At 44.0% G+C, this 54444-nt stretch carries 51 protein-coding genes and 1 pseudogene; 41 read left to right on the top strand and 11 right to left on the bottom strand.

What is annotated here, in order from left to right; all coding sequences use genetic code 11:
- From ABUA34_RS00595 to ABUA34_RS00620, 5 genes and pseudogenes are all read left to right on the top strand, one after another.
- Positions 1-1073: hypothetical protein (locus ABUA34_RS00595; protein ID WP_349822675.1), on the top strand; the 1073-nt coding region annotated here is incomplete at its 5' end.
- Positions 1074-1387: 314 nt separating this feature from the next.
- Entirely contained in the window at positions 1388-1666 is a 279-nt protein-coding gene (locus ABUA34_RS14350) for a hypothetical protein (RefSeq protein WP_502880257.1), read from the top strand.
- A 104-nt stretch (positions 1667-1770) separates the two neighbouring features.
- Positions 1771-1998: a YdbC family protein gene (locus ABUA34_RS00610; protein WP_147566903.1), complete on the top strand. Its 228-nt coding sequence runs from the start codon at positions 1771-1773 to the stop codon at positions 1996-1998.
- A 69-nt stretch (positions 1999-2067) separates the two neighbouring features.
- A complete protein-coding gene (locus ABUA34_RS00615) occupies positions 2068-2226 on the top strand; it encodes a hypothetical protein (RefSeq protein ID WP_187116368.1) in 159 nt (52 codons plus the stop codon).
- Positions 2223-2718: pseudogene (locus tag ABUA34_RS00620) on the top strand (type IV secretory system conjugative DNA transfer family protein); the annotation flags it as partial. The gene ABUA34_RS00615 and the pseudogene ABUA34_RS00620, both read left to right, overlap by 4 nt.
- Before the next feature lie 205 nt (positions 2719-2923).
- Here ABUA34_RS00620 and ABUA34_RS00625 read toward each other — a convergent pair.
- Positions 2924-3718, bottom strand: coding sequence for a helix-turn-helix domain-containing protein (locus ABUA34_RS00625; protein WP_349822677.1), 795 nt, complete (start codon positions 3716-3718; stop codon positions 2924-2926).
- Positions 3719-3833: 115 nt separating this feature from the next.
- Between ABUA34_RS00625 and ABUA34_RS00630 the strand changes: the two genes are divergently transcribed.
- A complete protein-coding gene (locus tag ABUA34_RS00630) occupies positions 3834-5303 on the top strand; it encodes an alpha-N-arabinofuranosidase (RefSeq protein WP_004853264.1) in 1470 nt (489 codons plus the stop codon).
- A gap of 144 nt (positions 5304-5447) precedes the next feature.
- On the opposite strand, the gene ABUA34_RS00635 is transcribed toward ABUA34_RS00630, so the two are convergent.
- From ABUA34_RS00635 to ABUA34_RS00650, 4 genes are all read right to left on the bottom strand, one after another.
- Positions 5448-6074, bottom strand: a complete 627-nt coding sequence (locus tag ABUA34_RS00635) for a TetR/AcrR family transcriptional regulator (protein ID WP_349822678.1) — start codon at positions 6072-6074, stop codon at positions 5448-5450.
- Positions 6075-6120: 46 nt separating this feature from the next.
- A complete protein-coding gene (locus ABUA34_RS00640) occupies positions 6121-7680 on the bottom strand; it encodes an AMP-binding protein (protein ID WP_329988391.1) in 1560 nt (519 codons plus the stop codon).
- A 68-nt stretch (positions 7681-7748) separates the two neighbouring features.
- Positions 7749-7997 (bottom strand): acyl carrier protein, encoded by a 249-nt coding sequence (locus ABUA34_RS00645; protein WP_015534183.1) that lies wholly within the window; start codon positions 7995-7997, stop codon positions 7749-7751.
- A gap of 61 nt (positions 7998-8058) precedes the next feature.
- Positions 8059-9450 carry a condensation domain-containing protein gene (locus ABUA34_RS00650; RefSeq protein ID WP_055144127.1) on the bottom strand — a complete coding sequence of 464 codons (1392 nt, stop codon included), beginning with the start codon at positions 9448-9450 and terminating at the stop codon, positions 8059-8061.
- 470 nt (positions 9451-9920) lie between these two features.
- Between ABUA34_RS00650 and ABUA34_RS00655 the strand changes: the two genes are divergently transcribed.
- The 5 genes from ABUA34_RS00655 (at position 9921) to ABUA34_RS00675 (ending at position 12761) form a co-directional block, all read left to right on the top strand.
- The gene (locus tag ABUA34_RS00655) at positions 9921-10367 is read left to right on the top strand and encodes a LytTR family DNA-binding domain-containing protein (RefSeq protein WP_004853256.1); all 447 of its coding nucleotides are present in this window, start codon (positions 9921-9923) and stop codon (positions 10365-10367) included.
- Positions 10368-10378: 11 nt separating this feature from the next.
- Positions 10379-10834 carry a DUF3021 domain-containing protein gene (locus ABUA34_RS00660; RefSeq protein WP_004853253.1) on the top strand — a complete coding sequence of 152 codons (456 nt, stop codon included), beginning with the start codon at positions 10379-10381 and terminating at the stop codon, positions 10832-10834.
- 261 nt (positions 10835-11095) lie between these two features.
- Positions 11096-11326 (top strand): type III toxin-antitoxin system ToxN/AbiQ family toxin, encoded by a 231-nt coding sequence (locus ABUA34_RS00665; RefSeq protein ID WP_015534180.1) that lies wholly within the window; start codon positions 11096-11098, stop codon positions 11324-11326.
- A 185-nt stretch (positions 11327-11511) separates the two neighbouring features.
- A complete protein-coding gene (locus tag ABUA34_RS00670) occupies positions 11512-12072 on the top strand; it encodes an RNA polymerase sigma factor (RefSeq protein WP_044998344.1) in 561 nt (186 codons plus the stop codon).
- Complete coding sequence (locus ABUA34_RS00675; protein WP_004853247.1) at positions 12069-12761, top strand: hypothetical protein; 693 nt, start codon at positions 12069-12071, stop codon at positions 12759-12761. The genes ABUA34_RS00670 and ABUA34_RS00675 overlap by 4 nt, the downstream gene beginning before the upstream one ends.
- An 84-nt stretch (positions 12762-12845) precedes the next feature.
- Here the strand turns inward: ABUA34_RS00675 and ABUA34_RS00680 are convergent, their stop codons facing one another.
- From ABUA34_RS00680 to ABUA34_RS00700, 5 genes are read right to left on the bottom strand one after another with little or no spacing between them, the layout of a single operon-like run.
- Positions 12846-13928, bottom strand: a complete 1083-nt coding sequence (locus tag ABUA34_RS00680; RefSeq protein ID WP_349822679.1) for an NTP transferase domain-containing protein — start codon at positions 13926-13928, stop codon at positions 12846-12848.
- The gene (locus tag ABUA34_RS00685) at positions 13861-14196 is read right to left on the bottom strand and encodes a winged helix-turn-helix domain-containing protein (protein ID WP_349822680.1); all 336 of its coding nucleotides are present in this window, start codon (positions 14194-14196) and stop codon (positions 13861-13863) included. The genes ABUA34_RS00680 and ABUA34_RS00685 overlap by 68 nt, the downstream gene beginning before the upstream one ends.
- Positions 14193-15017: an ABC transporter ATP-binding protein gene (locus ABUA34_RS00690; RefSeq protein ID WP_349822681.1), complete on the bottom strand. Its 825-nt coding sequence runs from the start codon at positions 15015-15017 to the stop codon at positions 14193-14195. The genes ABUA34_RS00685 and ABUA34_RS00690 overlap by 4 nt, the downstream gene beginning before the upstream one ends.
- Complete coding sequence (locus ABUA34_RS00695; RefSeq protein ID WP_243147849.1) at positions 15014-16027, bottom strand: FecCD family ABC transporter permease; 1014 nt, start codon at positions 16025-16027, stop codon at positions 15014-15016. Before ABUA34_RS00695 ends, ABUA34_RS00690 begins: the two co-directional genes overlap by 4 nt.
- Positions 15999-17117 carry an ABC transporter substrate-binding protein gene (locus tag ABUA34_RS00700; RefSeq protein WP_161171754.1) on the bottom strand — a complete coding sequence of 373 codons (1119 nt, stop codon included), beginning with the start codon at positions 17115-17117 and terminating at the stop codon, positions 15999-16001. The genes ABUA34_RS00695 and ABUA34_RS00700 overlap by 29 nt, the downstream gene beginning before the upstream one ends.
- 129 nt (positions 17118-17246) lie before the next feature.
- On the opposite strand from ABUA34_RS00700, the gene ABUA34_RS00705 reads away from it, so the two are divergent.
- The 24 genes from ABUA34_RS00705 to yihA all read left to right on the top strand — a co-directional run bounded on the left by ABUA34_RS00705 (position 17247) and on the right by yihA (position 47992).
- Positions 17247-18047 carry an FAD binding domain-containing protein gene (locus tag ABUA34_RS00705; protein WP_161171755.1) on the top strand — a complete coding sequence of 267 codons (801 nt, stop codon included), beginning with the start codon at positions 17247-17249 and terminating at the stop codon, positions 18045-18047.
- Entirely contained in the window at positions 18038-18508 is a 471-nt protein-coding gene (locus ABUA34_RS00710) for a 2Fe-2S iron-sulfur cluster-binding protein (RefSeq protein ID WP_161171756.1), read from the top strand. The genes ABUA34_RS00705 and ABUA34_RS00710 overlap by 10 nt, the downstream gene beginning before the upstream one ends.
- Before the next feature lie 12 nt (positions 18509-18520).
- Positions 18521-20815, top strand: coding sequence for a xanthine dehydrogenase family protein molybdopterin-binding subunit (locus ABUA34_RS00715; protein WP_349822682.1), 2295 nt, complete (start codon positions 18521-18523; stop codon positions 20813-20815).
- Positions 20816-20882: 67 nt separating this feature from the next.
- On the top strand, positions 20883-22274 hold the full coding sequence (locus ABUA34_RS00720) for a uracil-xanthine permease family protein (RefSeq protein WP_022216044.1): 1392 nt from the start codon (positions 20883-20885) through the stop codon (positions 22272-22274).
- A 210-nt stretch (positions 22275-22484) separates the two neighbouring features.
- Positions 22485-23480, top strand: a complete 996-nt coding sequence (locus tag ABUA34_RS00725; RefSeq protein ID WP_349822683.1) for an ROK family protein — start codon at positions 22485-22487, stop codon at positions 23478-23480.
- 25 nt (positions 23481-23505) lie between these two features.
- Positions 23506-25047, top strand: a complete 1542-nt coding sequence (locus ABUA34_RS00730; protein ID WP_349822684.1) for an MATE family efflux transporter — start codon at positions 23506-23508, stop codon at positions 25045-25047.
- A 73-nt stretch (positions 25048-25120) separates the two neighbouring features.
- Complete coding sequence (locus ABUA34_RS00735; RefSeq protein WP_349822685.1) at positions 25121-26656, top strand: Y-family DNA polymerase; 1536 nt, start codon at positions 25121-25123, stop codon at positions 26654-26656.
- A gap of 9 nt (positions 26657-26665) precedes the next feature.
- Positions 26666-27094 carry a YolD-like family protein gene (locus tag ABUA34_RS00740; RefSeq protein WP_055144164.1) on the top strand — a complete coding sequence of 143 codons (429 nt, stop codon included), beginning with the start codon at positions 26666-26668 and terminating at the stop codon, positions 27092-27094.
- Positions 27087-27779 (top strand): glycerophosphodiester phosphodiesterase, encoded by a 693-nt coding sequence (locus tag ABUA34_RS00745; protein WP_055222819.1) that lies wholly within the window; start codon positions 27087-27089, stop codon positions 27777-27779. The genes ABUA34_RS00740 and ABUA34_RS00745 overlap by 8 nt, the downstream gene beginning before the upstream one ends.
- Before the next feature lie 62 nt (positions 27780-27841).
- Positions 27842-29770: an EAL domain-containing protein gene (locus tag ABUA34_RS00750; protein ID WP_349822686.1), complete on the top strand. Its 1929-nt coding sequence runs from the start codon at positions 27842-27844 to the stop codon at positions 29768-29770.
- Between the two features lie 15 nt (positions 29771-29785).
- Positions 29786-30712: an AAA family ATPase gene (locus ABUA34_RS00755; RefSeq protein WP_022216037.1), complete on the top strand. Its 927-nt coding sequence runs from the start codon at positions 29786-29788 to the stop codon at positions 30710-30712.
- A gap of 41 nt (positions 30713-30753) precedes the next feature.
- Positions 30754-31815, top strand: coding sequence for a DUF58 domain-containing protein (locus ABUA34_RS00760; RefSeq protein WP_349822687.1), 1062 nt, complete (start codon positions 30754-30756; stop codon positions 31813-31815).
- A complete protein-coding gene (locus ABUA34_RS00765) occupies positions 31808-34168 on the top strand; it encodes a transglutaminase domain-containing protein (protein WP_349822688.1) in 2361 nt (786 codons plus the stop codon). The genes ABUA34_RS00760 and ABUA34_RS00765 overlap by 8 nt, the downstream gene beginning before the upstream one ends.
- A 40-nt stretch (positions 34169-34208) precedes the next feature.
- Positions 34209-34910, top strand: a complete 702-nt coding sequence (locus ABUA34_RS00770; protein ID WP_349822689.1) for a 5'-methylthioadenosine/adenosylhomocysteine nucleosidase — start codon at positions 34209-34211, stop codon at positions 34908-34910.
- Positions 34911-34912: 2 nt separating this feature from the next.
- Positions 34913-35395: an S-ribosylhomocysteine lyase gene (locus ABUA34_RS00775; protein ID WP_015534167.1), complete on the top strand. Its 483-nt coding sequence runs from the start codon at positions 34913-34915 to the stop codon at positions 35393-35395.
- Positions 35396-35630: 235 nt separating this feature from the next.
- Positions 35631-38870, top strand: coding sequence for a SpaA isopeptide-forming pilin-related protein (locus ABUA34_RS00780; RefSeq protein WP_349822690.1), 3240 nt, complete (start codon positions 35631-35633; stop codon positions 38868-38870).
- A gap of 103 nt (positions 38871-38973) precedes the next feature.
- Positions 38974-39894, top strand: coding sequence for a phosphate butyryltransferase (ptb, locus tag ABUA34_RS00785; RefSeq protein ID WP_022216032.1), 921 nt, complete (start codon positions 38974-38976; stop codon positions 39892-39894).
- A 33-nt stretch (positions 39895-39927) separates the two neighbouring features.
- The gene (gene buk, locus ABUA34_RS00790; protein ID WP_015534166.1) at positions 39928-40995 is read left to right on the top strand and encodes a butyrate kinase; all 1068 of its coding nucleotides are present in this window, start codon (positions 39928-39930) and stop codon (positions 40993-40995) included.
- Positions 40996-41127: 132 nt separating this feature from the next.
- Positions 41128-41334 (top strand): alpha/beta-type small acid-soluble spore protein, encoded by a 207-nt coding sequence (locus ABUA34_RS00795; protein ID WP_015534165.1) that lies wholly within the window; start codon positions 41128-41130, stop codon positions 41332-41334.
- A 267-nt stretch (positions 41335-41601) separates the two neighbouring features.
- Positions 41602-42888, top strand: a complete 1287-nt coding sequence (gene tig, locus ABUA34_RS00800) for a trigger factor (protein WP_015534164.1) — start codon at positions 41602-41604, stop codon at positions 42886-42888.
- Between the two features lie 46 nt (positions 42889-42934).
- Positions 42935-43516 carry an ATP-dependent Clp endopeptidase proteolytic subunit ClpP gene (gene clpP, locus ABUA34_RS00805; protein ID WP_015534163.1) on the top strand — a complete coding sequence of 194 codons (582 nt, stop codon included), beginning with the start codon at positions 42935-42937 and terminating at the stop codon, positions 43514-43516.
- A gap of 136 nt (positions 43517-43652) precedes the next feature.
- On the top strand, positions 43653-44963 hold the full coding sequence (gene clpX, locus ABUA34_RS00810; RefSeq protein ID WP_022216030.1) for an ATP-dependent Clp protease ATP-binding subunit ClpX: 1311 nt from the start codon (positions 43653-43655) through the stop codon (positions 44961-44963).
- A gap of 118 nt (positions 44964-45081) precedes the next feature.
- Positions 45082-47385, top strand: coding sequence for an endopeptidase La (gene lon, locus ABUA34_RS00815; protein WP_117874156.1), 2304 nt, complete (start codon positions 45082-45084; stop codon positions 47383-47385).
- Positions 47386-47395: 10 nt separating this feature from the next.
- Positions 47396-47992, top strand: a complete 597-nt coding sequence (yihA, locus tag ABUA34_RS00820) for a ribosome biogenesis GTP-binding protein YihA/YsxC (RefSeq protein ID WP_015534161.1) — start codon at positions 47396-47398, stop codon at positions 47990-47992.
- A gap of 100 nt (positions 47993-48092) precedes the next feature.
- Here yihA and ABUA34_RS00825 read toward each other — a convergent pair whose 3' ends face one another.
- The gene (locus ABUA34_RS00825) at positions 48093-48626 is read right to left on the bottom strand and encodes a DUF4364 family protein (RefSeq protein ID WP_015534160.1); all 534 of its coding nucleotides are present in this window, start codon (positions 48624-48626) and stop codon (positions 48093-48095) included.
- A gap of 277 nt (positions 48627-48903) precedes the next feature.
- Here ABUA34_RS00825 and rho point away from each other — a divergent pair, with 277 nt between their 5' ends.
- From rho to ABUA34_RS00855, 6 genes are all read left to right on the top strand, one after another.
- A complete protein-coding gene (gene rho / locus ABUA34_RS00830) occupies positions 48904-50526 on the top strand; it encodes a transcription termination factor Rho (RefSeq protein WP_238050321.1) in 1623 nt (540 codons plus the stop codon).
- 153 nt (positions 50527-50679) lie between these two features.
- The gene (rpmE, locus tag ABUA34_RS00835; RefSeq protein WP_004853176.1) at positions 50680-50886 is read left to right on the top strand and encodes a 50S ribosomal protein L31; all 207 of its coding nucleotides are present in this window, start codon (positions 50680-50682) and stop codon (positions 50884-50886) included.
- An 87-nt stretch (positions 50887-50973) separates the two neighbouring features.
- Entirely contained in the window at positions 50974-51945 is a 972-nt protein-coding gene (locus ABUA34_RS00840; RefSeq protein ID WP_238050320.1) for a DUF1385 domain-containing protein, read from the top strand.
- 39 nt (positions 51946-51984) lie between these two features.
- Positions 51985-52824: a peptide chain release factor N(5)-glutamine methyltransferase gene (gene prmC, locus ABUA34_RS00845; RefSeq protein WP_242849640.1), complete on the top strand. Its 840-nt coding sequence runs from the start codon at positions 51985-51987 to the stop codon at positions 52822-52824.
- A gap of 52 nt (positions 52825-52876) precedes the next feature.
- On the top strand, positions 52877-53953 hold the full coding sequence (gene prfA, locus ABUA34_RS00850; RefSeq protein ID WP_015534158.1) for a peptide chain release factor 1: 1077 nt from the start codon (positions 52877-52879) through the stop codon (positions 53951-53953).
- A gap of 1 nt (position 53954) precedes the next feature.
- A partial coding sequence (locus tag ABUA34_RS00855; RefSeq protein ID WP_349822691.1) for an aminotransferase class I/II-fold pyridoxal phosphate-dependent enzyme occupies positions 53955-54444 on the top strand: 490 nt, incomplete at its 3' end.

The following is a 54444-nucleotide window of genomic DNA, read 5'->3' on the forward strand; positions in this document are numbered from 1 at the left end:
ACGGCGAGATGGCGGCACACAGCTTCACTGCCGAAAAAGCAGAGGCGCAGTATTTGAAGTCTGCTGCAACCTGTACCAAAAAGGCGGTCTACTACAAGTCCTGCGCAGTCTGCGGTCTGAGCTCCGAGGGCACGGCGGATGAGGCGACCTTCTTCTCCGGCAATGCGCTGGATCACGACTGGGGCGCTTGGACGCAGAACAGCGATGAAGAGACCCACACCCGAATCTGTAAGCGTGACACCAGCCATACGGAAACCGAGAATTGCCATGGCGGCACGGCGACCTGCACTGCCAAGGCTGTCTGCACGGTCTGCGGCGGCGAATACGGCGAGATGGCGGCACACAGCTTCACTGCCGAAAAAGCAGAGGCGCAGTATTTGAAGTCTGCTGCAACCTGTACCGAAAAGGCAATCTATTACAAGTCCTGCGCAGTCTGCGGTCTGAGCTCCGAGGGTACGGCGGATGAGGCGACCTTCTTCTCCGGCAATGCGCTGGACCACAACTGGGGCGCTTGGACGTCCAACGAAGACGGCGCCCATACCCGCACCTGCACCGTTGACGGATGCTCTGCAGGCACGCAAACGGAGAATTGCATCGATGCAAACAAAGACCACAAATGTGATATCTGCGATTATATAATCAGCGAGTGTGCAGACGATAACAAAGACCACAAGTGTGATTATTGCGGCAAGAAGCTGACTGAGCACACCGGCGGGAAAGCGACCTGCAAGGACAAGGCAAAGTGCGAAGTCTGCGGTGCGGAATACGGTGAGCTTGATGCGAAGAACCACACCAACTTAAAGCACTTCCAGGCAACTGCGGCGACCAAGACCACCGAGGGCAATATCGAGTACTGGTACTGCGAAGGCTGTGGTAAATATTACAGCGACAAGGACGGTACAAAGGAAATCAAAAAAGCCGACACCGTAACGGCGAAGCTGAAGGACGATTCCAAATCTCCGCAGACCGGCGATACAAGCAACCTTGCTTTGTGGATTGCCTTGCTGTTTGTCAGCGGCGGTGCAGCCATTGGCACAACGGTTGTCAGCAGAAAGAAAAAGTACAACAGATAATTGAATAGCGTTCCCTTGCCCCATCTTCCGAGCAAGACAAAAGCGTCGTAGCGATACGGCGCTTTTTTGTTACCCGGAAGCGACAAACAGCGGCTTTTGAATGGTTGGCGGTAAAGGATACCGCCGCTAAAACAAAGCCGCTCATATCGAAAGAAAACGCCCAAAATCGCCCCGAAACTATACAGCGGGAAACGGTTTTGGGCATTTCTGCGTTTCGGGAGCAAATCGGCAATTCGGCAGTGAAAAGGAGGTGCTCGCTATGCCCCGTATGCCGAAATACCTCAAGGAAGAATGGGCGTTCTTTCTTGATGAGCGTGGCAGGAAGAAATACAACGAGCTTTGCAGGAAATGCGAAAGGAGCTGCAAGCAGCGTTTCCTACTATCAAAGACAGTATTTCAATGCGTCCTCTGCCGTGGAACGATTGCAGGAACGGTATGACCGGCTCAAAGAAAAATGCCAGCCGTTTTTGCAGGAACTGGAACACTTTCCAAAGCTGGTGGAGGTCTTTGTGAAGAAGGTCAAGGAGCTTTTCAGTATCAAGGAAGCGCAGGAGCGCAAGGAACGGGAGGACAGAGCAGCCGCCAGAAAATAACAATCCAAACACCGTCGGGGCAGAAATGATTGGGAACGATAATCCCTTCCATTACTATCACGACTTTTTAACTTCTTCAACACTTGAATTACGGAGGTACGAAAATGAAAGACATTACAAGCACGATTACCAAGCCCCTCGCCGTCCTCGGAGAGAACGGCAAGGGCTATACCAAGGAAGCCAACTTCATTTCCTGGAATGGCAATGCCGCCAAGCTAGACATCCGAGAGTGGCATCCGAACCACGAGCGCTGCGGGAAGGGTATCACGCTCACGAAGGACGAGGGCAGAAATCTTTACGCAGCACTCAAGGCAATCTATGAAAAGGAATAATCCTTTTTCGGCTGGTAACGGGGCGTTCGGAAACGGACGCCCCTATTTTTACGGAGGGAGGTGATGACCGTGGAGGATATGAAAACCGGCTTTGTAGAGAGAATCGGCGGCACCATTTTCGTTGTCAACGCAATGCCCGCAGAGAACGCAAAGCATACGCAGGATGAGCTTGTAAAGGCTCTGATTGCAAGAGAAGCAATGGCTTTGCAGGAAGCAGATGTTGCCTGATTGCCAACACGACACCTAAAGGTGCCACCCCATCTGATCCGTTCTGGGAGAAAGCAGGGTAAGCCGTCAAAACTGGATACAAGAATGAAGTTTTTACAGGAGAACAATCCTCTTGGAGCTAATCATCCGGCGGTAAAGCAGTATAACAAATGTATGAGAGGTGCCGGAGATACCGTTCGTTCTATTATTATCAGTGCAAATTCCAGACTGGCATTTCTTGAAAATAAACAGGTACTCAGGCTGCTTTCAAAGGATGATCTTAATCTGCCTGAAATAGGGATAGGAGTAAATGGGGATGGTGAAACAAAGACAGCTCTGTTCTGTGTAATTCCAGATAGTGATAAATCATATAACTTCATTATCGGAATGTTATATACACAGATATTCCAGGAGTTATATTATCAGGCAGATTTCAATTGCGGTGGCAGATTACCGATTCATGTGACATTCATGCTTTATGAATTTGCAAATGTTGCATTGCCGGATGATTATATCCTTGACGAGATTGCCAAGTTTGTTGCTGTGCCACATAATTCCTGTCGGAGCTTTTCGGGGACAGCCGCTGTACGCCCAAGCCTTAATATCTGCAGGAGAGCCGACGATATATGTTTCCGTATCTTCCGTAAAATCAACAATTATGCCAACCGAAGCAATATCCGCGCAATGTTCAAAAAAATTCATCATAAAAGTTTATTCCTTACCATATAAAGTTGTTTTTCAAATTATCTTTCTTGGAAATTTTCCTGTACTCACTCGGTGTGATCCCTGTTCTTTTTTTGAATATCTTCATAAAGCATATCTCATTTCCGTATCCGCAGAGGTCGGATATTTCCTTAACGGTCATATCGGTGGTCGAAAGATAATATTGTCCTGTCTTGATCTTTGCGGATAAAATATCTTCATAGCAGCTTATCCCGAATTTCCGTTTGTATATTGCCTGAAGATATGACGGACTCAGATTCATTTTTTCAGCAAGCTGATATATATTGCTGTAGCTCCCTGCATTGCTGTAAATATCGGTGCGGAGCATTTCAAGAGCGGAAATGCGGCTTTTATCGCTGTCAGGATTTATGCTGCTTTCGGATATTTTCATAAGTATCATTTGCATAAGCATATTTTCGTACTGTTTCCTGTTGGTCGAACCGGCTACATTTTCACGGCATAATATCGTAAGCAACTCTTCAATTGCAGGAATATCCGCCGAGGTGATAAGCGTGTCAGTTTTTATCCCATTCATAAGCTCGGTATCGTCCGTATCAAAATGGACAAAGTGATTAACATAACTTCCGCACAGAGTTTTGTAATGCTGCATTGTTCCCTTGCTGTATAAAATGAGACTGTCGGGAGAAACGGTTATTTCTTCACCGTTTTGTATCAGAACAGCGGAGGTCTTGAAGATAACAAGAAGATCATCTCCCGAACCATCCGGTCTGCATATTTCAAAATTCCCTTTGTGTCTTACGTTCTGACAGACTGTGTTTATACTTATCATATCATCACCTCAAAGTACGAACGGTTAGTATAATAATGTTATAAGTCATTGCAATACCAAAGTCAATGACTTATATATGATAATATAATAATTCAGTATGCGGCGGAGGTATAATATGAAAAAAATATCAATAGTAATAAATGCAGACGACCGGCTCGGACATATCTCTCCCGAGATATACGGACATTTTTCCGAGCATCTCGGAAGATGTATCTACAACGGTATATATGTGGGTGAAAATTCACCTATTCCGAATACAGACGGAATAAGGAATGATATCATCGAGGCGTTCAGAAATATAAAAGCTCCCGTTTTCCGCTGGCCCGGCGGCTGCTTTGCGGAAGAATATCACTGGCAGGACGGTATCGGTGAAAAAGCCTTGCGCCGAAAGATCGTGAACACGAACTGGGGCGGAGTTACGGAGGATAATTCTTTCGGTACACACGAATTTATGCGCTTCTGTGAGCTTGTTGGCTGCAAGCCTTATATAAACGTCAATGTTGGCAGCGGCAGTGTTCGTGAAATGTCCGAATGGATAGAATATATGACCTCAGATGCGGAATCGCCTCTCACAGAGCAGAGAAAGAAGAACGGCAGAGCCGAGCCGTGGAAACTCGAATACCTCGGTGTCGGCAATGAAAACTGGGGCTGCGGAGGAAATATGCGTCCCGAATATTACGCCGACGTTTATAAAAGGTATCAGACGTTTTGCCACAATTATTCGGGAAACAGACTTTACAGAATAGCCTGCGGTCCAAGCTCTGCCGACTATAACTGGACAGAAGTCATGATGAAAAATCTTGACAGCAATAATGTTGATGCTATCGACCTGCATTATTATACGATGCCCGTATGGCCCGAAATGGAATCAGCCACCGATTTTGACGATGAGCTTTATTATAAAACTATCGCTGCAGCGAACTTTTCCGATGAGCTTATCACAAGACATTCGGAGATAATGAATCGCTATGATCCCGAAAAGAAAATAGGACTTGTAATAGGCGAGTGGGGCTGTTGGCATAAGGTAGAAGAGGGTACGAACCCGGGATTTTTATATCAGCAGAATACTATGCGTGATGCTATCGTTGCTGCAATAGAGCTGAATGTTTTTAACAGACACAGCGACCGTGTTGTAATGGCAAACCTTGCACAGGCGGTGAATGTTCTCCAATCGGTCATTCTTACAGAGGACGATAAGATGATAAAAACGCCTACATATCACGTTTTCGACCTTTTTAAAACACACCAAAACAACGAGGCAGTTTACTGCTATACGCAGAACGAAAATATGTCGGAAGGCAAAAATGCTCCGATGATCTCGGTTTCCGCATCGGTGAACGAAAAGAGTATGACCGTTACCGCCGCAAACTGTTCGCTTACGGAAGAGGCTGCTGTTGAATGCAGCATTTTCGGATTTAAAGCATCATCGGTTTCGTGCAGGATACTTACAAACGAGGCGCACAGCTATAACGACTTTGACTGTCCCGACAGGGTGAGCATTACCGAGCATACGGCAGTCATCAAGGATAATGTTTTAAAGCTGAATATTCCGCCTTGTGCTGTTGTGGAATGTGTTGTTGACTAAATATTGGGGCATATTCACAGTGCATTTCGTCTTTATAATAAAAATATAAGCATAAGAGCTGCGTTTCATTAAAGAAGCGCAGCTCTTTATGTGAGAATGTATAAAAAACACATCTCCCCAACACCACTAGATGAAGAGATGTGCCTACACCCCAAAATACGGTCTCATACCATCCAGAAACGCTTCTGTCAGGAAAGCAGACACCTTGTCGCTGCTTTCCTGACAGTTATCCACCGCAAACTTGTGCAGGATACCAACCACGCCGCCTATTGCGTATGCTACGGCGTATGAGTATTTCTCCTGGGCCAGGCCGGTCTTGCTGGATTTTTCCAGAATTAATCGCACGTATCTATGGAACATTGTCAGTGCCTTTTCCACGAAATCATAAGCCTCAGGTGTGGCAATGATGATCATGAGAAATTTATTTGCTTTCATGTATTCGCATAGAGACCTGAAGAACTGGTGGCAGATCTCAAGATTGCCTTCTGGTTTGAAGCTATTCATGATCTGAAATATTTCATCGATGATGCGGTCTTCCATGGCATTGATGAAAGCAGGCATGTCTTCATAGTGGTTGTAAAATGTGCTTCTGGTCACACCTGTGAGTTTGGTTATCTCGGACACGCTTATTTTGTTCAGAGCCTTTTGACCTGCAAGTATCTTGAATGCATCTAGAAGGTCACTTTCAGTTCTGTCATATCGGGGATCGGTTGAGTTGATCATGGCTGTCTCCTTTATCTGCTGCCTGGCTTGGTGCTGCAGTTTTGTCATTATCTAATACAGCAATGTTACAACAATAATGCGTGTGAGTCTATTGTTATACGAGATTTCTTTTGATCTTTTTTGTCGAACTCTTTTCAAACGGCTCTTTTCTTATATCCAGTGCAGAGATCCTTTTGTATGTTGGCTGGTTTTTGTTGAAAGTATCAATAATTTTTTGCAATTTTTCAGAAGTTCTGTCTGCATCCATATGTTTCTTATCTACAAAATCCTGATCTGGATATATGTGAGCAGTGAGATGGTTGCCGTCGCCGGTAATGACTATTTCTGAAATAAGGGGCTCTATAGAAAGCTTTCCCTCCAGTTCCTCAGGGGATATGTTTTCACCATTTGCCAGAATGATGAGGTTCTTTTTCCTTCCGGTTATATACATAAAACCATCGGAGTCGAGATAACCAAGATCTCCGGTGCAGAGCCAGCCGTCTTGAAAAGCTTCTGCGGTCTCGTTTGGCATGTCGTAGTATCCGGACATGACGCTTGTGCCTTTTACCTGAATTTCCTCGTCGACAAAACGAACAGCACAGTTGTCCAGGAGTTTGCCAACGGATCCGGGTCTGTTGTATCTGTGATTGTTGGAGCAAATTACAGGGGAGCATTCAGTCATGCCGTATCCCTGGAGTATGTCTATTCCATATTTTTTGAATTCGGTAACATACATAGGATCCAGATATGCCCCTCCGCAGAATATATATTCCAGTTTACCGCCAAATGCTTCCTTTGCAACCAGCTTTTTAGGAAGGAGAGGGTTGACATCTTTAAGTTTTTTGTAAATGGTTTCTACCATGAGAGGAACCATCAGCATGCCAACGGGCTGGAACCGTTTCATGTTTTTCAGCATGTGTAGCAACGAGTCATTGATGCAGATAGTGGCGCCCAGTGAAATGCCCTTCATCCATTCCATTGTCAGGCAGAAGGCGTGATGTATAGGAAGAACGCTCAGAATAGTTACACCAGGTTCCAGATTTACATATACATTTTCAACATTTTGTGCGAGATTGAATTGAGACAGCATGACGCCTTTGCTTTTACCTGTTGTTCCAGAGGTATACATAAGCGTACACATTTTATCCTTATCCTGATCGGCAAATGCAAAGTCATCCGGTATGGTAATTTCGCTGCGGAGCTGTTCAAATGACAAAATTGCTAATTGTGGATTTGAATCTGCACCCTCCGGACGCTCTATATCGACTTTCTTTTCCATGGTGAATACAACATTCATTCTAGGACAATCTGCTTTCAGTTCTGTTATCACATCTTTTCTGGATGCTCCGCAGAATAATGCAGTTGATTCTGATCTATTCAGAAGTTCATGTAATTCCGGAGCAGACAGGTTTGCATCCAGCGGTACAGCAGTATTTCCCGTGAAAAGTATAGCCATGTAGGCGCAGATCCATTCATAAGAGCTGCTTCCCACCAGTGCAATATGTGTTCCGCAGAGTCCATTATTTCGTAAAATGACAGCAGTTTTGCGAATATCATCCCACATATCTCCGTAGCTCTTTTCAACAATCTCTCTGTGAGACAGATATTTAACAGCTATTACATCTCTATATATCCGACAGCTTTTTTCAACAATTTCCAGAATAGTTTCTTCCATATATCATATCTCCATTTCTTTTATGTGAGGCAAAATGGGACATACTCCGTCGTCCCAGATTTTTAATGTTAAACCGATGCAGAAGAGCTTGTCAGGTTGTCAAGGTACTTGATGGCGTCTTCTATAGTGTGAATATTGATGATCTCATCTTCATCGATTTCCACGTCAAATGTATCTTCAAGGTCGCCGAGAAAAGTCATGAAATCAAGGGAGCTAAAGCCCAAATCTTCTATGAATCGCATATCATTAGTGATCTCATCAGCTGGTGTATTGCAGTATTCGGCAACAATGTTCAAAAAAGTTATATTAGTATTCATATTAAAATTCTCCTTATTGAATTAATTAAATGGGGCAGGAACCTCCGTCCCCAAAAGATGGTCAGATGCATTCGATGATTTCGCCCACGGTCATTTCTGGCTCGGCAATGCCTTTGAAGATTATCTTCATAAGGTAGTAGTAGAACAGTTCAATGTCCTGTTCGGAGAGACTTGCGGTCTGGTATCTGAAATAGAAATTCAGGCCCAGATCATTTGCACTGTGCATGACGGTGAGATAGATCTTTTGTTTTGATGTACCATTTGGAATCCACATACTCCTTACGGAAATGTCTTTGAGATGCGGATTTTTAAGCCTGATAGGAAGAGGCTGGTAAGTAAGCCCCACGCTCTCATAAGTAGTGTGTGGAGGAGTGTGGAACATTTCTTTCATCTGGTCAGACAAAAGTTCCGGGTCATAATTGCAGTGTCGGTATACATGATTCTGAACATCCTGAATCATGAAAACTGCATCCAGAAACTCTGTGTCTGGATCAATGATGGTTCTGCAAGGGTATGCCATTGCGCGAGAGCCACCTGATACCCACTCGGCATGTGTGGAACGTCTTGAAACATAATTCCTTATGGAAATGTCAGTCTGTCCGCCATTTGCCTTGGAGAGATAAGTTCGTATTCCCATGAGAATGAGGTTGGTCATGGATATGTGATTGTTCATACAAAAATCTAGAAGATTCTGGGTTGGCTCAGCATCTAGATGATAGTTCTTTGTAGCGACAGACAGGTTGTTAATTTCCTGATCTGCAGCGCGGAGTGACTTGTCATTGTGAAGGCGCCTGCTTTCCTGAAGTATCCGTTGTCCCTGTATATCGGAGTAAATAGGTTCTCCATTTTCCTCCAGCACATTTTGCCAGTACATGCGGTCTTTTGAGACACGTTTTTCGTCTGTGCTTTTTTTAAGATCACGTTCGACCATGTCAGTGAAACTTGCCATGTCCTCGGGATAAGGCGTGCCAAATTTGTAATGACAGTACAGTTCCATGATGTCATTCACCATGACGATAGCTCCACATGAATCCATGAGTCTGTGATCGATCTTGATGTACAGCCCATTGTAGCCACCCGGAAGCGAGATCATTTTTATCACATTCATTGGAATATTGTCCCCGTCAAACGGAATTCTGGACCATTCTTCCATGCGGTGGTAAGCGTCATCACCGGAAAGCCATGAAAGGTTTTCGTAATCAATATCTCTGTCATCGTGAGAAACAACATATTGCCGTACCTCTCCATTTGGGTCAACTTTTGTAAAACGGATTCGCAGGCATTCGTATCTTTCGTACTCCAGCTGTATGCATTTTTTCAGCAGACCAAAATCAAGCGGCGCCTGCAGAGTCATACAAATGCTTATATTTGCGACTTGCTGAGTGCCAAATTCAATAATTGGTTTGAAATGTATCTTTTGTGAAGGTGTTAATGGATAATATTTTCTTGGCATAATTTATTCCTCCTGATGTTCTGATACGCTGTGGGAAAAGTTATCACAAGAAAAATGAGGATTCAATATGCCGGATCCGCTAATGGACACTTTAGATGAAATTGACCGGAAATCGGGGACGTTCCTTCTGTCACCAAGAGTGTCCCCCTGTAACGAATAAGACAGGGGGACACTCTTGGTGACAGAAGGAACGTCCCTACATGTAATAACTGTTATATTTGGTTATAGAAATCTCGGCAAACCCTTGAAAATACTAAAATTTTCGTGGGTGTCCTCCCCGTCACATCTTGTATTGTGTTATATCGTTTTACCCTTGTTTATGAACCCTCATAAGGGAAAAAACAAGGGAAGGAATCAACTGCGAAAACATTGTTTTTGACCAGTTAGGTAGAAAAAATTACCACCTATTGATAAAGTATAGATAATAATCCTAATCCAGATATACTACAAAGCAAGAAAGGAGGAAAATCATGAAACTGAATATTAATATCGATGCGGAAGCTAAAGAACCTGAAATTATGATTACAACAGCACAGATGACGGAAGAAGTTAACAGAGTTGTTGATTTTGTAAGCAGATTAGATGATGCTCCAACAATTATTTCCGGTATCAGAGAGGATAAGGTCGAACTATTAGATCCGGATCACATAGTAAAGATTTACGCAGAAGACAGTAAAGTTTTTACCCAAACAGACAATGGTACGTATCAAATTAGATTGAGACTATATGAAGCGGAAGAAAGATTGGATAACAGTAAGTTTGTAAGGATATCAAATTCAGAAATTGTGAATCTTAAGAAGGTTAAAAGCCTTGATTTAAGCTTTGTAGGAACAATTTGTATGGAATTATCGAATGGGACTGTAAGTTATGTTTCCAGAAGATATGTTTCAAAGATCAAAAAAGTATTAGGATTATGAGGTGACTAAAAATGAAAAAAGAATTATTTTCTAGAATATTTGTTGGATTATTGGGTGGAATTGTAATTAGTTATTTGATTACAATTGGAATTTCACTTGCAATCGGTGATGGTAGTTACTATTCATGTGTTCCGAGTTTGATTGAACGATTTGGCAATGAGGTAACAGCGATTATCATACAGACTGTTTTAAGTGCCGTTCTTGGAGCAGGATTTGCAGGAGCATCTGTTATCTGGGAAATAGATAAGTGGAGTTTATTAAAACAAACAAGCATTTATTTTGGAATTGTATCTGTACTTATGATGACAGTTGCATATATTTGCGAATGGATGGAGCATTCTGTTAAAGGTGTATTAAGCTATTTTGCTATTTTTGTTGCAATATTTGTTGTAGTTTGGATAGTACAATATTTGATTTGGAAGATACGTATTTATAAGATAAAAGAAGGCATTCAAAAGAATAATTAGTCGAAATACACAGAGTACAAATCGAAGATTTGTGCGGTGGGTGTATTTCGCTCTACGAGGCTGAAAAATGATTTGTGCTAAATATAAAAAGATTATGAATTTTTAGAAATTCATTGACAAAAGAATGGCATTTGGTTCAATAATATTGAAGGAGGGTCCTGCCGATAAGTGGACGTTCAAAAAGCGTTAGGGTCGCTACGGTGACACTACATTCAAGGACTATGGAAACATAGTCCTTGAAATATTTTAAAGAAGAAATGAATGATTCAAGCACCATTAGAAGTATATCGTATTGATATGAAATACATCAGAAACTTACATAATATAGATGACAGAGTTTTATCGGTATCTCCTCAGATTGGTAAGGACGAGCGACCTTTTCTTGGAGTGCTTGTTATTTGTAATGAACATAAGTATTGTGTTCCCTTATCTAAGCCAAAGGAAAAGCATGAAAAAATGAGGGATAAAATTGATTTCAAAAAGATTGTATGAATTGTAATTTTCCGCATTGAATATTAAGAGACTTGTTGGTGTATGTCTTTTGCTGTTTTATTATATTCTTTCAAAAAATGAAAGCTAATCTTTGAATAAATATCTTTTGAATTTAAGTGACGCTTGACACATTTTCCCCGTCTATTAGAGTGAAAGGCCTTAATACAAAGGAGGAGGAGAAGCCTATGGATGATAAGCAGATATTAGATTTATATTGGGAGCGCTCCGAAGCTGCTATATCCGAAACTTCAAAAAAATACGGAAAGTATTGCAGATACATAGCCTTTAATATTCTTCACAATGACGAAGACAGCGAGGAATGTGTAAATGATACTTATTTAAGAGCTTGGAACAGCATACCGCCTAACCGTCCATCTGTCCTAAAAACTTTTTTAGGGAAGATTACTCGCAACTTATCTTTGGACAGGTACGAACTGCTCAATGCAAAGAAACGTAATGGCGGGCAAATGCCATTGATTCTTGATGAAATACAAGAGTGCATACCATCGTTGGATAGTACAGAAAACATTGTTGAAGAAATTGCTCTAACGGATATTCTCAACCGCTTTCTTTCTTCCCTGTCATTAGAACAGCGAAAAATCTTTATGAGAAGATATTGGTACTTATCGCCCATTAAAGAAATTGCAACGGAATATGATATGAGCGAGAGCAAAATCAAGATGTCATTATTTCGTTCAAGGAACGAACTTAAAAAATTGTTAGAGAAAGAAGGTATCTCTGTATGAAAGAAAAGAAACTTTTAAGGGCATTGGGAAATGTCGATAATCAGTATATTAAGGAGGCTGAACCTATGAAAAAAACAAGTAAAATAACTAATCGGCAAAAATGGGTGTCTGTTGCTGCTTGCTTCGTACTCGTTGCTGTGATTGGAGTGGGAGTTTTTCAAAGCAATCTGTTTGGTACAAAAAACGATATTGCCACGCTGGATGGTGGAGAAACAATTACTTTTGTTAAAAATGACTTATCACAATCTTCAATTAACTTAAATGTAACAACAAGGCCCTTGAGCGATGCTGAGATTGAAATGCTTTTTGCAGACTTGCCTGTTACCGCAGATGCTTACTTTGATGCTGACAATCATAATATTCTGGGTCTTGAGGGAAAAATTGGTGATACAAGAATGGTAGTATCTAAACAGGGTGTAAATCTATTAGATACTATCATTGATGGAAATACAATCACTTCAAGTGTAGACGGCGTTGATATCAATGCAGGATATTTCGTAACAAAGTCAAATAGTCAAGGTATCAAAACCGTAATATATTATGCAACCTTTGATATGGGAGAGAACACTATTTATGTAGAGTATTCTGGCGTTGAAAATGAAAGTGAAACTGTAAAAAACAACTTGGTAGACACAATTTTGAAGTTGATTGAGAACGGTGCATTTGATTTGAGTCAAATCCAAGAATAATCAGGGACGTTCCTTCAGTCACCAAGAGTGTCCCCCTGTAACGAATAAGACAGAGGGACACTCTTGGTGACAGAAGGAACGTCCCTACAGCCGCGCCATATCTGCTGGTGTGTCAATGTCCATCAATTCAGTTTTGTTGGTGACAGGTAACTGCCTTATCTGAGATTCGTGACTGTGGACAACGACATTCCCGCCTTTTCCTTGTGGGAGAGACATAAGCTCATCAAAATATTCTTTTGGAAATATCACAGGTGATCCTGGAGTTTTGTCATAACACGTTCTCCATATATATGATGGCTCATTTTTTGCACATAATAATAGTGATGCTATAGATTCCGTCTTTATGAGTGGCTGATCGGAAGGAATAAAAGCACAGCGGTCAATATATGAACCAATTGTATCCAGACCAAGACGGATCATAGCATTCCGATATGGTGAGGAGTGAAGGATTACCGGTATACTATATTCTGTGCAAAGCTTTTCAATATCCTGGTGTATGGTGACAACAAGTCGTCTGGAAAACAAATCTTTTGTTATATCAAGTATCCACTTTATGAGCGGCTGTCCGTGATATTCAGCCATGAGTTTATTGCAGCCAAAGCGCTTTCCCTGCCCTGAAGCCATGATGATACATCCGGAATTGCCAAATGGTCTGTCAAGGTCAACAAGGAACACATCTTTATGGCTGCACAGCCAGTTCAGAAATGAGAGATCCTGTTTTCGAACAACCATAATGATCCGCTTTTTATTCATGAGTCTTTCGAAAGCTTTTTGATAATCGTATGATGTGTTTTCGAGATATCCAATTTCGTCTACAGTAATCCATGGTGCTGTTGTGTCTGCTAGGCTTTCTAAAAAAGCAATACATGTGCTGTTAAAGGCAGCTTTAATGGGTTGCATGAGGTTCTCGCAACCTGTGGCATCAGAGCAGAATCTGCCGATACGTACAACTTCACCGCTTGAGTTGTTTTTCATGTATACGCCTTCTTTTGGAACGGCCCATGATGTAATTCCGGGCATTTGTCTGTCGAAAAGTGAAGAGAGAAGAGTTGATTTGCCACTTTTCCTGTCACCGGTAATAACGATATGTTTCTTTTGGCTAGTCAGAAAAGATCTCCATATACAATTTGCTTCCGGCCTGAATACAGGCTTCTCTATATTGTTCATATTTTTTCAGCCATTCCTTTCCCTCTGGTGTTATCGTGCTCCCTCCACCTGACCTGCCGCCTGTTGTGCGGTTTGTAAGTGAAAATCCCAGCGCCTCTTCAGCGTTTTTTATCATGCGGAATGCTTTGCTGTAGGCAAGGCCCATGGACTGGGATGCTGAGCGGAGAGAACCGGTTTTTTCTATAGCCAAAAGAAGGCGGTATGGACCTTCACCAAAGAATTTCTCATCATTATCATCAAAAAATGTTATTTTAATAGCAGCTCTCAATGCATATCATCCTCCTTCATCATGACAAGCTGGCGCTTTCCCTGACGGTTGCGAAGTTCTCTGATACTGATTGTACCATAAACTTTGGACAGAAGCATTTCCATTTCCTCAATGGGTGTTTTATCGGGATATACTTCACCGATCAGCTTGGATTCAGATAAAACCAGAAGAGTGTTGCAGTAATTTAATGCAAGTGATGAATCGTGAAGCGTTACCAGAGACACCGCGCGGTTTTGTTCAACATAGCTGCACAGAAGTTTCATGATCTGGTAGCGCAGTCTGAAGTCCAGTGCACTTTCCGGTTCGTCCAGGAGTAAAAGCTTCCGTTTGGCCACAAATGTACGTGCCAGCAGGGCAAGCTGTTTTTGCCCCTCGCTCAATGTCTGGAAATTATCGTTTATCCGTGAATCAAGGCCGACCATTGCAAGAACTTCATGAGCTTTTCCTTTCATGGTATCAGTAGGGGGCTGAAGCAGCTTAAGCTCTGGGTTAAATCCCATCATGACAACATCCAAGAGAGATATGTCTATGGATATGCCGCTTTTTTGAGGGATATATCCACATAGCTGTGCTAGTTTTTTGTGAGGAATATGTTCCAGCTGGAGATTATCTAACTCGCAGCAGCCACTATGTGGAATCAAATTGGCAATAGCTTTGATAAGGGTTGTCTTGCCACAGCCATTCTCGCCAAGTATACCAACAATTGTACCTTCTTCTGCAGAAAAGCTGATATTATTTATCACATTTTGCACATCTGGGGTGTTGGTGCGGCTGCTGTGGTGGTAGCCGGCTGACAGATCGCATATGTTTAATATACTCATTTTACAGGTTTCCTCCTTATGCATAGATAGATAAGAAACGGTGCTCCTACGATACTTGTGAATATACTGACCGGCAGTTCTGTGGAACATACACTGCGGGCAAGGATATCGCCGAAAGTGAGAAGACATCCACCTATAAGACCACTCAGAAGCATAGTTGATAAGCGGTTATTTTTGAGCAGCATTCTGGCTCCGTGCGGAGCCAGCAAAGAAATAAAGCTGATAAGTCCTGTCATGCTGATCACACTTGAAGTTGCCAGGGTTGCGATCAAAAGAACCAGCATTCGCATCTGGTTAACATGCACTCCAAGCATTTGGCCCTCTGCGTCATCAAGGGAGAGCATTATGATCTGCCTGTACAACAGGAACATTATCAGCAGACAGACAGCGCACAGTATTACATTTGAACCAATGGAATATATGCTTATGCCATTAAGACTTCCCATGATCCAGTATTCAATTGATGCTAATTGTTTTTCAGGGTCGGCAGTCAGCTTCAGACACACAAGAGCGGTCTGGGCAAGACTGTGTACTGCTATGCCTGCCAGTACTATGCTTTTTCCATCACGTTCATATGTCAGAGATGACAGAAGCAGAACCAGTATCACACAGCATATGGCTCCGGCAAAAGCGGATATGGTTACAGACATTGTTCCCGACAAAAACAGAATGCCAAATGCGGCACCAGCGCTTGCACCTGAGGATACACCTATGATGTCTGGAGAAGCCAATGGATTCTTAAATACAGTCTGATATACAAATCCTGCTATGCCGAGAACAAATCCTCCTATACAGCCGATGATTCCGCGGCTTGCGCGAAGCGTGAGAAATACACGCCACTGCATGTCATCACCTTGCAGCAATCCATTCAGTGTAAGAGGATATTTTCCGACAAAAAAAGAAAATATACTGAGAGCCGCCAGAATGACAGCTCCCAGTATAATAGTTATTGTTGCTTTGTTTTTATTTTTACGCTTGTTATTAGTTGTTGATTCCATAGAATGTTTCATAATAATTTGTCATTTCAGTTGTATATGTGTCAGCTGATACCTGATCAGGATGAAGGATTCCTGCAAGCCATACAGATGCCAGGATTCCTGCAGGTACCGGACTGTCCAATGCCTCAACATCTCCAGGAATAGCATATACGTGGCTGTTTTTTACAGCAGTGCATTCTGCAAGGTTTGGATCGTTCATTACGTCATCTACTGTATATTCGGCATCAGATGCGATTATTATATAAGAAGGATCCCATGCAAGAAGCTGCTCATAGCTTATCTCGGCCCAGTATGAGTCTGTGATAGAATCAGCTGCATTTTTTCCACCAGCAAGCTCTATGATGCTTGACTGATACATAGAAGGACCGGCAGTAGACAAGAATGATGAGTTGCCGGCAAGGTATACACTTTCAGGTTCTACGCCAGACAGAGCTGAAGTAAGCATATTCTTCTGAGAATCTATATATGCGAGCAGCTTTGCAGCTTCTGAATTGGTGTTAGTTGCCGTAGCTATGGTGTTGATCATTTCTGTCATAAGATCCTGACTTTCAGGATTGACGAGCAGTACTGTGATACCGAGGTCTGTCAGGCTCTGGGCTGCATCCTTCAGTTTCATTGGCAGAATAACCAGATCAGGTGAAAGAGCAGCACATGTCTCAAGGTTGAACTCTTTGGCAGTTCCAACATTAGGCAGCTCTGTCAGTTCTGGTGCAGCAAGCTTATAAATAGGGCGCTTGTCTGCTTTTGCCTCAATACCGACAACCTTATCCTTGAGACCAAGAGCGATCAGAAGGCTTGAAGAAATATAGTAGCCACTCACGATAGAAGATGGCTCTTTTTCAATTGTAACTTCACGGCCGGCCTGGTCAGTAACTGTTACAGGGTAGACAGTCTGTTCAGCATCTGCTTCAGTGGAAGACTCTTCAGAAGATAATTCTTCAGATACTTCTTCACTGGAAGCTGATTCGGATACTGAAGCAGCTGTGGTGCTTTCCGTAGTACTCTGTGTTGTCGTAGCACTGTCTGTACCACAGGCTGTAAGTACTGCCAGCATGGTACAGATAAGGATGATAGATAGTTGCTTTTTAAAACTTGTTTTCATGAATTCAATGTTCCTTTCGTTATTCTTGAAATAATACAACGGTATTGTAACAAAGCATCTTTTCAAAGACAAGCTGTTTTAATATAATATATTTTGAAAAATTGTGTTTATATGTTAAAAGGAGCTTTTATGGTAACAATACAGAATTATGTACGCGCACAAAGTATTGATGAGGCATATGAACTGAATCAGAAAAAGGGAAGCTGTATTATCGGAGGAATGCTCTGGACAAAAATGCAGGATCGCCTGATACAGACAGCCATAGATATGTGTGATCTGGGACTTGATAAGATTGAAGAAAGAGAAGACGAATTCATTATTGGTGCAATGACATCACTCCGTCAGATAGAACTGCATGACGGATTAAACAAATATACACATGGTGCAGTATGCGAAGCGGTGAAGGATATTGTGGGGGTTCAGTTTCGAAATCTCGCCACGATTGGCGGAAGCATATGGGGACGTTTCGGATTTTCGGACATTCTGACAGTTTTTTTAGCTATGGATGCATTTGTGGAGCTTTATCATGGTGGTATGATTCCTCTCAGGGAATTTGTCAACATGAAGCAGGACAGGGATGTGATTGTACATCTGATCATCAGGAAAACTCCCGGGGTTTTTGCTTATGCATCAGTCCGCAATCAGAGAACAGATTTCCCTGTCATTGCCTGTTCAGCATCATGCGTGGATGGAGAATACCGTCTGGCTGTGGGCGCAAGGCCTGGAAGGGCGATACTTGTTCTGGATGAAGAAGGCTTGCTCACAGGGGGACTTTCAGATGATACAGAGAAAGCATTTGCCAATTGGGTTTCTGACAAGGTTCCGGTTGGAAGCAATCATCGTGCTGGCGCAGAATACAGAAGCCGCCTGATACGTGTGCTTGGACAGAGATTATTGAAAAAAATTGAGGAGGAGCAGCAGTGGAAATAAAAGTTAAATTAAATGGAAAATTAGTCTCGGGAAATATAGCTCCTGATATGCTCCTTATAGATTTTCTGCGCGATCATGGCTGTTATAGTGTGAAACGCGGCTGTGAGACGTCAAATTGTGGTCTGTGTACAGTGCTCATGGATCAGACTCCTGTCCTTTCCTGTTCGATGCTTGCTGCCAGGGCAGATGGACACGAGGTGCAGACCCTTGAGGGTCTTCAGGATGAGGCGGCAGAATTTGCCGGGTTCATTGCTGATCAGGGTGCTGACCAATGTGGTTTCTGCAACCCGGGTTTTGTGATGAATACAATAGCTCTTCTCAGAGAAAATCCTGATCCATCGGATGATGAGATCAGGGCATATCTTGCCGGAAATCTGTGCAGATGTTCCGGATATGAGGGACAACTGAGAGGAATCCGAAATTACTTAGACAGTAGAATTCCTGCAGATGACAGACAGTAAAGGGGTGAACTCATGGAACATAAAAAATATAATGTAGTTAATAAATCCGTTAGAAAAAAAGATTCTATGCAGTTACTTCTTGGCAAACCGGTATATGTGGATGATATCACTCCCGGTGATGCACTTGTTGTGAAACTGCTTCGCAGTCCACATGCGAATGCCATTGTGGAGGATATAAATGTCTCCATAGCAAAAAAAATACCCGGAATAGTAGATATTTACACATGGCAGGATGTGCCAAATAGCCGGTTTGCAATAGCAGGACAGACATATCCTGAGCCGTCACCGTATGACAGACTCATTATGGACCGCCATGTGAGGTGTGTGGGCGATGTGGTTGCCATCATAGCAGCTGAGGATGAAAAGTCAGCAATCAAGGCTATGAAACTCATAAAGGTAAAATATAAAATCTTAGAGCCTGTTCTGGATTTCCGCAAGGCAAAGGATAATGACATATTGGTTCATCCTGAGGACGACTGGTTCCCGCCGGTTCAGGTAGGAGGCGATCCGAAACGCAACTTGGTTGCAAGCGAAGTAGGCGGTGATGGCGATGTTGATGCCGTTATAGCGGACTGTGATGAGGTGCTGGAGAACAGATATCATATGAGAGCCTTTAACCAGGCTATGATGGAGACTTTTCGAACGTATACACACCTTGACCGTTATGGAAGGCTTCATGTAATTTCTTCTACACAGATCGTGTTTCATGTACGTCGTATTTTGTCAAGAGCGCTTGGCATTCCAAAGAGCAGGATCAGAGTGGAAAAACCACGTATAGGAGGCGGATTTGGAGCAAAGCAGACAGCGGTAAGTGAGGTGTATCCTGCATTTGTGACCATGAAGACAGGACGTGCGGCCAAGATCATATTTACGAGACAGGAAAGTCAGATCGCAGGTTCACCGCGCCATGAGATGGAGGTGAGTGTTCGTCTGGGAGCAGACCGCGATGGACATATAAGGGGACTTGATCTGTATACGCTGTCCAACACAGGAGCGTATGGGGAGCATGGACCTACAACAGTCGGACTTAGCGGGCATAAGTCAATTCCATTATATACGGGAGGTCTTGAGGCATATAGGTTTGGATATGATGTTGTATATACGAACACTATGGCGGCTGGTGCATACAGAGGCTATGGGGCTACACAGGGAATCTTCGCACTTGAGTCTGCGGTGAATGAACTTGCGGAGAAACTGGGGATAGATCCGACCGTGATCCGTGAGCAGAATATGCTGCGCGAGGGAATGAAGATGCCTGCGTATTATGGTGAAACTGCAAATGCGTGTGCTCTTGACAGATGTATGGCCAGATGCAAGGAGATATTTAACTGGGATGATAAATACCCTGTCAGGGACATGGGAAACGGAAAAGTCAGGGCTGCAGGAGTGGCAATGGCCATGCAGGGTTCTTGTATATCGAATGTGGATGTGGGATCTGCAACGGTCAAGCTTGCGGATGATGGTACATTTAACCTGATAATCGGTGCTGCAGATATGGGAACCGGATGTGATACTATCCTTGCACAGATGGTTGCGGAGTGCATGGACTGCTCGGTTGATGACGTGGCGGTATTTGGAGCAGACACAGATGCTTCACCGTATGATTCCGGCTCATATGCTTCATCCACTACGTATGTAACAGGAAAGGCTGTGGAGCTTGCATGTGATAAATTGAAAAAGAAGCTGTGCGCAATTGCAGCAGGAATGCTTGGATGTGAACAGGATGAAATGTATTTCGAAAATGGCAGGGCATATCGGACAGGAACAGATCAAAGCGTTTCTTTGGCTGATGTAAGTGTTAAGGATCAGGTCGCAAATGATATTGCCGCTGTAGCTACAGTCTCTCATTCGTCTCCGGTTTCGCCTCCTCCATATATGGTCGGAATGGTTGAGATAGAACTTGACAGATATACAGGAGAAGTGAAGATATTGGATTATGCTGCAGTCGTGGATTGTGGCATAGCCATAAATCCGGCACTGGCACGTGTTCAGGCGGAGGGAGGCATAGTTCAGGGAATCGGACACACTCTGTTTGAGAACATCACCTACAATGCGAAGGGATGCCCGATAGAGTCGAGTTTCATGCAATACAAGATACCAACCCGTCTGGATATGGGACATTTGAGAGTGGAATTTGAAAACAGCTATGAGCCTACAGGTCCTTTTGGAGCCAAATCGATAGGGGAAATAGTTATCAACACTCCGGCACCTGCTATTGCACATGCCATATACAGGGCGACAGGTGTATGGCACAGAGAACTGCCGATTACACCGGAGAAGATTCTTATGTCCATGCCGGAAGAGTGATTGGAGATAACATAAGCAGAATAACAGAATCTGTAATATGAAAAAAATATACAGGAGAAAACAACAGATGAAAAATAAGTTTAAACTTTCAGAAACAGCATTCCAGCTTGATGGAAGGATGCCTCTTTCCCAGGCGATACCTCTTGGACTTCAGCATGTCCTTGCAATGTTTGTCGGAAATTTGACACCATTATTGATTATCACAGGAGCATGCGGACTGGTCGGTGGTGAATTTGCTGATCTTCAGCTTTCACTGCTTCAGAACGCAATGCTTATCGCGGGAGTTGTCACCCTGATACAGCTTTTCTCAATAGGACCTGTTGGAGGAAAGGTGCCGATCATTATGGGTACATCTTCAGGTTTTATAGGAGTATTCAACAGCGTGGCGGCAACCATGGGCGGTGGAGTGCTTGCGTATGGTGCGATTATGGGGGCATCCATTATCGGTGGCCTGTTTGAGACTGTGCTTGGCTTTTTCCTGAAGCCATTGCGCAGGTTTTTCCCGGCTGTTGTAACAGGTACAGTGGTTTTATCCATTGGACTCAGCCTTATATCGGTGGGAATAAATTCGTTTGGAGGTGGAAATAATGCCGCAGACTTTGGCTCCATGGAGAACCTTCTGCTTGCATTATTTGTCCTTGTGGTTATTCTTTTCTTTAAGCACTGGACAAAAGGATTTTTAAGTTCGTCATCTATTCTTTTTGGAATAATCGCAGGTTATATCGCAGCGATCATAATGGGACTTGTTCTTCCGAGAACAGGTATAACTGCTGATGGTGTGGAATATACAAAAGCCTGGGTGCTGAACTGGGACAAGGTGAAAGATGCTTCCTGGTTTGCGATTCCACAGCTCATGCCTGTAAAACCGGTGTTTGATGTGCGCGCAATACTTCCCGTTCTCATAATGTTTATTGTAACAGCGGTGGAGACTGTAGGCGATATATCAGGTGTTATGGAAGGTGGTCTTGGAAGGGAAGCCACAGACAAGGAACTTTCAGGTGGTGTGATGTGTGACGGTCTGGGTTCATCTCTTGCAGCTGTGTTTGGAGTCCTTCCAAATACATCGTTCAGCCAGAATGTGGGACTTGTAGCCATGACTAAGGTCGTCAACAGATTTGCGCTTGCAACAGGAGCGATATTCCTGATATTATGTGGCCTTTGCCCTAAACTTGCAGCACTGGTATCGATCATGCCTCAGTCAGTGCTTGGCGGAGCTGCGGTTATGATGTTTTCTTCGATAGTTATCAGTGGTATTCAGCTCATAACAAAGGAACCATTAAGCGCACGCAACCTGTCCATAGTTTCGGTAGCACTGGGCGTGGGCTATGGAATGGGAGCCAATCCTGGTATTCTAGCAAATGCTCCTCAGCTGCTCCAGCTTGTTTTTGGAGGCTCAGGAATTGTTCCTGCGGCAATGGTTGCAATTCTGCTTAATATTATACTGCCTAAAGAAAAGTAGTAATAAGGAACGTCCCTGTTATATATAACAAAAAGTTGCGCTACAAAAGTAGTTGTTGATAACAAAAAAATATGCTAACATAAAAATAGTAGTTTCCGAATGTATGTTCGACATAGTATAATATATACTGTATATACATTTGAGACTGCTATTTTTTAGCATGAAGAAAAATATATAGTAATAAAACATATTCGGTATGGAGGAGAAGTTATGTACCTTGTGATAGACGTAGGCGGAACATTTATAAAGCATTGTGTGATGGACAGAGATGCTGAGATTATGGAGAAGAACAAGGTTCCGACTCCCGGAAGATTTGGGAATGGTTTAGATAATATACAGCAGGGACTCGATGCATTTCTTGACGTAATTCAGGGCATATATGATGACTATAAGATAAAATATGATATACAGGGAATAGCTATTTCACTTCCTGGACAGGTGGATGTGGATAACGGAATCTGTTATGCCGGCGGAGCGTTGCCATACCTTGACAAAGCACATGTAGGCGAGCTTGTAAGCGAGAGATGCGATGGACTTAAGGTAGCGCTTGAGAACGACGGCAAATGTGCAGCATTGTCGGAGATATGGCAGGGAAATGCAAAGGACTATAGCAGCGCAGTTGTATTGGTATTTGGCACAGGTGTCGGTGGAGGAATAGTCATAGACAGAAAGATACTCCACGGCAGAGGTATGGTTGCCGGTGAGATGTCGTACCTGTTTGAGGATGTGAACAGGGATAATATAGACAAACTTGTACCGCTTGAGGCGAATCTCAAGAATACAAAGAAACATGTAAAACTTCCGGACAATGTCACCTGGACGATGCAGGCATCGGTAAGCTCACTCAGAAGAGATGTGGCAGCAGTCAAGGGCATGAGGGAAGATGAAGTGTCAGGTGAGATGATATATGAGTGGGAGACTGCCGGTGATAAGGCGGTCATAGATGTGCTTGAGGACTGGTATCTGAACATCGCGAAGCACTGCATGAATATACATGTCATTCTTGCACCGGACATCATACTCCTTGGAGGTGGAATCAGTGCGGAACCGAGGTTCATACAGGGCGTGAAGAAGTACGTGGATAAGCTTGCAAAATTTTCAGTGATCTATAATGAGATGCAGGTTGGACTGTGCAAATTTGGCAACGATTCCAATCTCATAGGAGCACTTTTCAACTATCTTCAGAAGTATGAGGGTGCCCACTAGATAAGAAAACGGAGATCATATCAGGATGAAACACAATGACGGAAAAGAGACGGACATCAGAATGAAGCACAATGACGAAAAAGAGACGGACATCAGAATGAGCGCAGAAAAGAGTAAAGAAAGAAGCATAGAAAAAAGCATAGAAAAAGGCAAAGAAAAAGGCAAAGAAACGAATACAGAAAAGAACACCGATTATAGAAAAAAATCGCACGAGATGGATATGTTAAATGGTTCACTGGCGCTTAAGATGCTTATATTTGCCATGCCACTTGCCGCCAGCAGTATACTGCAGCAGCTTTTCAATTCGGCAGATGTAGCTGTGGCAGGAAGATTTGCAGGAAGTGATGCCCTGGCGGCCGTTGGAAGCAATGCGGCGGTTGTTGCCCTGTTTGTGAATGTGTTCGTGGGGCTTTCAGTGGGTGTGAATGTTCTTGTGGCCCATTATATAGGCCAGAACAAAAAAGATTCCATAAGCAGGTGTGTGCATACCAGCGTGAAGTTTGCCCTTATATGCGGAATAGTTATGCTTGTTGCGGGAATGTTTGTGGCAAGACCGATTCTTGAGGCCATAGATACCCCTGAGAGGGTGCTGGATCAGGCTGTACTTTATTTGAGGATATACTTTGTGGGAATGCCGTTTATCATACTTTATAATTTTGGAGCGGCTGTGCTCAGAGCTATAGGTGATACAAGGCGTCCGCTTTACTGCCTGATAGTTTCAGGTGTACTCAATGTTGTACTCAACCTGTTCTTCGTGTGTGTGTGTAAACTTGGAGTGGCAGGCGTCGGCATGGCAACGGTCATATCAAATGTTGTCAGTACGGGAATAGTCATGTATATATTGATGCATGAGGAAGGTCCACTCAGACTCGATATAAAGAATATACGAATAGATAAAGTGTGCCTGAGAAAGATACTCAGGATAGGAGCTCCATCAGCGATACAGACGGCAGTTTTCTCATTGTCAAATGTGCTGATACAGGGCGGAATCAACAGCTTTGGTCCTGATGCTGTGGCAGGCTCATCCACGGGTCTTAATTTTGAATATTTTGCATATTTTGTCATATCCGCATACGCACAGGCAGCAGTGACATTTGTGAGCCAGAATTATGGTGCAGGTGAGAAGGAGAGATGCAGAAAAGCTCTCAGGATTGCCATGTTAGAGGGCATGCTTATGACGGCTGTGTTCAGCAGTGTCATGATGCTTTCAGGGGATTTTCTTGTGAGATTTTATACAACAGATACAGAGGTTATAAAGTATGCACTTATAAGAATGAAGCATGTCATGCTCCTTGAGGCGATGACAGGAACATATGAGATGACAGCTGCGGCACTCAGAGGCCTTGGCAGATCCATGCTGCCGGCTATTATAACAGTTGTGGGTTCAGTAGTGTTCAGGATCATATGGATATATACGGTGTTTGCGCGATATCATTCTTTTGGCATGCTTTTGAACGTGTATATAGTTTCATGGATAATAACAGGTACGGCGATGATAATCGCATACATACTCGTATCGAGGAAAGTGCTGGGGCATACACGGGCCGGCGGGACGGCTGCTGTATAGTATGTGACCCAAGGCACATAAGCATCAGAAAGAGAAGATTAAGACTGAGCAAGAAGTGACAGGGGGATTGACTGTGGATAGGGATAAGAAAGATAGAACGTATATTGCGATAGATCTGAAATCCTTCTTTGCATCGGTTGAATGTGTTGAGCGCGGACTTGATCCACTGACCACCAATCTGGTAGTGGCAGATGCGTCGAGAACAGAGAAGACCATATGTCTTGCTGTTTCCCCGTCGCTGAAGAGCTATGGTATACCTGGAAGAGCCAGACTGTTCGAGGTGGTGCAGAGGCTTAAGGAGGTCAATGCCAGCAGGAGAACATTTTCACCCGGTGGAAATTTTTCCGGGGAGAGCTGCGATTCCAATGAGCTTGCGGAGCATAATGAATTTGCGGTTTCGTATATAGCCGCTCCGCCACGTATGGCATATTACATGAAGTACAGTACGGATATATATAACATCTATCTGAAGTATGTAGCACCAGAGGATATGCATGTGTATTCCATAGATGAGGTGTTCATGGATGTGACGGATTATCTTGGGATATATAAGATGAGTCCGCACGATCTTGCCATGACGATCATACAGGATGTGCTTGCACAGACCGGTATAACAGCAACAGCAGGGATAGGAACGAACCTCTACCTGTGTAAGATAGCGATGGATGTTGAGGCAAAGCATATAGCCCCGGATAAGGATGGAGTCAGGATAGCAAGTCTTGATGAAATGTCGTACAGACAGAAGCTGTGGAATCACAGACCGCTCACAGATTTCTGGAGAGTGGGAAAAGGATATGCGAGAAAACTTGAGAGTCATGGACTTTATACAATGGGTGATATCGCCAGATGCTCACTGGGACATGACGATGAGTATTACAACGAAGATCTGCTGTACAGATTATTTGGTATAAATGCAGAGCTGCTCATAGATCATGCATGGGGCTGGGAGCCTTGTACCATTGCAGATATCAAGGCTTACAAGCCGGAGAGGAACAGCATAGGTTCAGGACAGGTGTTGTCATGCCCATACGAATATGAAAAAGCCAGACTTATTATCCGTGAGATGACGGATCTGCTCGTGCTGGATCTTGTGGATAAGAATGTCAAGACAGATCAGATGGTCATAACAGTGGGGTATGATATAGATAATCTCAAAAAGAACGCTGCGGGAGCGAAATTTTCCGGAGAGATACAGACAGATATGTATGGGAGAAAGATACCGAAAAGTGCCCATGGAACGGTGAATCTTGGAGAGTATACATCATCTACACAGGTCATCATGGATGCGGTGACCGGATTGTTTGAAGAGATCGTAGATCCTTTATTGTATGTCAGAAGGATATATGTCACGGCGAACAATATCATATCGAATACTGCGGCACATGAGAAACAGTCAGCAAGGCAGCTCAGTCTGTTTGATGATTTTGGAGACGGGGCAGCAGAGACGGAGAAAAAGCAGCAGGATATGAAGCGGGAGCAGAGCATGCAGAAAGCGATGATAGAGCTCAAGAAGAAATTTGGCAAAAATGCAGTCCTTAAGGGAATGAATCTTGAGGAGGGCGGTACGACGATAGAGAGGAACGGACAGATAGGCGGTCACAAGGCTTAGGAGGGGCTTATGGAAGATAATTACGATGACATAATACAGCTTCCACATCACGTGTCCTCTGTTCATCCGCACATGTCTATCCATGACAGAGCAGCACAGTTTGCCCCGTTTGCCGCACTCACAGGACATGGAGCAGCCATAGCGGAGACTGCAAGGCTCACCGATGAGAAGTTGGAGCTGGATGAGAGTCAGAAAATGGTTCTTGATCAGAAACTGTTGAATATAATGCATAATGCAGACAAAAAATGTGTGAGTATAGAGTATTTTGTAAAGGATGACAGAAAAGCTGGTGGAAGATACGAACATGTGTCGGGATATATACGCAATGTTGACGTATATGGGAAAAAGATAGTTATGGAAGACAGAACCGAGATACCGATAGATGATATATATGATTTAAATATTGATCAGAATGGAGATGTATATTTGCATGAATAGAGAGACTATGGTGATAGCACACAGAGGAGCGAGTGCCCTTGCGCCTCATGAGAATACACTTGAAGCGTTTCAGATAGCTATAGATCTGAAGGCGGATATGGCGGAGTTCGATGTGAGGAAAACCAGTGATAATATACTCATAGTATTTCATGATGGAACTATAGACGGCAGAAAGATAGGAGATATGACATACAACAGGATCAACGATATTGCATCAAAAGAAGGCTACAGAGTGCCTACGCTTGACGAAGTCCTGGAACTCTGCAGCGGAAAGATATGTCTTGATATAGAATTAAAGGAGAGCGGATACGAGAGGCGTGTCATAGATCTTGTCAAGGGGAGATTTGGATACGGTGAGTTCTCGATAAAATCCTTCAAGGACAAAGTGTCGTACAATGTGAAGGCCATAGACCCGAGGATAAAGACCGGACTGCTCGTCGGTAAGAAAAAGGCTAAGCTCGGTGTCAGATTGAATGAGTATTTTCCTGAGAGAAGAATGAGACGGTGTAAAGCGGATTTTATATCGCCGAATTATCTTCTCTGCACGAAGAAATTTGTGAAGAGAATGAAGCGTAAGCACATACCGGTATATGTGTGGACTGTGAATGATCCACACTGGATGAGACGTATGTGCAGACTGGGCGTAGATGCAGTGATAACAGACCGCCCGGATATAATGCGTTGAAAGACCTAGAAATATTTGTTATATTATTCTACAGGTGGAGGAGTTGTACATAGGAGGATAATATGAGCAAAGTACTATACTTTGATTACGCGGCATTCTGCGTGTTTACTCTTATCATGGTCTCAGTCATCATGAAGAAGATGACCAGAGGCAAATTAAACAGGCAGTTTCAATTTGTTCTGACCATTGCAATGGTTGCCACAGCGTTTGATATAGGCGCCATCGCATTTGACAATATGGGTGAAAGGCATGTAGTCACCCAATACATATTCCATACGGGATATCTCTTTTTCCATGTCGTTTCATCGGCTATGTATGCCGCTTATGTGGTGAACATAGTGGATGCCATACATATATTCAGAGGTAAAGTGAAGAGTTTCATACTGGCACTTCCAACGTTGCTGTGCATGACCATGCTCGGAGTTAATTTTTTCACTCCGTGTGTATTCAGTATAGGCGGACAGGGAGAGTACAGAAGAGAGTTTTTCATGACATTTCTGTATGCTGCCGGAATATTTTATATGATTCTGGGCTTCATGGTTGTTACGAGATATCACAGGAGACTTACAAGAGGAAGATTTGTATCAACCATAGCGATATTCCCATTGGTTGTTGTTGCGGCCGTATTTCAGATGTTTAACCCGGATATTCCGATTGAGATGTTTGCAAATGCGATTGGATTACTGTTCGTTGCGTTGCTGATACAGAGTCCGGAGCAGGTTATAAGCAGTGCCACGGGCCTGAACAAGATCACAAGATACATGGACGACGTGAGAAATTCTCTGGATAATGGCCTTGATATAACGGTAGTTATGATAACTATGGAGAATGACAAGACTCTTCGCGGGATTCTGGGAGTTGAGGAATATCATAAGCTGCTCAGGGAGATCTCTGAAGACTTTTTAGAGTGGAGCAGACCATACGGATATGATGTTGAGTGGTATTATCTGGGAACCGGAATGTTCAGATGTGTCATGAATCAGCGTATCAAGGATCAGGCTGAGGATTTTGCGGAGCGGATAAACGAGAAGCTGAAGAAGGGATATAAGTATAATGATATGTTTATAAATCTATTGCCGATAATATGTATCACCAGATGTCCTCAGGATATAGAGGATGTTGACAGTGTGATGCGGTTTGGCGGTGAGCTTGCTGAGCACGAGTATACAGGCCGTGTTCTCTATGCCAGAGATATCTATAACAAGGAAAGATATGATCTGATGCGGGACATGGACATGATACTTGAAAAGGCATTTGCCGAGAACAGGTTTGAGGTTTACTATCAGCCGATATACAGCATAGATTCTGGAAAATATAACAGTGCTGAGGCACTTCTGAGATTAAATGATGATATGTATGGATACATTTCGCCGGAGATATTTATCCCTGCTGCGGAGGAGAATGGAATGATCCATAAGATAGGTAAGTTCGTCCTTGAAGAGGTGTGCCGTTTCATAACTGGAGAGAAATTCAAGAATCTCGGACTGGAATATGTTGAGGTGAATCTGTCGGTTATCCAGTGCATGAGCAGTGAGTTATCAGAAGACGTGCGGGCGGTGATGGAGCGTTACGGAGTCAGCAATGAGCAGATAAATCTTGAGATTACTGAGACTGCGGCTGCCTATGCTCAGACGACAATAATGGACAATATCAACAGTCTCACAGATTATGGTATTGCATTCTCACTTGACGATTTTGGAACAGGTTATTCCAATATGAAGAGGATAGCATCCATGCCGTTTGCGATAGTTAAGCTGGACAAGACATTTGCGGATATAGACACAGATGACAAGATGATGAAGGTTGTCAAGAACACCATAAGCATGGTTAAGGATATGAATATGAAGATCGTAGTGGAAGGCGTGGAGACGGAGGAATCCCTCAGGGAGTTCAGCAATCTTGGAGTGAATTACATTCAGGGCTATTATTTCTCAAGACCATTGTCACAGGATAAGTTCATATCAGAGGTGAAGAGAGTTAACCAGAGCTAAGAGAAAGGACGGCGTATGACAGATATAGAGAACCGGGTCGTTGATGAGGTAGAGAAGGTCGTAAAGGGAAAAAGAGATATAATAATCAAGGTCTATGCTGCCATACTTGCGGGTGGACATATACTGCTTGAGGATATCCCGGGTGTGGGCAAGACCACTCTTGCAACGGCATTTGCCAGAACTCTGGATATGAAATATAACAGAGTCCAGTTTACACCGGATGTTCTGCCGAGTGACATAATGGGATTTTCCATGTACAATGCAAAAAGCGGTGAGTTTGAGTACAGAGAGGGTTCAGCGTTCTGTAATCTGTTCCTTGCGGATGAGATAAACCGAACATCGCCTAAGACTCAGTCGGCACTCCTTGAGATCATGGAGGAAAAACATGTGACAGTCGATGCTGTTACAAGGGAACTTCCACAGCCTTTCACGGTCATGGCAACCCAGAATCCGGTTGGTTCGTCGGGAACGCAGATGCTTCCGGAGTCCCAGCTTGACAGATTCATGGTGAGACTTTCCATGGGATACCCATCCCACGAGGCTGCGGTGCAGATACTTAAAGGTCAGGAATTTGTACCTATGGACAGTGTAGAGAGAATAGTGACGAGAGATGAACTGATAGGTCTTCAGGATAAGGCGAGAACTCTGAGTGTGCATGATTCAATATTTGATTACATAGTGACTCTGGTTGAGGCTACCAGGGAGAGTGAGCTCTTCTCGATGGGAGCAAGTCCGCGAGGCGCAAATGCACTTCTGCGGATGAGCAGAGCAATGGCGGTGCTCTCTGGAAGAGAATATGTTGTGCCGGGAGACATAGCAGAGGTGTTCAACGACGTGCTTGGGCACAGGGTAAAGCTTGCAGCCCGTGCCAGAGCTAATGGAATGACTGTCGCAGAGGCTCTGGATGAAGTGAGAAGTCAGGTTAAGGTTCCAAGGACTTAGAACTGAGAACATAAGAGATATAAGTAAAGGAGGATCAGCGGATGAAGTACGCATGGCATGTATTCAAATACATTCTCGTGTTTGTTATAAATCTGTTGATCCTTCTTTTGGTGCATTCATATTTTAATTTCATAGTTATGATACTGATGATAGTTCTGCCGGTCGTGTCAATAGTATGCGCCTTTGTGCTTTCAAGGCATTTGACTGTAAAGTTTGGCGGCGGGGAGCAGAACCTTACGGTGGACTCGCCATTTCTCGTATCGGTTGTGCTCGACAACAGCAGCATTATTCCGAATATGAACACAGAGATAGAGATAAGCATGGAGAATGATCTTTTCCATACAAATGGCAGGCATACGCTGTGCATACCTGCATATTCGCGCAGTGCGAATGTGGTGGACTACCAGATCGCCCAGTCATATGTAGGTGCACTGGAGGTGAAAGCGGACAGAATATGCGTTACTGACTGGCTTGGATTTGTGAGGATAAAAAGCAAATGCAACTCGGTAAAAGAGTACAAGGTTTTCCCTTCCGGAAAGGTTGATGTGGAGGCGGATATGACCGCTGTTTCACAGGGGATGAACGAGGCTGAGGAGAGCCGGAAAAAAGGGCATGATTTCTCCGAGGTTGTGGATGTGAGAGAATACCAGCCGGGGGATAAGCTTCAGAATATACATTGGAAGCTGTCAGCAAAAAAAGACGTGCTGATGGTAAAGGACAGAGAGAGCATGTCGTCAAGCCAGCTCATGATATTGGTAGAGCTTGCCGATGATGAGACACATATATTGAATGATGTACTGAAATCCGCCTACGGCATGGCTGTAAGTCTGTTGGATGAACAACTGCCGTTTACATTCTATTACTGGAGCGGCGCGCAGGGCGATATAGTCAGGACTTCGATAGACAGCAGGGATGATCTCGCTGAATGGATGGAGAAGATCTTTTATGAGCAGGCGTATGCAGATTTTGGCTATGGGTTATCGATGCTTGAGAAGAATCTGGATTATGACAGAAGGATCATAGTTGTTTCCGGCGATATGAGAGCGGATGGCAATGTAGTGTTTACATATGGAGATCGTGTGAAAGGATACATAATTGGGTAGAATCTTTGGTAGAAAAAAGAAAACTGAAGACAGGAAAGCGGTAGAATTCTGTGAAGGTGTAAGGCTGCTCAACGATCCGGAGATCACAGATGGAGGCAGAGAAGGCGCGGATTACAGAAAAAGAAAGCTGCGCAGAAGAAAATCGGACAGCAGAGGTATTGCTGCAAAATGCCTGCTGGAGATATTTATCATAGGCGGTTCAATGTGCGGCTTTTTGTCGTGTATAGATATGGCGTACGGTGTTCCCGTTATATTTCTGGCGTATGCGCTGCTGGCCATGTACTTCTGTGGTCTGTTCAAATCAGGCAAGGTGTGGGTGAGAGATGTTGGATATGTCATATTTCTTGTCGCTTTTGTCCTGTTCATCATGCTCCTCAGACGTTATATAAACAGTGGATTTTATGCTATCGTAAATGAGTTTCTGGATCATGTGACTGATTATTATGGAGCCCAGGAGGTTAAGGTATTCTCCGAGACTTTGTCCAACAGGGCGCTCACTGTTCCTGTGGCAGCCATCGCTATAGGCTGTGTAGAGATAATAATCCTCAACATTTTCCTTAACACGAATATGAGTGTGTTCTGGGCAGTGTGGTTTTCACTTCCTGTGTTTATATTACCATTGTTTTTCAGGTTTGAGCCGGATGTTATTTACATGTTCATGGTATCCACAGGACTTTTGGGAGTTATCTGCCTTAAGGGAAATGGTCACTTCCGTATAACTGACAAGGACAGTACGTTTGAATATGATGAGAAGAAGCGAAGATTCAGTTACAGGCATAGTGACAGGGCGTCTCTGCAGCTTGCGGCCGGTGTGGCGGCTGTATGTATATTGGTGGGAAGTGCGGTTATCCTTGTCAAGCCGCAGCAGACTTATCTGTACAGGTATCGTGATAGCTCGGCGAAGAACAAGATCGAAGGCCCGCTTGGAAACCTCATCATGTATGGATTTGAATCCCTAAGGAATTCGGCGAATACCGGAGGACTGGCGAATGGAAAGCTTGGAGGCGTGTCGGATGTCACACTTGATGGACAGACGGATCTGATAATCACATTTGCACCATATAGCACAAACAGGATCTATCTGAAAGCGTTCGTTGGTGATGAGTATAGCTGGGATCATTGGGACAGAGATAAGGATGGCGACTATCCGTCACCGGTCAATTCTGAAGGACATGCCAGAGGACGAATGGATATACAGAACATAGATGGCGCCGGAGATCTAAAATATTACCCTTACTACACTGATATAGAAGCCATGAATACTTACAAAGAGGGCGATTCATTGTACAGTGTGGAGTACAGTCCATCCGCTCTGGCTGAGCCGGTTATGTCGTCGGTGGATGACAAGTATCTTGAGATTCCAGAGGAGAATATGGATTCAATACGAAGATTCTGTGAGAGCGCAGGAATCACGGAAAAAGACAGTGTGGATAATGTGCTGCAGAAGGTGTATATATACTTCCTGGAGAATTATCCGTACACACTGCATCCGGGAGCCACGCCGAGGGATGAGGATTATGTCAATTATTTCCTTGATACCACGAAGAAGGGCCTGTGTGCCAATTATGCCACTGCGGGGGCGCTGATCCTGAGATACATGGGGATACCCACAAGATATGTGGAGGGGTATGCCGTGGATTACACCGAGGTCCTTGACGGAACAATGCTCGATGAAGAACAGTTCAGTTACGATGATTATTATTCAGGCTCATCAGAGCTTGGAAGAACGGCTGTTGTTCAGGTGGATGTGGACGATGGCGGAGCTCATGCGTGGATAGAGGCGTTCATACGTGGCAGATGGCAGGTCGTGGAGCTGACACCTCCGTCGAGTGAAGATGAGGATGAGACCCAGGATGATTTCTGGTCCAGATTTGGAAGATGGCTAGTAGGTGATGACAGCGGAGATACCGGAACAGATACGACCGGCACAGCATTTTCACTTGGAAATGCCGTGTGGATAATATATGTTCTGGCGGGATGTATAGCATTTGCAGTGCTCTTGCTTGTGGGGCGTACAGCAGTCAGGAAGATAGTTCGTTTTGTGGGTTATCACAGGAGAGATAAGACTGGAAATGTGATAGCTTACTATAGGTATATGTGTGATTATGCAAGACTTGCGTCGGATGATTTTTCGAAGGCGGGAAATCACAGGCAGCAGCTTGAATATTTCTGTAAGGGCGCAGATCCGGCGGAGACTGAGGACCTTGCGGCATATATGGAAGGCATAAGCTATGGCGGCGAGGTGTCCGGGGACGAATATGTACAGCGTATGGGAGAACTTCGGGTGCTGTTCAGGAGCTTTAGGAGACAGGTTCCTTTTATGAAGAGGATATACATATTCCGAATGTTGTAGTATAGTTGACAGGTAGCAATGGATAATGGAGGTATAAGAGATGCTTGGAATCATAGGTGCGATGGACGAGGAAATCGCAAGACTGAAAGAGATGATAGATGGGCTCCAGGTCACAGACAAGTGTGGCATGAGCTTCTACAAAGGACAGATAGAAGGAACGGATGTCGTGGTCGTAAAGTGCGGTGTCGGCAAGGTCAATGCGGCCATGTGTACCCAGTCGCTGATCGACATGTATGGAGTGTCAGCTATCATCAACACCGGAATAGCCGGATCACTGGATGCTGACATAGATATAGGAGACATCGTTCTGGCTACGGATACCGTGGAGCACGATATGGATGTATCCGCCCTTGGATATGAGCCGGGTGTGATCCCTGATACAGAGCTGAGCGTGTTCAAGACCAGCGATGAGCTGCTTAAGATAGCACAGGACTCAGTGGATGCAGCAAATATAGGAGTCAAGGTGTTCACTGGAAGAGTGGTGAGCGGCGATCAGTTTATCTGGAGCAAGGACAAGAAGAAATGGCTTGTGGAGACATTTGGTGGAAGATGTGCAGAGATGGAGGGCGCGGCCATAGGACATGTTGCAGTGCTGAATAAGGTTCCGTACCTTGTTGTCCGGGCCATATCGGACAAGGCTGATGACAGTGCAGAGATGGATTATCCTACATTTGCGGCAAAGGCTATAGAGAACAGTGTAAACATGATGACAGAGATAATAAAGAGATATGAGGTGAAGTAGACATGGATAAGATAGCAAGTTTTCAGATAAATCATCTTCTCCTGAATCCGGGCATTTATGTGTCGAGAAAGGATAAGGCTGGGGATCAGATCCTCACAACATTTGACATAAGGATGACAAAGCCGAATTATGAGCCGGTTATGAACACTGCGGAGGTTCATACCATAGAGCATCTCGGTGCGACATTCTTGAGAAATAATGAAGAGTATAAGGACAGGGTCATATACTTTGGACCTATGGGCTGCAGGACGGGATTTTATCTCATACTCGCAGGCGATTATGAGTCGAAGGATATAGTGGAGCTTATGATATCAATGTTCGAATTCATAAGACATTATCACGATCCGATCCCTGGAGCAAATCCAAGAGAGTGCGGCAATTACCTGGATATGAATCTCGGTATGGCGAACTATCTTGCAGAGAAATTCCTGTCACAGGTTCTGTATGATATAGATGACAGCAGACTTAATTATCCAGAGGGTTAAATTCCAATTTACAAATGGGATCAAAATATACAGACCATGTAAAAAACGGGTGATTTTCAGTGGAAATTCGCTTTGTTGAGGAATGTTTGCCATTCTATTGACAATGAAGCTTGCGTGCTTTTTAATGCACGTAAGCTTTTTTTGTGCACATAAAACAGCTAAACAGATTCATGAAGACGGCTCTTACCGGATACGGTTACGAATGGGCTGAAACTCAAACAGAAAGGAAGAGATTATGAAAAGATTGTATGTATATAAGATTCTGCTGGCTGTTCTTCTGGCCGTATGTGTGGCCGGTGTGGTTTTTTATCATAGGTTCAGTACAAGGTCAAGTGCTGACGAACTGTATGTCGGGGAGAAAAGCAGGCATACTGATGTTATGGCCACCTCAACGGATGGAATTGCGGCTATGGCCGGATATGAGATAAGTTATGAAGATGTGGACTGCATCCTAAGCGGCGATGTGGTGTTTTACAATGGGATGCCATACACGAGGCATTACACGGTGCATAAGGACGGTGTAGAGTACAGGGCATACTGCGGCGATCATAAGAAAAATGAAGTTAAGAGCACGGACAAGGTGGCATTTTCCGTGACAAATGACAGACTGCTTCAGAAAGCGTTTCTGTATGGACCGGGAAGTGAATATGCGTGGTCTGGTTTTAAGGGGGTGTCCGCAGATCACAGACAGCTCATCATGACACTGACTTTGAATTATATAAGACATGGACAGTATTTTGACGTTATAGACGAATTCTATAAATACATATCGGAGACAAAGCGAGATGAGATCGTCCTTCAGGGAGATCAGGCAGATATAGAGATAATAGATGATGGAAGCAAAGAGAATTACGGTAATTATGTAAGTCTTAAGGATTATACCGGTTATGTGGATAAGAAGACTGGTGAGAAGAGAAGAAGAACCAGGATAATGAGGTGTAAGGCAGATGCTGAGAATGGAGTGAGGATCTCGGTACCGGCGGATACATGGCTCCATATCAGGAAAAGCGGAGAAAAGGAGTTCACCATCCACAAGACAGGTAAGGTAACTATAATGGGAGGCGACAGATTCTTTTTCAGTGCTGAGAAGGCTTATAAGGGAACGGGCACAGTAAAGTCTGGTAAAGGGATCCCTGGAGTTACAGTGTATACTGTAGATTCCACTCAGGTAGATGATGACCAGCAGTTGTTATTTGGAACGGTAGCTTCAAGCAGTATTTCTATGGATATTGAATGGACGGGAGAGAAGCCTGTTCTTGGAAAGTTCAGTCTGCACAAGACCGACAGAGATTCCGGCGCCGGTGTGGGAGAAGCTCTGTACAATATTGAGATGGAAGTGAAAAACGGCACACAGAGTCTGCGCACTCTGGTGGCTCAGATAGAGACTGATGAGAATGGACATGGTATAGTTGTGATGTCAGAATATGGCGGACTTGGAACCTATGAGATCACAGATATGCCGTTCGGAACATACAGGATATATGAGGAAAGGGCTCCGTACAACTATGAGAGAAACAGTGCTGTGGCACAGCTCGTTATAAACGAAGAAGGAGAATTCCTGTCCGTGGATGGCAAGGAGGTCAGTACATCCACGGAGCTTGAAATAAGCTGGGAGACTTGGGACAAGGTGATCTCAGGCAAGATTGATCTGAGCATATACAAACAGGATGCGGAGACGGGAGATAAATCTCAGGGAGATGCTGTCTTGTCAGGGGCTGAGTTTACAGTCAATTATTACAGGAATTTTTATAATTCCGTGGACGAGCTCCCAGAGAAGCCGAATCAGAGCTGGACGCTTAAGACGGATGACAGCGGTAAGTGCGGCCTTGAGGATGTGGTTTTGCAGACGGGAACAATCACGGTTCAAGAGACAAAAGCCCCAGAAGGGTACACGCTTGTGAATTCAATATTTAAAAGCGCAAAGGATGGCAATATTATAAAGGATAGTTCAGATGGAATATATCTGGACAGAATAGAACAGGATGGCGACACTGTTCGTCTGGTAAATGGCTACGAGCTTGTGGTCGGGAACCATGTCGTAAGAGGTGACTTCAAATTCAAAAAAGTGGATGCCGAGGATGGGACAGCGATCGCAAATGTGAGATTCCTCGTCGAGAACTCCGATGGCACCCAGTCTGCGGAGATAACAACTGATGCCAATGGCGAATACTCCAGTTCTACGGATGATATCTGGTTTGGGGATGGAAAGCCGGACAAGACCAAAGGATCACTGCCGTATGGAGAGTACACATTGACAGAGCTTCGTTGTGATGCAAATAGGGGAAAGTATAAGAGCATTGCTCCGATAAAATTCAAAATAGATTCAGATGAGTGCGTGTTTGATCTTGGGGACATAGTTGATGAGAGGATGCCGAAGATAGAATCTGTGGCGAAGAACAGTGAAGACGGATCGAAGTTCATTGATCCGGATGCGGAAACTGCAGATATCACGGACACGGTGAGTATGAAAGGGCTGGATAGCGGGCACAGATATAAACTGAGCGGAAGCGTTGTCTCACAGGAGTCGGGCAGACCGCTTGGGGCAGATGGATCAACGTCAGATAAATGTTTTACCGCAGATGCAGAGGAGATGACTGTGGATGTGAATTTCAGTTTTTCGGCTGACAGCATAAGTGGTTCGGCTCTTGTCTGCTATGAGGTGCTTACGGATGAGGATTATGATGGCGAGGTCGTAGCTTCACATGAGGATGTGAACCTTGCTTCACAGACAGTTTATACAAAAGAAAAAGAGAAGATCAGAGGGAGCATAAGTGTCCACAAGACGGATGATATTCTGGAGACACCTCTTGCGGATGCGGAGTTCACATTGTACAGGGCATCTGATCATGAAAAGCTCATGACAAAAAAGACTGACAAAGCCGGCAGTGTAGAATTCACCGGACTCGAGCCGGGAGAGTATTATATAAAGGAGACCAGAACTCCCAAGGGTTATATTGCCGACCCGGGGGTAAATTCTATACCGGTGAGCGTGCCGGAGAGTGCAGATGAGCCACCGGTGATAAATGTCAAAAATCACTATGGCATGGTGCATATACTCAAGACGGATCAGGAGGATGGCAGTCCGCTTGCCGGGGCTGTGTTTGGCATATATGATGACCGGGGTGCTCTGATCGCAAAAGCTGAATCGGAAGAAAATGGACAGGCTGTATTTTACGGACTTTCCAGAGGCACGTATAGCATAGAGGAGTTAGCTGCCCCGGAGGGTTACGAAAAAACAGACAAAAAAATTCAGATAGACACATCAAAAAGTGAATATACCATGGATGATCCGGTGATCATAACAAATCAGAAAATAAAAGAACATCCATCACCCGACACACCAAACACTCCTGATACGCCGGACACCGGAGATCGGGATCCTGTTTCGAAGGTCATACTGCTTATGTGCTTTGCCGTAGTTTCGGTTGCGGGAATCGTATTTTACAGGAAAAAATTTACCGGAGAATCAAAATGACAGTAATAATAACATGGGACAATGTGGTTGACCTTTAGATTTATAAGTGATAACATACAAAATGGACTTGTATAAATAATAAATATCACGTGAGGTGCGAAAGATGAGTAAAAGTTTTGATGATTTATTGGCAAAGGTTTCACAGTGCAGCAGAAAGACAGTTTCAGTTGCAGTAGCACAGGATGCGCCTATTCTTGAGGCTGTAAAGGCAGCAAAGGAGAAGGGAATCGCAGATGCTATACTTGTGGGTGACGAGGCAAAGATCAGAGAGGTCGCAGATCAGATCGGTATGGATCTTACAGGTTATGAGATCGTAAATGAGCCAGATGATATAGAGGCTTCACTTAAGGCAGTGAAACTTGTTCATGATCATAAGGCTGACATGTATATGAAGGGACTTCTCTCAACAAAGGATTTCCTGAAGAGTGTCCTCAACAAAGAGGTTGGTCTCAGAAATGGTAAGCCACTTTCACATGTATGTGTATTTGAGATCCCTGGTATTGACAGACTCCTGTACCTTACAGATGTTGCGTTCATGACTTATCCTTCACTTGAGGAGAAGAAGTCGATCATAGAGAACTCTGTAGAGGTTGCTCATGCGTGCGGAATACCTTGTCCAAAGGTTGCTCCACTTGCAGCAGTAGAGGTTGTAAATCCTAAGATGCCTGTAACAGTAGAGGCTGCTGAGCTCACAAAGATGAACGAGAACGGTGAGATCACAGGCTGTATCGTTGACGGACCTCTTTCAATGGATCTTGCGATCGAGCCAGAGGCAGCTATCCATAAGGGAGCTACAGACAGAAAGATCGTTGGAGATGCCGATATCCTTCTGTTCCCAGACATACATGCAGGTAACCTTGTATACAAGACACTTGTTCATACAACAAAGTGTAAGAACGGATGTATCATAACAGGTACAGATGCTCCTGTAATCCTTACATCAAGATCAGATACATTTGAGGTTAAGCTCAACTCAATAGCACTTGCAGCAGTTGTTGCAGAGTCACTTAAGGCAAACAAATAAGCCATACATAAAAAACATTTGGAGGTTTAAAAAATGTCATATAAGATTCTTATAATAAACCCAGGTTCAACATCGACAAAGATCGGTGTGTTCGAGGACGAGACACTTCTGTTTGAGGAGACACTCAGACATACAACAGAGGAGCTTGCAGGCTTCAATATGATAGTAGATCAGAAGGACTTCAGAAAGAAGGTTATTCTTGATGTCCTTGCTGAGAAGAACTTTGACATCAAGACACTTGATGTATGTGTAGGACGTGGTGGAATGCTCAAGCCAATCCCAGGCGGTACATACGCAGTAAGCGATGACCTTCTTGAGGATCTTAAGATCGGTAAGCAGGGCCAGCATGCATCAAACCTTGGCGGTATCCTCGCAAGAGAGATCGGTGATGAGCTCGGAGTTCCTTCATACATCGTAGATCCAGTCGTTGTTGATGAGCTTATGCCATCATCAAGACTTTCAGGAGTACCTGAGCTTCCAAGAATAAGCGTGTTCCATGCACTCAACCAGAAGGCAGTAGCCAAGAGATATGCAAAGGAAGTTGGCAAGAAGTACACAGACCTGAACCTCATCGTAGTACATATGGGTGGCGGTGTATCAGTTGGTGCCCATGATCACGGTAAGGTAGTAGATGTATACAACGCACTTGACGGTGACGGTGCATTCTCACCAGAGAGAGCAGGTGGCGTTCCTTCAGGAGCACTTGTAAAGATGTGCTTCTCAGGCGAGTATACACAGGCTGAGGTTATGAAGAAGCTCGTTGGAAAGGGCGGCTTCAACGCTTACATCGGAAGCAACGATGCAAGAGATCTTGAGAAGCTTGTCAATGAGGGCGATGAGCATGCAAAGCTTGTTCAGGATGCATTCTATCAGCAGGTTGCCAAGGATATAGGTGGTATGGCAACAGTTCTCAGAGGAAAGGTTGATCAGATCATCCTCACAGGTGGAATCGCATATTCAAAGCACACATGCGAAGAGCTTGAGAAGAGAGCAGGATTTATCGCTCCATTTACAGTATATGCAGGAGAGGATGAGCTTCTTGCACTTGCTCAGGGCGCACTCAGAGTCATGAATGGCGAAGAGGAGCCAATGAAGTATTAAGAGAAAAGTGATTTTCAGATAAAAAGTTCATGGCATATAACAGAAATTGCCATTATAACATAAGCCGTATTGTTAATAATACTAACAAGACGAAAGTCTTAAATAATTATTTCAATATGGAGGTACAGGGTTATGGCAAGTTCAAACTCTAACAAGACAAGTGTTCCAGAGGCAAAGAGTGCTATGAACAAGTTCAAGATGGAGGTAGCCAAGGAGATCGGTGTTGATCTTAAGGATGGCTACAATGGAGATTTAACATCAGCTCAGTCAGGTTCAATCGGTGGCGAGATGGTTCGTCAGATGATCAAGAGACAGGAAGAGCAGATGTCAGGAAGATAAGCCTGGCTTATAATCTCCGTTAGATCTACGAACAAAAAGAAGACCTGGTGTATGATCCATACATCAGGTCTTTTGTGTCGTGAAAACTTTGTATTATAATAATAGTATAATGGACTGGACAATCATTTGCACATTATGATATAATCGATGATTGATGTGGACTTTGTCCACACATATAAACAAGAAAAAGATAAATGGATGCTATCTGAGTGCCTTAATTGTAGGGCTTAAGGCACCATTTGCACATTTCAAGGAGGAAATAAAAAGATGAGTTTCACAGTAGAAAAGCTTGAGCACAGCATGGCAAAGCTTACAATCACAGTACCTGCAGCAGATTTTGACAAGGCAATGACAGCAGCTTACAACAAGACAAAGAACAGATTCAATGTTCCAGGCTTCCGTAAGGGCAAGGTGCCAATGGCATTCATCGAGAAGATGTATGGCCCGGAAGTATTCTATGAGGATGCTGCAAATGCAATGATCAACGAGTATTATCCAAAAGAGGCTGTAGCTTCAGAGCTTGAGATCGCATCACAGCCAGTTATTGACGTAATAGAGATGGGCAAGGGCAAGGATTTCGTATTCACAGCAGAGGTTGCTGTAAAGCCTGAGGTTACACTTGGCGATTACAAGGGAATCGAAGTTGAGAAGATCGACGTTGAAGTAACAGATGATGAGGTTCTTGAGGACATCAAGAAGGAGCAGCTTCAGAACGCAAGAAAGGTACTCGTAGAGGGAAGAGCAGCACAGCTTGACGACGAGGTTACTCTTGACTTCGAGGGTTTTGTTGATGGTGTTCCATTTGATGGTGGAAAGGGTGAGAACTACAAGCTCGTTCTTGGCTCACATTCATTCATCGATACATTTGAGGATCAGCTTGTTGGTAAGAACATCGGAGAGGATGTTGAGGTTAACGTAACATTCCCAGAGGATTACCAGGCTGAGGAGCTTGCAGGAAAGCCGGCAGTATTCAAGTGCAAGATCAACTCTATCACAGAGTCACAGCTTCCAGAGCTCAATGATGAGTTCGCAAGCGAGGTAGGCGGATGCGATACACTTGACCAGTACAAGGAAGAGGTAAAGCAGAAGATACTTGCAAAGAAGAACAGAGACGCTGCAAACGAGAAGGAAGCAAAGGTTCTTGACAAGGTTATCGAGAACGCAACTATGGATATTGCAGATGCACAGGTTGAGGATATGCAGAAGAGAATGAAGGATGAGTTCGCTCAGACACTTCAGTATCAGGGAATCAGCCTTGAGCAGTATATGCAGATCGTAAACGTTACAGAGGAGTCTCTCATGGAGAGAATCAAGCCGGACGCACTCAAGAGAATCCAGCAGAGAGCAGTTCTTGAGGCTGTAGTAAAGGCTGAGAACATTGAGGCTACTGACGAGGAAGTTGACGAGGAGCTTTCAAAGATGGCAGCTCAGTACCAGATGAAGCTTGAGGATATCAAGGGATTCATGGGCGACGCAGAGAAGGACAGCATCAAGAAGGATGTAGCAGTTAAGAAGGCTGCAAAGCTTCTTGTAGATGAGTCAAAGGAAGTTTAATATTTTAACAGACAGATTGGCTTGATATGTATTGGAGGTAGATAACATGGCATTGGTACCATACGTTGTAGAACAGACTAGCCGCGGAGAGCGAACATACGATATTTATTCTAGATTGCTGAAAGACAGAATCATCTTTCTTGGAGATGAGGTCAATGATGCAACTGCAAGCCTTGTTATAGCACAGTTGTTATTCCTTGAGTCAGAGGATCCTTCAAAGGATATCTCATTATATATCAACAGTCCGGGTGGATCAGTTACAGCCGGAATGGGAATATATGACACAATGAGATATATCAAGTGTGATGTTTCAACAATATGCTGTGGAATGGCAGCGAGCATGGGAGCATTTCTTCTTGCAGGAGGAACAAAGGGCAAGAGATATGCACTTCCAAACTCGGAGATCATGATACATCAGCCACTTGGTGGAACTCAGGGACAGGCAACAGAGATAGAGATCGCAGCCAGACATATATTAAAGACAAAAGAGAAACTCAACAAAATGCTGAGTGAGAATACAGGAAAACCACTTGATGTTATCGCGGCAGATACAGATCGTGATAACTGGATGACTGCTGAGGAGGCTTGTGCATACGGCCTTATCGACAGCGTTATAACAAACAGATAATACAGATAGAGATATCTGATATGTAGAAGATGTATCAGTTGGTTGGAGCCAGCCTGCAGAACCGGCGATGTATTCGCAGATTCTGGAAAAGACTGGCTCCAGACAATTATAAATAGTGAATAATCGAGGTATTGTAATGGCAGATCGTAGTGACGAGAGAAAACAGCTCAGATGTTCTTTCTGTAATAAGACACAGGATCAGGTTAGAAAACTCATAGCCGGACCTGGGGCTTACATATGTGATGAATGCGTAGAGATATGCTCAGAGATAATAGAAGAAGAACTGGTTGACGCAGGACTTGATTCAGATGGTGATATCAATCTGTTAAAGCCAAAGGAAATAAAAGAATTTCTTGATGAGTATGTAATAGGTCAGGAAGAGGCAAAAAAGGTACTGGCGGTTGCCGTGTACAACCATTATAAGAGAATACTTGCGCAGAAGGATTTTGAGGTTGAATTACAGAAGAGTAATATCCTCATGGTTGGCCCAACGGGATCAGGTAAGACATATCTTGCCCAGACCCTTGCAAAATTGTTAAACGTTCCTTTTGCAATAGCAGATGCTACAACTCTCACAGAGGCTGGATATGTAGGAGAGGATGTTGAGAACATTCTCCTGAAGCTTATACAGGCCGCTGATTATGACATAGAGAGAGCTGAGCATGGAATAATCTATATTGATGAGATAGACAAGATCACAAAGAAGAGCGAGAACGTATCCATAACCAGAGACGTGTCGGGTGAGGGCGTTCAGCAGGCTTTGTTAAAGATAATAGAGGGCACTGTGGCTTCAGTTCCACCTCAGGGTGGAAGAAAGCATCCGCATCAGGAGCTTATCCAGATCGATACGACCAACATATTATTCATATGTGGTGGTGCGTTCGAGGGACTGGAGAAGATCATAGAGAACAGAGTTGGCCAGAAATCAATTGGCTTTAATGCAGAGGTTATAGAGCAGTCAGAGCAGGACGTTGGACAGCTCCTCAAGCAGGTTATGCCACATGACTTTGTAAAGTATGGACTTATCCCTGAATTTGTGGGAAGAGTTCCTGTTGCAGTGACTCTGGATCTTCTGGATGAGGATGCACTTGTGAGAATACTGACAGAGCCAAAGAGTGCAATATGCAAGCAGTATAAGAAGCTTTTTGAGCTTGATGGAGTTCAGCTTGAGATAGAGGATGATGCACTCAGAGAGATAGCAAAGGAAGCTATGGAGCGTAAGACCGGAGCTAGAGGACTTCGAGCTATCATGGAGAATGCTACACTTAATCTTATGTACGAGATCCCTTCAGATCCAACTATAGAGAAGTGTGTTATTACCAAGGGTGTCATAACAGGCGATGAAGAACCTGTACTGACTTACAGAGATCCATCAGAGGATACAGACCTTCCTAAGAAAAAGGTAAGGAAGAAAAAGGCAAATACAGATAACGGCGAGAGTGCATAGTCATTATTGCCGAAATGAGACGTTACAACGCTGACATACATTTGCGCCCTTATAAGCCTTTAAATGTGCAGTGTTGATAACGTCTTATTTTTTAATGATATATACGGAGATAACAGGTATGAATGAGAAAATGTTAGAGATGACAATGATTAGTCTTGACGATGGCGTGGTTATGCCGGAATTGTCCTTCTATCTTGATGCGACAACGCGTGAAGCCTGCGAGGCGGTGGGACATGCAGTCAAGAATGAGGAATGTATATTTCTGGCAAATCCTGTTCATAAGAACGGCGATAAGACAGTTTCGTTTTATGAGATAGGTGTCATAGCCAGGATAAAGCAGTTTGTCAGACTTCAGAACAAAGGCATGAGAGTTCTCATACAGACTGAGAAGAGAGCGCGCCTTGTGGATTACAGCAAGGATAAATATTATGTGTGCCACGTGACAGATGTGGAGGAGACTAACGACATCAGCGAGGATGAGGAGAAGGCTATACAGAGCATACTCAAGGAAAAGCTTAAGGAAGCATTTGACGAGGGTATAGTGAAGAACAACGTTCTGTACAGGGAGATACGTTCATTCAAGTCTGTCAGAAAGCTGGTTGACAGCATGGCCGACTATGTGAATATATCTGATGACAACAGGCAGGAGCTTCTGGAGATGCTAGATGTCAGAAGCCGCGCTATGAGGTTGATACAGATAATGGAGGAAGTTCTCGGAATCGGCAAGATCAAGAAAGAGATCATGGAAAAGGTCAATCAGGAGACCGCTGAGAATCAGAGAAAGTATGTGCTCAGAGAGCAGATGTCCGTTATCCGTAAGGAGCTTGGTGACGACGGCGTAGATGCAAATGTCAGAGAATTTCAGAAGAGACTCGATGAGGCGGGCTGCAGCCAGGAAGTATACGATAAGATAGAAAAAGAGATAAATTACTATAAGGGCATACCTCAGAATGCAGTTGAGAGCAGTGTGTCGGCAAACTATATCGATGTGATGCTCAGCTATCCGTGGAATGTGTCAACGGAAGATAATAATGATCTGCAGTCAGCCATAGACATACTTGACAAAGATCACTATGGCCTTGAGGAGGTCAAAGAGAGGATCGTTGATTATCTTGCTGTTCATATATTGAGCAATAAGGGGGACCTTCCGATCATTTGTCTTGTGGGACCTCCGGGAACAGGAAAGACATCCATAGCAAGGTCGATAGCCCGTGCAACATCGAGGAAATATGTCCGCTTATCACTGGGCGGAGTCCACGATGAGGCGGAGATCCGAGGTCACAGGAAAACATATGTGGGAGCTATGCCTGGAAAGATTGTACAATCCATGATAAAGGCAAAGACGAACAACCCGCTCATGCTTCTCGATGAGATAGACAAGGTGAGCAGTGATTACAAGGGAGACGTGTCATCGGCACTTCTCGAGGTGCTTGATGGTGAGCAGAACAAAGAGTTCAATGATCACTATTTTGGAGTGCCGGTGGATCTGAGCAATGTACTGTTCATAGCAACGGCGAACGACCTCTCCGGTATACCGGGGCCGCTCCTCGACAGAATGGAAGTTATAAATATATCGGGATACACGGAGAATGAGAAGTATCATATAGCAAAGCTGTACCTTGTGGAGAAGACCCGTGAGAAGAACGGACTGACAAAATCTCAGTTCAAGATAGATGCCGGTGCCATAAGGGAGATCATAAGCCACTACACGAGAGAGGCGGGAGTCAGAAGTCTTGAGAGAAATATAGACAAGGTGTGTCGGAAGGCCTGCCGCAAGATACTCACCGGTGAGATGGATGTGGTCAAAGTCACAAAGAAGAATATCCAGGATTTCCTTGGCCCATACAAATATAAAGATGAGAATGGAAATCTGAAGAATAAAATTGGCGCTGTCAGAGGCCTTGCTTGGACGGCGGTTGGCGGTGTCACTCTGGAGATAGAGGTCAATGTGCTTCCGGGGACAGGAACTCTTCAGCTCACAGGTAAGATGGGCGATGTTATGAAGGAATCCGCTTATGCGGGAATGAGTTATATCAGATCCCTCAAGGAATCACTGGCGCTTGGAGACGATTACTTTGCAAAGCACGATTTCCATATCCATATACCGGAGGGGGCAGTTCCAAAGGATGGTCCGTCTGCCGGAATAACCATGGCGACAGCGTTGTATTCAGCCATATTTAACGTGCCGGTTAATGGCAGAATAGCTATGACAGGAGAGATAACTCTCAGAGGAGAGGTGCTTCCTATTGGAGGCCTGAAGGAGAAGCTCCTTGCAGCCAAGATGATCGGTGTTAAAGATATACTGATACCGTCGAAAAATGAGAGCGATTATCTGGAGCTGGATGAAGAGATAACATCGGGAGTCAATATTCATTTAGTGGAAGACATGAGGCAGGTGCTTGACCTTGCCCTTGTCAGATAAGGAGAAGTATATGATAGTAAAGAGCGCTGAGCTTGAGACTGTGTGTGGAATTACAAGTAAATTACCTGATAACGATCTCCCGGAGATCGCATTTGCCGGCAAGTCAAATGTAGGAAAATCATCTCTGATAAATGGATTGCTTAACAGGAAGTCGCTTGCCAGAACATCCGCGCAGCCAGGTAAGACACAGACGATCAATTTCTATAATGTAAATAAAAATCTGTACTTTGTGGATCTGCCGGGATATGGATATGCAAAAGTATCGGTGGAGATAAGAGCAAAATGGGGCAAGATGATCGAGAGATACCTTCACGGTTCTCCGCAGCTCAAAAAGGTATTCCTGCTGATAGACATAAGACATGTGCCATCGGAGAATGACTGCATGATGTATGACTGGATCGTGGACAATGGCTATGAGCCGGTGATCATTTGCACAAAACTGGACAAGATCAAGAGAAGCCAGGTTCAGAAGAACTTGAAGCTCATACGTGAGAAACTGGATCTTGTTCCTGGAACAACGATGATACCGTTCTCCGCACAGACAAAGCAGGGAAGAGATGAGATCTGGAATCTCATAGAGGAGACACTGGCACAGGAGCAGCAGTAAAGTAATATGAACATATAGTCAGATAAATAGACAAAAAAATGACTGAGAATATCGAGGAGTATAATTCTTTTCGGTATTCTCAGTCATTTTTATGCTGATATTAGCTGGATGTGTTGGATGCCCATAACTGTTTTACGAGTATATCATATATCTCAGTGCTTTTCTGACGCCAGTTGTCACATATGGCAACAGCCACGGCCTGGGTAGGCACGCTGAACTTTATATCCAGCAGCGGCTCGTTCCTGTCGTTGATGACGCAGGAGACGGTATATTCATTGGAATCGTTGAGGTAGTAGTCAGACTGTATCTCAGTTTCCTTTTTGAGGTTGATCTGCTGTTTCTCAAAGAAATCCAGTATATCCTGTTTGATGGCATATGGGATCCTGTTCTCGAACATGCTCAGGGCTTCCTCACCTTTGTAGGTTATCTTATAATGGGATGCGCCTCTTATGCTTGATACATATACAAATTCGCTTTCTATAAGTCCATTTATGGCTTCCTGAAGAGTGAAATAATTGGTGTAGCCCTTCTCCAGAACAAAGTCTGAAATCTGTGAATTGGTCAGAGTGAAGTTAACTCTGTCAAGCATATAGAGCACTATGAGTTTATATAATACAATAGATTCGGTTCCCATATCGTGTATCCTTTGTTAAAATGTTTGTCCGTGCTGATGAACGGACAACATTCATATGATAACATTAGTAAAATTTAAAATCAATATATTTACAATTGTTCTATTTATGTTATAATGAGCGGGAATAATATGCGTGCTTAGCGCATTTTTATTTTTTTACCGTAATTGAATTTGATGTATCATTGAGAGACACTACTTATTTCTTAGAGTGTTTATATTCCCATAATACTTAATTTATTTGTTAATCATTGGTTTCAGTGAAAGGAGACAATTATATATGGATTTTAGTAAAGCTTCTCTTGCAGAGTTGCGTCAGTTTACCAAGGATAATGGTATAAAAGGCTGCTCGGGAATGAAGAAGGCGGAGCTTGCGCAGTTCCTCATAAAATATGTGGAGGAGCATGTGACAGCGGTTTCAGTGGAAAATAAGAAAAATGTGTCAGAGCCTAAGACTGAGCATGTGGTCAGAGAGACAGCCGGAGACACAGAATACAGAAAAACCAGGATAGTACATCACTCTGAGGGCTCAAGAGGTGATGATTCCAGGGAGAACAATGGACAGAGACGTATGAGAAGAATGGCTACATATCAGGATCACAGCCAGAATCAGGAGAGATACCAGGATAGAGGTCAGAATCAGGACAGAAACCAGGAAAGGTATCAGGACAGAGGTCAGAGCCAGGAGAGATACCAGGACAGAGGCCAGAACCAGGACAGAGTCCAGTCAAATCAGGCGGCACAGAACGTGAACGAGTATCTGCCGGAGCTCGACAGTGGAAGACAGGCTCACGGAATACTTGAGGTCATGCCTGAGGGATATGGCTTCATAAGAAGTGCAAATTATCTTCCGGGAGATCAGGATATATATGTGTCACCGGCACAGATCAGAAGATTTGGTCTCAAGACAGGAGATATAGTCACAGGTAATATAAGAAACAAGACACAGGGAGAAAAGTTCAGTGCCCTTTTATATGTGGCAAGCGTGAACGATGAGGATCCTGCGGTCATAGCGGCCCGCAAGAGCTTTGAGGAGATGACCCCTATCTTCCCTAATGAGAGGATAGAGCTTGACGGAGACGGTGCTCCTATCCCTATCAGGATGATCAATCTTCTTGCCCCTATAGGTAAGGGACAGAGAGGCATGATCGTTTCACCACCTAAGACAGGAAAGACGACTCTTCTCAAGCAGATCGCAAAGCAGATCAGCAGAAAATATGAGGATATGCACCTGCTCGTCCTTCTCATAGATGAGAGACCTGAGGAGGTAACAGACATAAGAGAGTCCATAGAGGGCCCTAATGTGGAGGTTATCTATTCAACATTTGATGAGCTTCCAGAGCATCATAAGAGAGTGTCAGAGATGGTCATTGAGAGAGCAAAGAGACTTGTGGAGTCCAAGAAGGATGTCGTGATCCTGCTCGACAGTATCACACGTCTGGCAAGAGCGTATAACCTCACGGTCGCTCCTAGCGGAAGAACTCTGTCAGGTGGTCTTGATCCTGCAGCGCTTCACATGCCAAAGAGATTCTTTGGCGCCGCCAGAAACATGCGTGAGGGAGGAAGCCTTACGATCCTTGCCACAGCGCTGGTCGACACGGGCAGCAAGATGGATGACGTTGTATTTGAGGAGTTCAAGGGAACCGGTAACATGGAGCTTGTGCTTGACAGAAAGCTCTCAGAGAAGAGGATATTCCCTGCCATAGATATAGCAAAATCCGGCACCAGAAGAGATGATCTTCTCCTCAACAAGGAAGAGCAGGAGGTTGTCACAGCCATTCACAAGGAGCTCATGGGAAGTAAATCAGAGGATATTCTTGAGGATGTCAGAAAGCTGTTTGTTCGTACCAGAAACAACAAAGAATTTATCCACTATGTAAAGCAGTCACTTCTCAGAAAATAACAGCAGGATTGTTGAGATGATTTTGTCAAAAAAATCAAAAAACTGCTTGCATTGTACTGGCCACTATGTTAGAATACAGAAGTTGTGTTATGAAGAACCCTGGCTTTATGCCTGTTCTCATATATAAATATATATGTAAAGAGGTGAAAAAGAATGCGTAAAGGAATACATCCAGATTACTATCAGGCAAAGGTTGTATGTAACTGTGGTAACGAGTTCGTTACAGGATCAACAAAGGAAGAGATTCACGTAGAAATTTGCTCAAAGTGTCATTCATTCTACACAGGTCAGCAGAAGGCAATCAAAGCACGTGGTAGAATTGATATGTTTAATAAGAAGTATGGCGTTCAGGCCAACTAATAAAAACGTTGATAGCTTGAGGTTATTTTACAATAATCTCAAGCTGTTTTTTTATTATCCAGTTAAATATACCGATAGGAGATTGGCGTGAAGAGAGTAAGAATAGGCGGTCAGGCTGTCATGGAAGGTGTCATGATGAAAAATGGCGACAGATATGCGGTGGCAGTCAGAAAACCGGATAAAGATATAGAAGTGAAAGTTGTGGATTATGTGTCCATGGCATCGAGAAGTGTATTTTTCAGAGTTCCTATAATCAGGGGAGTTGTCAATTTCGTGGAATCCCTCGTGATAGGAGTGAAGACCCTCACATACTCAGCATCGTTTTACGATGACGAGGAGCCTGAGAAGGCGGAGAAAGAGAAGGCGGAGAAAGAGAAAAAAGAAAAGAAAAAAGAGAGGACACCTGAGCAGCAGAAAAGAGCGGACGATGCGGCGATGATAGGTACAGTGTTATTTTCACTTGTATTTGCCATCGCGTTATTCATGATGCTTCCTGCATTTATCGGGGAACTCATAGACAAGGTTATAGATAACAGGATCATAATGTCTGCCATAGAGGGAGTTATAAGACTTGGAATATTCCTGGGATATGTGGCACTCATATCGCTTATGAAGGATATACAGAGAGTGTTCATGTACCATGGGGCAGAGCACAAGACGATCAACTGTTTTGAGGCTGGGGTGCCACTGACTCCGGAGAACGTGAAGAAGTATTCAAGATATCATAAGAGATGCGGAACAAGCTTTCTGTTCATCGTAATGATAATAAGCATAATTGTTTTCATGTTTATAAGCGCAGATACGGCATGGCTCAGACTTGTCATAAGACTGCTGCTGGTTCCGGTAATCGCCGGTATATCATACGAATTTATAATGTTTGCTGGCAAGAGTGATTCAAAGCTTGCAAATGCGCTGTCAGTTCCGGGAATGTGGGTTCAGAGACTCACCACAAGGGAGCCGGATCTTGACATGATAGCAGTTGCGATAAAGTCCGTGGAGGCAGTTATAGACTGGGAGGCATACCAGGACGCCATGCACAAGGGCGAGATAGAAGATTAAAGGATTTCGATAGAGATGAAGCTGTGTGAACTTTTGAGAATGGGACGGGACAGGCTGGAGAAAAGTGATGTTCCTGATGCGGATATAGACGCTGATATATTGTGGCAGTACCTGTCGGGTATGAACCGTATGGATATGATCATGGCCAGAGAAGATGACGTGGATGATGATAAATCGGAAGCCTACATGAAGCTCATAGAAAAGAGGAGCACAAGGATTCCGCTTCAGTATATCACAGGTGAGCAGAATTTCATGGGATATGATTTTGATACCGCAGAAGATGTGCTCATTCCAAGGATGGACACAGAGACTCTTGTTGAGACGGCATTGAAGCTTGTAAAGGACGCTGACCATAACGTTGATGTTCTGGACATGTGCTGCGGTTCGGGCTGCATAGGAGTATCGTTTGGACTCTGGAACAAGAACAGCAGGATCGTACTTGCCGATGTATCTGAGGCAGCGATCGGTCTTGCAAGGAGAAATGTAGCGAAACTGTGTGCAGGGGATGATAGATTTGAAGTGGTCAGGACGGATCTCTTTGAGCAGATATCCGGGAAATATGACCTCATACTGTCGAATCCTCCATATATAAGAAGTGATGTCATAGAGACACTCATGCCGGAGGTCAGGGAGCATGAACCACATCTGGCACTTGACGGAACGGCGGATGGATTGTATTTTTATAGAATAATAGCCGATAAGGCGAGAGAATATATAAAGGATGAAGGATATGTTGTATTCGAGATTGGCAATGATCAGGCAGAAGATGTACAGTACCTCCTTGTAGATTCAGGTTATGACGATATACATGTTGTACAGGATCTGAGTGGTAATGACCGGGTGGTGTACGGCAGATATGACAGAGAAGATAACCGGTAGATTTAACGCTGCAGGAGACAGCGTGACAGAATGAATATAGAGAGGTATAGATATGTTTGACAGATTAGAAGAACTTGTAGATAAGCTTGATACGATAAATAATCAGCTCACCGATCCTGATGTTGTGTCAGATCAGAACAAATTCAGAAAGCTCATGAAGGAGCAGAGCGATCTCTCACCTATAGTTGAGAAGTACCATGAGTACAAGGATGCAAAGACTACCATAGAGGACAGTCTTGAGATTCTTGAGGAGGAGAGCGACGAGGAGCTCCGCGAGATGGCAAAGGAAGAGATGAATGAGGCAAAGGCGAATCTCGAGACCATAGAGCAGGAACTCAAGATTCTTCTGCTTCCAAAGGATCCTAACGATTCCAAGAACGTAATCGTGGAGATCCGCGCTGGTGCAGGCGGAGATGAGGCTGCTCTGTTCGCATATGAGGTGTACAGAATGTACCAGAAATATGTTGACCAGTTCAAGTGGAAGGTTGAACTTATGAGTGTCAACGAGAACGGTATCGGAGGATTCAAGGAGGCTGTGTTCATGATCACCGGAGACGGTGCGTACTCCAAGATGAAGTACGAGAGTGGTGTACACAGAGTACAGCGTATACCTAAGACAGAGTCAGGCGGAAGAATCCATACATCGACCATAACAGTTGCGGTTATGCCTGAGGCTGAGGAAGTTGATGTAGAGATAAATGAGAATGATATAAGAATAGATGTAATGCGAGCATCAGGAAACGGTGGACAGTGTGTCAATACAACCGATTCGGCAGTACGTCTTACACATATACCTACAGGAATAGTGATCTACAGCCAGACAGAGAAATCACAGCTCCAGAACAAGGCAAAGGCATTTGCCCTTCTGAGATCAAAGCTGTACGACATGGAGCTCCAGAAGCAGCATGACGCAGAGGCTGCGGACAGAAGAAGCCAGATAGGAACAGGAGACAGATCAGAGAAGATCAGAACATACAATTTCCCTGAGGGAAGAGTTACAGATCACAGGATCAAGCTCACATTATACAAGCTTGACCAGATCATGAACGGAGATCTGAATGAACTTATAGACAGTCTTATAGCGGCTGACCAGACAGCAAAGCTGGCACAGGTGAATGAGGAGGAATAATATGGCAGCGTGGAGTGACAATATAAGAAAAGTAGAACCTTATGTTCCGGGTGAACAGCCTAGGGATACAGATGTGATAAAGCTCAATACGAATGAGAATCCGTACGGCCCGTCACAGAGAGTGAAGAATGTAATGATGGATATCGATACACTCAGATTATATCCGGATCCAACAGCATCGGCACTTGTCGATGTGCTTGCAGAGTATCACGGAGTTGATCCTTCACAGGTATTTGTGGGAGTGGGTTCGGATGATGTGCTTGCCATGTCGTTTCTTACATTTTTCAACTCTGACAAACCAATATTGTTCCCTGACATTACATATTCCTTCTATGATGTGTGGGCAGAGCTTTTCAGTATCCCTTACGAGAGACCGGCACTTGACGAAAACTTCAGGCTGGTGAAGGAGAATTACTACAGAGAGAACGGGGGAATCGTATTCCCTAATCCAAATGCCCCTACAGGAATATACGAGGACATAAAGAATGTGG

The organism is Coprococcus sp. RTP21428st1_C9_RTP21428_210409 (assembly GCF_040227395.1).
In the GTDB taxonomy this organism is placed as follows: domain Bacteria; phylum Bacillota; class Clostridia; order Lachnospirales; family Lachnospiraceae; genus Coprococcus; species Coprococcus aceti.

Excerpts from the sequence above, each read along its gene's own strand:
- ABUA34_RS00675 (WP_004853247.1), top strand. The coding sequence starts at position 12,069 with ATGAAAGAAAAGAAACTTTTAAGGGCATTGGGAAATGTCGATAATCAG.
- ABUA34_RS00755 (WP_022216037.1), top strand. The coding sequence starts at position 29,786 with ATGACAGATATAGAGAACCGGGTCGTTGATGAGGTAGAGAAGGTCGTA.
- buk (WP_015534166.1), top strand. The coding sequence starts at position 39,928 with ATGTCATATAAGATTCTTATAATAAACCCAGGTTCAACATCGACAAAG.
- ABUA34_RS00665 (WP_015534180.1), top strand. The coding sequence starts at position 11,096 with ATGATTCAAGCACCATTAGAAGTATATCGTATTGATATGAAATACATC.
- ABUA34_RS00630 (WP_004853264.1), top strand. The coding sequence starts at position 3,834 with ATGAAAAAAATATCAATAGTAATAAATGCAGACGACCGGCTCGGACAT.
- ABUA34_RS00795 (WP_015534165.1), top strand. The coding sequence starts at position 41,128 with ATGGCAAGTTCAAACTCTAACAAGACAAGTGTTCCAGAGGCAAAGAGT.
- rho (WP_238050321.1), top strand. The coding sequence starts at position 48,904 with ATGGATTTTAGTAAAGCTTCTCTTGCAGAGTTGCGTCAGTTTACCAAG.
- ABUA34_RS00720 (WP_022216044.1), top strand. The coding sequence starts at position 20,883 with ATGAAAAATAAGTTTAAACTTTCAGAAACAGCATTCCAGCTTGATGGA.
- ABUA34_RS00655 (WP_004853256.1), top strand. The coding sequence starts at position 9,921 with ATGAAACTGAATATTAATATCGATGCGGAAGCTAAAGAACCTGAAATT.
- lon (WP_117874156.1), top strand. The coding sequence starts at position 45,082 with ATGAATGAGAAAATGTTAGAGATGACAATGATTAGTCTTGACGATGGC.
- ABUA34_RS00740 (WP_055144164.1), top strand. The coding sequence starts at position 26,666 with ATGGAAGATAATTACGATGACATAATACAGCTTCCACATCACGTGTCC.
- ABUA34_RS00700 (WP_161171754.1), bottom strand. The coding sequence starts at position 17,117 with ATGAAAACAAGTTTTAAAAAGCAACTATCTATCATCCTTATCTGTACC.
- rpmE (WP_004853176.1), top strand. The coding sequence starts at position 50,680 with ATGCGTAAAGGAATACATCCAGATTACTATCAGGCAAAGGTTGTATGT.
- prmC (WP_242849640.1), top strand. The coding sequence starts at position 51,985 with ATGGGACGGGACAGGCTGGAGAAAAGTGATGTTCCTGATGCGGATATA.
- ABUA34_RS00760 (WP_349822687.1), top strand. The coding sequence starts at position 30,754 with ATGAAGTACGCATGGCATGTATTCAAATACATTCTCGTGTTTGTTATA.
- ABUA34_RS00635 (WP_349822678.1), bottom strand. The coding sequence starts at position 6,074 with ATGACAAAACTGCAGCACCAAGCCAGGCAGCAGATAAAGGAGACAGCC.
- ABUA34_RS00690 (WP_349822681.1), bottom strand. The coding sequence starts at position 15,017 with ATGAGTATATTAAACATATGCGATCTGTCAGCCGGCTACCACCACAGC.
- ABUA34_RS00775 (WP_015534167.1), top strand. The coding sequence starts at position 34,913 with ATGGATAAGATAGCAAGTTTTCAGATAAATCATCTTCTCCTGAATCCG.
- clpP (WP_015534163.1), top strand. The coding sequence starts at position 42,935 with ATGGCATTGGTACCATACGTTGTAGAACAGACTAGCCGCGGAGAGCGA.
- ptb (WP_022216032.1), top strand. The coding sequence starts at position 38,974 with ATGAGTAAAAGTTTTGATGATTTATTGGCAAAGGTTTCACAGTGCAGC.
- ABUA34_RS00660 (WP_004853253.1), top strand. The coding sequence starts at position 10,379 with ATGAAAAAAGAATTATTTTCTAGAATATTTGTTGGATTATTGGGTGGA.
- ABUA34_RS00750 (WP_349822686.1), top strand. The coding sequence starts at position 27,842 with ATGAGCAAAGTACTATACTTTGATTACGCGGCATTCTGCGTGTTTACT.
- ABUA34_RS00645 (WP_015534183.1), bottom strand. The coding sequence starts at position 7,997 with ATGAATACTAATATAACTTTTTTGAACATTGTTGCCGAATACTGCAAT.
- ABUA34_RS00625 (WP_349822677.1), bottom strand. The coding sequence starts at position 3,718 with ATGATAAGTATAAACACAGTCTGTCAGAACGTAAGACACAAAGGGAAT.
- ABUA34_RS00695 (WP_243147849.1), bottom strand. The coding sequence starts at position 16,027 with ATGAAACATTCTATGGAATCAACAACTAATAACAAGCGTAAAAATAAA.
- ABUA34_RS00745 (WP_055222819.1), top strand. The coding sequence starts at position 27,087 with ATGAATAGAGAGACTATGGTGATAGCACACAGAGGAGCGAGTGCCCTT.
- ABUA34_RS00650 (WP_055144127.1), bottom strand. The coding sequence starts at position 9,450 with ATGCCAAGAAAATATTATCCATTAACACCTTCACAAAAGATACATTTC.
- ABUA34_RS00705 (WP_161171755.1), top strand. The coding sequence starts at position 17,247 with ATGGTAACAATACAGAATTATGTACGCGCACAAAGTATTGATGAGGCA.
- ABUA34_RS00725 (WP_349822683.1), top strand. The coding sequence starts at position 22,485 with ATGTACCTTGTGATAGACGTAGGCGGAACATTTATAAAGCATTGTGTG.
- clpX (WP_022216030.1), top strand. The coding sequence starts at position 43,653 with ATGGCAGATCGTAGTGACGAGAGAAAACAGCTCAGATGTTCTTTCTGT.
- prfA (WP_015534158.1), top strand. The coding sequence starts at position 52,877 with ATGTTTGACAGATTAGAAGAACTTGTAGATAAGCTTGATACGATAAAT.
- ABUA34_RS00640 (WP_329988391.1), bottom strand. The coding sequence starts at position 7,680 with ATGGAAGAAACTATTCTGGAAATTGTTGAAAAAAGCTGTCGGATATAT.
- ABUA34_RS00825 (WP_015534160.1), bottom strand. The coding sequence starts at position 48,626 with ATGGGAACCGAATCTATTGTATTATATAAACTCATAGTGCTCTATATG.
- ABUA34_RS00780 (WP_349822690.1), top strand. The coding sequence starts at position 35,631 with ATGAAAAGATTGTATGTATATAAGATTCTGCTGGCTGTTCTTCTGGCC.
- ABUA34_RS00670 (WP_044998344.1), top strand. The coding sequence starts at position 11,512 with ATGGATGATAAGCAGATATTAGATTTATATTGGGAGCGCTCCGAAGCT.
- ABUA34_RS00680 (WP_349822679.1), bottom strand. The coding sequence starts at position 13,928 with ATGAACAATATAGAGAAGCCTGTATTCAGGCCGGAAGCAAATTGTATA.
- ABUA34_RS00610 (WP_147566903.1), top strand. The coding sequence starts at position 1,771 with ATGAAAGACATTACAAGCACGATTACCAAGCCCCTCGCCGTCCTCGGA.
- ABUA34_RS00730 (WP_349822684.1), top strand. The coding sequence starts at position 23,506 with ATGAAACACAATGACGGAAAAGAGACGGACATCAGAATGAAGCACAAT.
- ABUA34_RS00715 (WP_349822682.1), top strand. The coding sequence starts at position 18,521 with ATGGAACATAAAAAATATAATGTAGTTAATAAATCCGTTAGAAAAAAA.
- yihA (WP_015534161.1), top strand. The coding sequence starts at position 47,396 with ATGATAGTAAAGAGCGCTGAGCTTGAGACTGTGTGTGGAATTACAAGT.
- ABUA34_RS00770 (WP_349822689.1), top strand. The coding sequence starts at position 34,209 with ATGCTTGGAATCATAGGTGCGATGGACGAGGAAATCGCAAGACTGAAA.
- tig (WP_015534164.1), top strand. The coding sequence starts at position 41,602 with ATGAGTTTCACAGTAGAAAAGCTTGAGCACAGCATGGCAAAGCTTACA.